General features: G+C 67.3%; 49 protein-coding genes and 1 tRNA gene (1 of these 50 cut by a window edge). 7 read left to right on the top strand and 43 right to left on the bottom strand.

Annotated elements, in window-relative coordinates; genetic code table 11:
• Positions 1–270: 270 nt before the first annotated feature.
• From tatC to ASE90_RS10175, 33 genes are all read right to left on the bottom strand, one after another.
• Positions 271–1,047 (bottom strand): twin-arginine translocase subunit TatC, encoded by a 777-nt coding sequence (gene tatC / locus ASE90_RS10020; RefSeq protein ID WP_055999608.1) that lies wholly within the window; start codon positions 1,045–1,047, stop codon positions 271–273.
• Positions 1,044–1,445 carry a Sec-independent protein translocase protein TatB gene (gene tatB / locus ASE90_RS10025; protein ID WP_055999611.1) on the bottom strand — a complete coding sequence of 134 codons (402 nt, stop codon included), beginning with the start codon at positions 1,443–1,445 and terminating at the stop codon, positions 1,044–1,046. Before tatB ends, tatC begins: the two co-directional genes overlap by 4 nt.
• A 47-nt stretch (positions 1,446–1,492) precedes the next feature.
• Entirely contained in the window at positions 1,493–1,780 is a 288-nt protein-coding gene (locus ASE90_RS19690) for a twin-arginine translocase TatA/TatE family subunit (protein WP_082439102.1), read from the bottom strand.
• Positions 1,781–1,817: 37 nt separating this feature from the next.
• A complete protein-coding gene (gene scpB / locus ASE90_RS10035; protein ID WP_055999614.1) occupies positions 1,818–2,384 on the bottom strand; it encodes an SMC-Scp complex subunit ScpB in 567 nt (188 codons plus the stop codon).
• The gene (locus tag ASE90_RS10040) at positions 2,381–3,112 is read right to left on the bottom strand and encodes a segregation and condensation protein A (RefSeq protein WP_055999617.1); all 732 of its coding nucleotides are present in this window, start codon (positions 3,110–3,112) and stop codon (positions 2,381–2,383) included. The genes scpB and ASE90_RS10040 overlap by 4 nt, the downstream gene beginning before the upstream one ends.
• Positions 3,113–3,144: 32 nt before the next feature.
• Positions 3,145–4,149 carry a beta-N-acetylhexosaminidase gene (gene nagZ, locus ASE90_RS10045; protein WP_055999620.1) on the bottom strand — a complete coding sequence of 335 codons (1,005 nt, stop codon included), beginning with the start codon at positions 4,147–4,149 and terminating at the stop codon, positions 3,145–3,147.
• A 46-nt stretch (positions 4,150–4,195) separates the two neighbouring features.
• Complete coding sequence (locus ASE90_RS10050; RefSeq protein ID WP_055999622.1) at positions 4,196–4,927, bottom strand: SPOR domain-containing protein; 732 nt, start codon at positions 4,925–4,927, stop codon at positions 4,196–4,198.
• The gene (gene argS, locus ASE90_RS10055) at positions 4,927–6,654 is read right to left on the bottom strand and encodes an arginine--tRNA ligase (protein ID WP_055999624.1); all 1,728 of its coding nucleotides are present in this window, start codon (positions 6,652–6,654) and stop codon (positions 4,927–4,929) included. Before argS ends, ASE90_RS10050 begins: the two co-directional genes overlap by 1 nt.
• 229 nt (positions 6,655–6,883) lie before the next feature.
• A complete protein-coding gene (locus ASE90_RS10060; protein WP_055999626.1) occupies positions 6,884–8,044 on the bottom strand; it encodes a deoxyguanosinetriphosphate triphosphohydrolase in 1,161 nt (386 codons plus the stop codon).
• Positions 8,041–9,939 carry an SPOR domain-containing protein gene (locus ASE90_RS10065; RefSeq protein WP_235531745.1) on the bottom strand — a complete coding sequence of 633 codons (1,899 nt, stop codon included), beginning with the start codon at positions 9,937–9,939 and terminating at the stop codon, positions 8,041–8,043. The genes ASE90_RS10060 and ASE90_RS10065 overlap by 4 nt, the downstream gene beginning before the upstream one ends.
• 297 nt (positions 9,940–10,236) lie before the next feature.
• Positions 10,237–11,757: a cell division protein FtsZ gene (ftsZ, locus tag ASE90_RS10070; protein ID WP_055999632.1), complete on the bottom strand. Its 1,521-nt coding sequence runs from the start codon at positions 11,755–11,757 to the stop codon at positions 10,237–10,239.
• A 104-nt stretch (positions 11,758–11,861) separates the two neighbouring features.
• On the bottom strand, positions 11,862–13,121 hold the full coding sequence (gene ftsA / locus ASE90_RS10075) for a cell division protein FtsA (RefSeq protein ID WP_055999635.1): 1,260 nt from the start codon (positions 13,119–13,121) through the stop codon (positions 11,862–11,864).
• Positions 13,122–13,137: 16 nt separating this feature from the next.
• Entirely contained in the window at positions 13,138–14,067 is a 930-nt protein-coding gene (locus tag ASE90_RS10080; protein WP_055999638.1) for a cell division protein FtsQ/DivIB, read from the bottom strand.
• Complete coding sequence (locus ASE90_RS10085) at positions 14,064–14,987, bottom strand: D-alanine--D-alanine ligase (RefSeq protein ID WP_200910855.1); 924 nt, start codon at positions 14,985–14,987, stop codon at positions 14,064–14,066. Before ASE90_RS10085 ends, ASE90_RS10080 begins: the two co-directional genes overlap by 4 nt.
• Positions 14,984–15,175 (bottom strand): hypothetical protein, encoded by a 192-nt coding sequence (locus tag ASE90_RS20135; RefSeq protein ID WP_162235076.1) that lies wholly within the window; start codon positions 15,173–15,175, stop codon positions 14,984–14,986. The genes ASE90_RS10085 and ASE90_RS20135 overlap by 4 nt, the downstream gene beginning before the upstream one ends.
• On the bottom strand, positions 15,172–16,053 hold the full coding sequence (gene murB / locus ASE90_RS10090; RefSeq protein WP_156361527.1) for a UDP-N-acetylmuramate dehydrogenase: 882 nt from the start codon (positions 16,051–16,053) through the stop codon (positions 15,172–15,174). Before murB ends, ASE90_RS20135 begins: the two co-directional genes overlap by 4 nt.
• Entirely contained in the window at positions 16,050–16,244 is a 195-nt protein-coding gene (locus ASE90_RS10095; RefSeq protein ID WP_055999641.1) for a hypothetical protein, read from the bottom strand. The genes murB and ASE90_RS10095 overlap by 4 nt, the downstream gene beginning before the upstream one ends.
• On the bottom strand, positions 16,241–17,647 hold the full coding sequence (murC, locus tag ASE90_RS10100) for a UDP-N-acetylmuramate--L-alanine ligase (RefSeq protein ID WP_055999644.1): 1,407 nt from the start codon (positions 17,645–17,647) through the stop codon (positions 16,241–16,243). Before murC ends, ASE90_RS10095 begins: the two co-directional genes overlap by 4 nt.
• A 52-nt stretch (positions 17,648–17,699) precedes the next feature.
• Complete coding sequence (gene murG, locus ASE90_RS10105) at positions 17,700–18,845, bottom strand: undecaprenyldiphospho-muramoylpentapeptide beta-N-acetylglucosaminyltransferase (protein WP_055999647.1); 1,146 nt, start codon at positions 18,843–18,845, stop codon at positions 17,700–17,702.
• Positions 18,842–20,065, bottom strand: a complete 1,224-nt coding sequence (locus ASE90_RS10110) for an FtsW/RodA/SpoVE family cell cycle protein (protein ID WP_156357915.1) — start codon at positions 20,063–20,065, stop codon at positions 18,842–18,844. Before ASE90_RS10110 ends, murG begins: the two co-directional genes overlap by 4 nt.
• Positions 20,066–20,070: 5 nt before the next feature.
• Entirely contained in the window at positions 20,071–21,429 is a 1,359-nt protein-coding gene (murD, locus tag ASE90_RS10115) for a UDP-N-acetylmuramoyl-L-alanine--D-glutamate ligase (RefSeq protein ID WP_055999653.1), read from the bottom strand.
• Positions 21,426–22,496, bottom strand: a complete 1,071-nt coding sequence (mraY, locus tag ASE90_RS10120; protein WP_056000162.1) for a phospho-N-acetylmuramoyl-pentapeptide-transferase — start codon at positions 22,494–22,496, stop codon at positions 21,426–21,428. The genes murD and mraY overlap by 4 nt, the downstream gene beginning before the upstream one ends.
• Entirely contained in the window at positions 22,496–23,890 is a 1,395-nt protein-coding gene (locus ASE90_RS10125; protein ID WP_235531746.1) for a UDP-N-acetylmuramoyl-tripeptide--D-alanyl-D-alanine ligase, read from the bottom strand. Before ASE90_RS10125 ends, mraY begins: the two co-directional genes overlap by 1 nt.
• The gene (locus tag ASE90_RS10130) at positions 23,874–25,289 is read right to left on the bottom strand and encodes a UDP-N-acetylmuramoyl-L-alanyl-D-glutamate--2,6-diaminopimelate ligase (protein ID WP_055999659.1); all 1,416 of its coding nucleotides are present in this window, start codon (positions 25,287–25,289) and stop codon (positions 23,874–23,876) included. Before ASE90_RS10130 ends, ASE90_RS10125 begins: the two co-directional genes overlap by 17 nt.
• Complete coding sequence (locus tag ASE90_RS10135; protein WP_055999661.1) at positions 25,286–27,001, bottom strand: peptidoglycan D,D-transpeptidase FtsI family protein; 1,716 nt, start codon at positions 26,999–27,001, stop codon at positions 25,286–25,288. The genes ASE90_RS10130 and ASE90_RS10135 overlap by 4 nt, the downstream gene beginning before the upstream one ends.
• On the bottom strand, positions 26,998–27,579 hold the full coding sequence (locus ASE90_RS10140) for a hypothetical protein (RefSeq protein WP_156357891.1): 582 nt from the start codon (positions 27,577–27,579) through the stop codon (positions 26,998–27,000). Before ASE90_RS10140 ends, ASE90_RS10135 begins: the two co-directional genes overlap by 4 nt.
• Positions 27,576–28,526, bottom strand: a complete 951-nt coding sequence (gene rsmH / locus ASE90_RS10145) for a 16S rRNA (cytosine(1402)-N(4))-methyltransferase RsmH (RefSeq protein WP_055999667.1) — start codon at positions 28,524–28,526, stop codon at positions 27,576–27,578. The genes ASE90_RS10140 and rsmH overlap by 4 nt, the downstream gene beginning before the upstream one ends.
• Positions 28,523–28,993, bottom strand: coding sequence for a division/cell wall cluster transcriptional repressor MraZ (locus ASE90_RS20615; protein WP_055999670.1), 471 nt, complete (start codon positions 28,991–28,993; stop codon positions 28,523–28,525). The genes rsmH and ASE90_RS20615 overlap by 4 nt, the downstream gene beginning before the upstream one ends.
• Before the next feature lie 427 nt (positions 28,994–29,420).
• The gene (locus ASE90_RS10155) at positions 29,421–29,699 is read right to left on the bottom strand and encodes a hypothetical protein (protein WP_055999673.1); all 279 of its coding nucleotides are present in this window, start codon (positions 29,697–29,699) and stop codon (positions 29,421–29,423) included.
• Positions 29,700–29,710: 11 nt separating this feature from the next.
• Positions 29,711–30,703 (bottom strand): cysteine synthase A, encoded by a 993-nt coding sequence (locus tag ASE90_RS10160; protein WP_055999676.1) that lies wholly within the window; start codon positions 30,701–30,703, stop codon positions 29,711–29,713.
• Positions 30,704–30,788: 85 nt separating this feature from the next.
• Positions 30,789–31,580 (bottom strand): LysR family transcriptional regulator, encoded by a 792-nt coding sequence (locus ASE90_RS10165; protein ID WP_055999679.1) that lies wholly within the window; start codon positions 31,578–31,580, stop codon positions 30,789–30,791.
• Positions 31,577–31,975, bottom strand: a complete 399-nt coding sequence (apaG, locus tag ASE90_RS10170; RefSeq protein ID WP_055999681.1) for a Co2+/Mg2+ efflux protein ApaG — start codon at positions 31,973–31,975, stop codon at positions 31,577–31,579. The genes ASE90_RS10165 and apaG overlap by 4 nt, the downstream gene beginning before the upstream one ends.
• Positions 31,972–33,180, bottom strand: coding sequence for a trans-sulfuration enzyme family protein (locus ASE90_RS10175; protein WP_055999684.1), 1,209 nt, complete (start codon positions 33,178–33,180; stop codon positions 31,972–31,974). Before ASE90_RS10175 ends, apaG begins: the two co-directional genes overlap by 4 nt.
• 98 nt (positions 33,181–33,278) lie before the next feature.
• On the opposite strand from ASE90_RS10175, the gene recJ reads away from it, so the two are divergent.
• Both recJ and ASE90_RS10185 read left to right on the top strand, forming a co-directional pair.
• Positions 33,279–35,042, top strand: coding sequence for a single-stranded-DNA-specific exonuclease RecJ (gene recJ / locus ASE90_RS10180; RefSeq protein ID WP_055999687.1), 1,764 nt, complete (start codon positions 33,279–33,281; stop codon positions 35,040–35,042).
• A gap of 66 nt (positions 35,043–35,108) precedes the next feature.
• Positions 35,109–35,183: transfer RNA gene (locus ASE90_RS10185), tRNA-Glu, on the top strand.
• A 351-nt stretch (positions 35,184–35,534) separates the two neighbouring features.
• Here ASE90_RS10185 and ASE90_RS10190 read toward each other — a convergent pair.
• Positions 35,535–37,007 (bottom strand): DUF389 domain-containing protein, encoded by a 1,473-nt coding sequence (locus ASE90_RS10190; RefSeq protein WP_235531747.1) that lies wholly within the window; start codon positions 37,005–37,007, stop codon positions 35,535–35,537.
• 103 nt (positions 37,008–37,110) lie between these two features.
• The gene (locus ASE90_RS10195; protein ID WP_055999690.1) at positions 37,111–38,811 is read right to left on the bottom strand and encodes a GH39 family glycosyl hydrolase; all 1,701 of its coding nucleotides are present in this window, start codon (positions 38,809–38,811) and stop codon (positions 37,111–37,113) included.
• Positions 38,812–39,023: 212 nt separating this feature from the next.
• On the opposite strand from ASE90_RS10195, the gene ASE90_RS10200 reads away from it, so the two are divergent.
• Complete coding sequence (locus ASE90_RS10200; protein WP_082449704.1) at positions 39,024–40,292, top strand: PQQ-dependent sugar dehydrogenase; 1,269 nt, start codon at positions 39,024–39,026, stop codon at positions 40,290–40,292.
• 32 nt (positions 40,293–40,324) lie between these two features.
• On the opposite strand, the gene ASE90_RS10205 is transcribed toward ASE90_RS10200, so the two are convergent.
• The 5 genes from ASE90_RS10205 to ASE90_RS10225 form a co-directional block, all read right to left on the bottom strand.
• Complete coding sequence (locus ASE90_RS10205; protein WP_055999693.1) at positions 40,325–40,729, bottom strand: hypothetical protein; 405 nt, start codon at positions 40,727–40,729, stop codon at positions 40,325–40,327.
• A gap of 336 nt (positions 40,730–41,065) precedes the next feature.
• Positions 41,066–41,677 (bottom strand): TetR/AcrR family transcriptional regulator, encoded by a 612-nt coding sequence (locus ASE90_RS10210; RefSeq protein ID WP_055999696.1) that lies wholly within the window; start codon positions 41,675–41,677, stop codon positions 41,066–41,068.
• A gap of 132 nt (positions 41,678–41,809) precedes the next feature.
• Positions 41,810–43,462, bottom strand: a complete 1,653-nt coding sequence (locus tag ASE90_RS10215) for an alkaline phosphatase D family protein (protein WP_055999701.1) — start codon at positions 43,460–43,462, stop codon at positions 41,810–41,812.
• 305 nt (positions 43,463–43,767) lie between these two features.
• A complete protein-coding gene (locus ASE90_RS10220) occupies positions 43,768–45,366 on the bottom strand; it encodes a glycoside hydrolase family 43 protein (protein ID WP_055999704.1) in 1,599 nt (532 codons plus the stop codon).
• Entirely contained in the window at positions 45,363–46,604 is a 1,242-nt protein-coding gene (locus ASE90_RS10225; protein WP_055999707.1) for an MFS transporter, read from the bottom strand. The genes ASE90_RS10220 and ASE90_RS10225 overlap by 4 nt, the downstream gene beginning before the upstream one ends.
• 184 nt (positions 46,605–46,788) lie before the next feature.
• Here ASE90_RS10225 and ASE90_RS10230 point away from each other — a divergent pair, with 184 nt between their 5' ends.
• Complete coding sequence (locus ASE90_RS10230) at positions 46,789–47,820, top strand: LacI family DNA-binding transcriptional regulator (RefSeq protein ID WP_235531748.1); 1,032 nt, start codon at positions 46,789–46,791, stop codon at positions 47,818–47,820.
• 51 nt (positions 47,821–47,871) lie between these two features.
• Here ASE90_RS10230 and ASE90_RS10235 read toward each other — a convergent pair whose 3' ends face one another.
• Both ASE90_RS10235 and ASE90_RS10240 read right to left on the bottom strand, forming a co-directional pair.
• A complete protein-coding gene (locus ASE90_RS10235) occupies positions 47,872–48,960 on the bottom strand; it encodes an SPL family radical SAM protein (RefSeq protein ID WP_055999713.1) in 1,089 nt (362 codons plus the stop codon).
• Between the two features lie 58 nt (positions 48,961–49,018).
• Positions 49,019–50,722, bottom strand: a complete 1,704-nt coding sequence (locus tag ASE90_RS10240; RefSeq protein ID WP_055999716.1) for an alpha-glucosidase — start codon at positions 50,720–50,722, stop codon at positions 49,019–49,021.
• A gap of 220 nt (positions 50,723–50,942) precedes the next feature.
• Between ASE90_RS10240 and ASE90_RS10245 the strand changes: the two genes are divergently transcribed.
• The 3 genes from ASE90_RS10245 to ASE90_RS10255 all read left to right on the top strand — a co-directional run bounded on the left by ASE90_RS10245 (position 50,943) and on the right by ASE90_RS10255 (position 56,863).
• Complete coding sequence (locus ASE90_RS10245) at positions 50,943–53,837, top strand: TonB-dependent receptor (RefSeq protein ID WP_082449706.1); 2,895 nt, start codon at positions 50,943–50,945, stop codon at positions 53,835–53,837.
• Between the two features lie 75 nt (positions 53,838–53,912).
• A complete protein-coding gene (locus tag ASE90_RS10250; protein WP_055999722.1) occupies positions 53,913–55,409 on the top strand; it encodes a tryptophan halogenase family protein in 1,497 nt (498 codons plus the stop codon).
• A complete protein-coding gene (locus ASE90_RS10255) occupies positions 55,406–56,863 on the top strand; it encodes a tryptophan halogenase family protein (RefSeq protein ID WP_055999725.1) in 1,458 nt (485 codons plus the stop codon). Before ASE90_RS10250 ends, ASE90_RS10255 begins: the two co-directional genes overlap by 4 nt.
• A 1-nt stretch (position 56,864) precedes the next feature.
• On the opposite strand, the gene ASE90_RS10260 is transcribed toward ASE90_RS10255, so the two are convergent.
• A protein-coding gene (locus ASE90_RS10260) for a glycosyltransferase (protein ID WP_162235078.1) crosses the window boundary here: on the bottom strand, positions 56,865–57,671 show its 3' portion. It continues 399 nt past the right edge of the window; the window shows 807 of its 1,206 coding nt (coding positions 400–1,206); its start codon lies beyond the right edge, outside the window — the gene reads right to left on this strand; its stop codon occupies positions 56,865–56,867.

Raw genomic sequence — 57,671 nt, forward strand, 5'->3', positions numbered from 1 at the left:
ACCGCCCCTTTTCTATGCGCGTTACCCGGTTCACAACGACCGACGGCACTGCAAACCTTGCCGATCGGCCCGGCGCTGGCGGCAGGGACAAATGTGTAGAGGTGGCTCCCGGCGTGGGCGGTGATCGCTGCACCGGACAAGATGCTCCGCGAAGACCCCAGTCCTACGCTCCGGCCGCACCGCGCGCCCGCAGCGCGCTGTTACGGCATGTGGCGGATGTGACCGGCACGAGCGGCCGCGGTGTGGGTCGTCACGGCACCTTGTAGACCTTCAGGCGACCTCTTCGTCGGTGTCAGCGTCGGGATCGCGCTTCGCCCGACGTTTCTCGGTGAACCAGATCGCGATCAGCGCCAGTTCGTAGAGCAGGATGAGCGGCACTGCGAGCAGGACCTGCGACCCAATATCAGGCGGCGTCGCAACGGCGGCGATGGCGAAGGCCGCGACGATCGCGTAGCGCCGCGCGCCGACCAGTTGCTTGCGGGTAACGATGCCGGCCAGTTCCAGCAGCATCAACAGGACCGGCAACAGGAACGCCAGACCGAATGCGAACAGGAACTGCATCACGAACGACAGATAGTTTTCGACCGACGGCAACGCTTCCTGCTGCACGCCGCCCAGATTGCCCTGATAGCCGAGCAGGAAATGCAACGCGACCGGGATCGTCGCGTAATAGGCGAGCGCCGCGCCAGCGATGAACAGCACCGGCGTGGCGAGCAAGAACGGGAACAGCGCCTTCTTTTCGTTCCGATACAGCCCCGGCGCGACGAACTGCCACAGCTGGTTGGCGATCACCGGAAAAGCCAGCATCATCGCGGCAAAGAACGCAACCTTGATCTGAACGAAGAAGGCTTCGAAAATCTGCGTGAAGATGACTTTCTTCTGTCCGGCCGCCAGCAATGGCTGGACGAGGAACGACAGGATCTGTTCGGAGAAATAGAAGCAAAGGCCGAAACACAGCGCAACGGCGATCACCGAGTAGAGCAGGCGACGGCGAAGCTCGATCAGGTGATCGAGCAGGGGCGCCTGACTATTGTCGATATCGTTCATGACGCAGCCTTGCCGTCGGCAGCGGGCGGTTGGTCGGCCGGACCCTCGCGCAGTTCGGGACGCTCCACCATGACCGGCGCTGCATGATCGACCGGCTGCACCGGGTCATGGACCGGCGGTGGCGGCGACGGCGCGCCGGCCGGATGGACGGCAGCATCCGAGGTCGGATGCTCGCGCATGATCCGGGCGTTCTCTTCCGCCCATTTCTTTTCCATTTCGGCCAGTTCGGCCTCGCGGACCATCGTATCGAACCCCGATCGGAACTGCCGCGCCACGCCACGCGCCTTGCCGACCCAATGGCCTACAAAGCGCATCGCTTTGGGCAAGTCCTTCGGGCCGATGACGAGCAACGCGACGAGCCCGACGAGCAGCAATTCGGAAGAATCGATATTGAACATCGGTGCTCGACTTCAGGCGGACCACCGGCCCGCCGGTTGGCAATGGATCAGCGGTCGCCGTGCGGACGGTCGGTGTCGCGCACGATCGGATCGCGCTGCACCGGATCGCGCGGGGCGGGATCGTGATCATATCGATCATCGCCGGGACGCTGTTCCAGCCGTTCGCGCGGACGAACGGGCGGCGGCGGTACGTCGTCGTCCTCGGCCATCCCCTTTTTGAAGCTTTTCAGCCCCTTCGCCACATCGCCCATCATGTCGGAAAAACGCCCCTTGCCGAACAGCAACAGGACCAGGACGCCGACGATAAGCCAGTGCCAAATACTAAGACCACCCATCGTCCACACTCCAAGCGAAACGGATCGTGCGCTTCACTTAGTCGCTATCGTCGCCGCTTTCCAGCATGGTTGCGAAGGCATCGTCGATTGGTTCGAGTAAACCGGCGGCGCGCAGGTCGTCGATCCCGGGCAGGTCGCGCCGGCTGTCGAGGCCGAAATGGTCGAGAAAGGCGGGGGTCGTGGCATAGGTCAGCGGTCGTCCGGGTACCTCGCGCCGTCCCGCCGGCCGGATCCAGCCGGCGGCGAGCAGCACGTCGATCGTCCCCTTCGAAATCTGTACGCCGCGGATCGATTCGATGTCCGCGCGGGTCGCCGGCTCGTGATAGGCGATGATCGCCAGAGTCTCGATCGCCGCACGCGACAGCCTGCGCGATTCGTCCCGGTCGCGGCGCAGGAAATGGGCGAGGTCGGGGGCGGTCTCGAAATGCCAATGCTCGCCGCGCCGGACCAGTCCGAACCCCCGCCCGGCATGGTCGGCCTGGATCGCGGCGAGCGCCGCCCGGACATTGCCGTCGCCGACATAGGCGGCGATCATGCCGGCGGTCAGCGGCGTCTCGCTGGCGAACAGCACCGCTTCCACCGCCCGGACGAACGGATCGGTCATGCGATCCGCCGGATGTCGATCGGGCCGAACGGCGCGTCCTGCCGGATCGCCACCCTGCCCTGCCGCGCCAGTTCGAGCGCCGCGAGAAAGGTCGAGGCCAGCGCCGAGCGACGAAAGCGTTCGTCGGCGTCGCGGGGCAGGAACGTGCCGATCGCGGTCCAGTCGATCCGGGTGCCGAGCATCGCCTGCACCCGTTCGATCGCGACCTCCAGCGTCATGACGGGCCGGTGCCGTACGACATGCAGCACCGGCCGGGTCCGTGCGCTGACCCGGCCATAGGCACCGATCAGGTCGTACAGGCTGGCATCCCAGCGCGCCTTGCGCACGACATGCAGCCCTTCGGGATCGCCGCGCATGAACACGTCGCGGCCGATCCGGTCGCGCGCCAGCAGCCGTGCCCCGGCCTCCCGCATCGCATCGAGCCGTTCGAGCCGCAGTTGCAGGCGCAGTGCCAGCTCCTCTGGGTCCGGGTCCATCTCCGGCTCGCGCGGCAGCAGCAGTGCCGATTTGAGATAGGCCAGCCATGCCGCCATCACGAGCCAGTCGGCGGCCAGTTCCAGCCGCACCGCCGCCGCCCGATCGATCCAGCGCAGATATTGCTCGACCAGCGCGAGGATCGAGATGCGCCGCAGGTCGACCTTCTGCGTCCGGGCGAGCGCCAGCAACAGGTCGAGCGGCCCTTCCCATCCGTCGAGTTCAATCGTCAGTGTCGACGCGTCGGCTTCCATAGCGGTGATCCTATCCGCGCGACGCAGCAGCGTCAGGCGAGCGCGAGCAGTTGGTCGCGGGTCGCGATGAGATCGGCGAACGGTATATCGGTCGTCTTCCCGGCACCGGCCATCGCGCGGTCGAGCCGCGCCCGCGAACCGGCGGCGATGCTGTCGAGGCGGTCGGCGATCGCCACCATCTCGTCCATGCGCGCCCAGCAATCGAGCACCACGTCGCAGCCGGCGGCGATCGCTGCCGACGCCTTGTCCGCCGGTGTTCCCGACAACGCCTTCATATCGATGTCGTCGGTCATCAGCAGGCCGTCGAACCCGATCCGATCGCGGATGATCCGCTGTATAACGGTCGGTGACAGTGTCGCCGGACGGCCGGCGTCCCACGCAGAAAACACGACATGCGCAGTCATCGCCATCGGCGCGTGTGCCAGCGTGCGGAATGGTTGCAGGTCGATCGCCAGGTCAGCGTCCGATGCATCGACGCGGGGCAGTTCGAGATGGCTGTCGACCCGTGCCCGGCCATGACCCGGCATATGCTTGACAATGCCGATCACCCCGGCCGACGCGAGCCCGTCCAGCGTGGCGCGACCAAGGGCGGCGACCTGCATCGAATCGGCACCATAGCTGCGGTCGCCGATCGCCCCGGTCATGTCGGGTTGGGCCACGTCGAGCAGCGGCAGCGCATCGACGGTTACGCCGACCTCCGCCAGCATCGCGCCGATCGCCTGCCCATTTGCCCTGGCCGCCGCAATCGCCGAGGACGGCGCGCGGTCGTAGAGCGCGGCGAACGCGGCAGGGGCCGGAAAGGCGGGCCATTCGGGCGGCCGCATCCGCGCGACGCGACCGCCCTCCTGATCGATCAGGATCGGCAGATCGGCCCGCCCCGACAGGTCGCGCAACGCATCGGTCAGCGCGCGCATCTGTTCGCGATCGACGCAATTGCGGCCGAACAGGATATAACCGAGCGGATCGGCTTCGCGGAACAGCGCGGCTTCGTCGGCGGTCAGCGTCGGGCCGGACAGGCCAAAGATCACGGGCTTCATACGGGCCGGGCTACCGCAGGCGGCCCGGCGCGACAACCGGCGTATGTCACCGGGCGATGAAGCAATTCTCCCCGGCCAGTTTCAGCTTGCCGCACAGGTCCGATGCCTGATTGGCGCTGCCGGCATTCACCCGCAGGCGATGGACGGTCTTGCCCTTTACCTCGGCGACCTGCACCGATTTGCCCAGCGGAGCGAGATAGGCGAAGCGGCGCGACAGCTGGTTCCAGGCGGTGTTGGCGACCGCTTCGCTGGGGAACGACCCCAGCTGTACCACCGAACCACCCGCCCCCGCCGCCACCGGCGCGGGTGCCGCAACCGCCGGGGCGCGTGCCTCCAGCCGCTGGGTGGTGGTGGGTACGGCCGTGGCGACACGGCCGGTGCCGCTGTTCGCCGGGGTATTGGCCGGGGCGGCGGCGCTGCCCTGCACCGGTGCCTCGGGGACTGCGTTGAGATTGACCGAGGCATTGCCGCCGGTCGCCCCTTCGCTGGTCGCGATGGCGGTGTCGCTGTCGCCGGTCACCTGCATGCCGTCGCTGCCTTCCGCACGCGTCTTGTACGGCTCGTTCGGCGCGGCGATCAGGTCGCCGGTGCCGCTGGCGGTCGGCGCATCGCGTTGCCGCAACAGGGCAAAAACGATGGCGGCGACCATCAGCAGCCCGATCAGCACCAGCAATACCGTCCGCCAGACCGGGCGCGGCGCGTCCGGTTCCGGATCGGCGCTTTCGAGCCACGGCAGGCGTTCGTGGTCGGGATCGCGCGATGCGATCGAATCCGCCATTATTTCATCTCCTCAACCGCCTCGACCCCCATGATGGCGAGGCCGTTGCGGATAATCTGCCCGATCGCGCGCGCAAGGAAAAGCCGTGCCTGCGTCAGTGCCACATCATCGGGCTGAAGATAGCGGCGCGACGGGTCGTCATTGCCCAAATTCCACGCCGCGTGGAATTCCGCAGCCAAGTCATACAGGTAGAATGCGATGCGATGCGGTTCCCGCACGGCGGCCGCGCTTTCGACCATGCGCGGAAACTGCGCCGCGCGCTTCACCAGCGCCAGCTCGACCGTGTCGAGACGGGACAGGTCGGCATCGTCGACCACGGCAATCCCCGCCTCGGCGGCACGCCGGGCCAGCGAATGGACGCGGGCATGGGCATATTGGACGTAGAAGACCGGATTGTCCTTCGACGCCTCGACCACCTTGGCGAAGTCGAAATCCATCTGCGCATCGGCCTTGCGCGTGAGCATGGTGAAGCGGACGACGTCCTTGCCGACTTCGCTCACGACATCGGCGAGCGTCACGAAGTTGCCGGCGCGTTTCGACATCTTGACCGGCTCACCGCCGCGCAGCAGCCGCACCATCTGCACCAGCTTCACGTCGAAGCGCGTCTTGCCTCCGGTCAGCGCCTGCACCGCCGCGACGATTCGCTTGACGGTGCCGGCATGGTCCGCGCCCCAGATGTCGATCAGCTGGTCGACGCCCTCCGCCTTCTGGAAATGATAGGCGAGGTCGGCCCCGAAATAGGTCCAGCTGCCGTCCGACTTCTTGATCGGACGATCCTGATCGTCGCCGAACTTAGTCGAGCGGAACAGCGGCAGTTCGACCGGCTCCCAGTCCTCGGGCGTCTCGCCCTTGGGCGCTTCGAGGACGCCGTCATAGACGAGGTCGCGTGTCCGCAGCCATGCCTCGGCGGCTTCGGGCTTTTTCGCCGCCTGCAACTCGGCTTCGGACGAGAAAACGTCATGTTCGATGCCGAGCAGCTTCAGATCGGCGCGGATCATGTCCAGCATCGCCGCGACGGCACGGGTCCGGAACAGCACCAGCCACTCCTCCTCCGGCGCGTTCACATACCGGTCGCCGAATTCGGCAGCCAGCGCCTGCCCCACCGGGACCAGATAGTCGCCGGGATACAGACCCTCGGGAATGGTCACGGTTTCGCCCAGCGCCTCGCGATAGCGCAGATGCGCCGAACGGGCGAGGACGGCGACCTGCCCGCCGGCGTCGTTGACATAATATTCGCGGACGACGCGCGCGCCGTTCCATTCGAGCAGGCTGGCCAGCGCATCGCCGACGACCGCGCCACGGCAATGGCCCATGTGCATCGGCCCGGTCGGATTGGCCGAGACATATTCGATGTTCACGACCGTCCCCGCCCCCGCCTGCGACCGGCCATAGGCGTCGCCCGCTTCGGCGATGGCGGCAAGTTCGGCGCGCCACGTCGCTTCGGTCAGCGTGAGGTTGATGAAGCCCGGCCCGGCGACCGACGCGGCGGCCACTTCGGGCAGGCCCGCCAGTTCGGCGACCAGCAATTCGGCCAGCGCGCGCGGGTTGGTCTTCGCTGGCTTGGCAAGGACCATCGCCGCGTTGGTCGACAGGTCGCCATGGCTGGTATCGCGTGGCGGCTCGACCGTGATCGCCCGTCGCTCCAGCCCCGCCGGCAGGTCGCCACGTGCCACGAGCGTGTCGAGCGCGCGGTCGAGATGGGCGAAGAAACGGGGGTACAGCGTCATGGCGGTTCCGGTCGGTTGGTGGAACCGCGCCGCTTAGCGGAAAGGACCGGCTTAGGCAAAAGCTGCTATGCGGTCAGCGTGTGTTTGAAAACGCGCGGCTGCGCGTTTTGCGGTACCGGCCCGCTCCCCCACCCGGCCACCCATTAAGCGTACCCTGTGGGTGGCCGGGTGGGGGAGCGGGCCGGTACCGCCTTGAAACTCGCCCTTTCGCGAGTTTCCAAACGGGCTCTCAGAACCCTTCGGGCAGGTCGATCGGGCCGACGACCTCGCGATAGCAGCGGACGGCGAAACGGTCGGTCATGCCGGCGATGTAATCGGCGATGTGGCGGCTGCGATCGGGCTCGCCTTCGGGCAGGGTCGTGCGCCAGCCATCGTGCATCGCGTGCGGATCGGCATGATAGGCGCTGAACAGCCCGGCGACGACCTGCCCCGCCATCTCCGCCGCCGCGAGCTGGCGCGGGTGGTGATACAGATTGGCGTACATGAAGCGTTTGAGCACCCGCTCCTGTTCGGCTATTTCGGGCGAGAAATGGGCGAGGCACTGGCCGGCGGCGCGCACATCGGCAACGGTCTCGACGCCTGCCGTCGCGACCCGACGGTTGGTCTCGGCGATCAGGTCGTTGACCATCGAACCGATCTGCGACCGGGTCAGTTCGCCGACCAGTCGTTCGGGCGGCACATCGGGGAAGCGGTTGCGCACCGCATCCCATCCGGCGGCGACGAACGGAACCTCAAGCAACTGGTCGAGCGTCAGCAGCCCGGCGCGCAGGCCATCGTCGATGTCGTGATTGTCATAGGCGATATCGTCGGCGATCGCAGCGACCTGCGCCTCCAGCGACGGCCATTCGTTCAGCCGCAGGGCGTGCGCCGCATCCGCCTGTGCCAGCGCCCATCCCGGCGTCGGGATCGGGCCGTTATGCTTGGCCAACCCCTCCAGCGTATCCCAGGTGAGGTTCAGCCCCCGCCAGCGCGGATACGGGCTGTCGAGCCACGTCAGCGTCCGCAGCGTCTGCCCATTATGGTCGAACCCGCCATGCACGACCATCGCCGCTTCCAGCGCATCTTCGCCGGCATGACCGAACGGGGGATGGCCGATGTCATGGGCAAGGCACAGCGCCTCGGTCAGATCCTCGTTCAGCCCCAGCGTGCGGGCGACCGCGCGACCGATCTGCGCGACTTCGAGGCTGTGGGTTAGCCGGACGCGGAAATGATCGCCATCGGGGGCCATGAACACCTGCGTCTTGTGGCGCAGGCGACGGAAGCTGATCGAATGGATGATGCGGTCGCGGTCGCGCTGAAACGCGTCGCGCGGGCCACGCGTGGCGTCGCCGGGTTCGGCGTGCAGGCGGCCGCCATGGGCGTGCGGATTCGCGGCGTAGCTTGCGGTCACTTGACCGGGACCCGTGCGACCTTCTGGCCGACTTCGCTGGTGAAGGCGAAGGCCTGTACCCCCGATTTGCGCAGCGTGTTGACGAAGGCCTGCGCCTCGTCATCGGTCTTGAACGGTCCGGTCAGCAGGCGGTTGGTCGCGCGCAGCGAGGTGGTCCATGCCTGTCGCCCTTTCAGCGCAGGGGCCTTGTTGGCCATGATCGCCCACGCGGCGGGCAGGCCGGCGACGTTGGCACCGCCGGCGATCTGCACCCAATGGCGTTCGGGATCGGCCCGCTTGGCCGCGGCGAGCTTGGCAGCCTCGGCGGCTTCGGCCTTTTTCTGGTCGGCGAGCTTCTTCGCCTCGGCAGCCTTTTTGGCGGTCGCGGCGCGGGTGTCCGCCAGTTTCCTGGCGGCAGCGGCCTTGGCAACGTCTGCGGCGCGGGCATCGGCTTCGCGTTTTTCGGCGGCCTTGCGCGCGGCGGCGGCATCGGCGGCGAAGGCGGCGGCGCTGGTCGGGATGGTGGCGACGGGCGGCGGGCCGACGCCGAGTTCGGAGGCCGGAATGTCGAGGTTGCGGATGATGCGGGCAAGGACGTCGTCGTTCGTTTCGCGCCGGGCGGCGACCGTCGTGGCGGCGGTCGAAGCGGCCGGCGTCGCCGGGGGCGGCGTTTCGGGCGGGCGGTCGACGACGGTGACCGGCACGGGCGCGGCGGCGACCTGCACCGGCGGACGGGCGGCCTGTGCCAGCCGGTCGCGTTCCGCCAGCGCGGCGGCGGCGACGCGGCGTTCCTCGGCCTGACGCGCCGCAACCCGTTCCGCTTCCAGTCGGGTTGCCTCGGCGATACGCGTCTGTTCGGCCTGTTGCGCGGCGAGTTGCTGGGCGTCGCGTTCGCGTTGGACCAACGCCGCCTTTTCGGCATTGGCACGGGCCAGCGATTCGCGGCGCGCGGTTTCGTCGGCGCGGGCCTGAGCAAGTTGCTGTGCCTGAACCTCGGCCACGCGGCGCGCCTGTTCGGCCTGCGCCTGACGGCGACGTTCGCCGCTCGACAGCGGGCGGACGGTCGCCGGAACGGTGGCTCGGGTCACGGCGGCGACGGCGACCGGTGCGGCAGTGCGGACCGGCGCGGGCAGCGGCGGCGCGAGGCGCGCGTCGGCGATCCGCTCGGGCGAGGGTGCCAGCCGGCCGAAATGCACCGCGAACGCGCGGTCGGCGCCGGCGAGTTGCGGCAGGCGGCGGAAGAAGGGCGACAGGCTGCTGGCGAAGCCCGGTAGCATGCTGGCGGTGATTTTGTCCGCACCGGTCGCATCGCCGGACATGGCGAGGACGAAGGCGCGTACCCGCCACGCGGCGCGATCGTTCTTCAGCAGCAGCGGGTTCAGAACCCGGGTCGCCTCGGCCAGATTGCCGTCGATCCCCAGCGACAGCGCGAGGCGGCGGGTGATCTCGTCATCCTCACCGGCCCGCAGCGCCTGCCGGTAATCGGCCTGCGCCAGCGTACCGCGCCCGAGCAGATCATAGGCGAGGCCGCGTTCGGCGAGATAGGGCGTCATCGCGACCCCTGCCCGCTCGGCGGAGTTGAATAGCGCGAGTGCTTCACCGGGCCGTTCCATCGTCACCAGCGCGACGCCCCGCGCGGCGCGGATGCGGGGGTCGCTGGGCGCGACCTTTTCGGCGCGGGCCAGGAACTGCATCGCGGCGTCGGTGTCGCCGAGCTTGCCGCTCAGGCGACCGGCCTCGACCAGCGCCGATACGTCGTTGGGGCTGCGGCCGAGGATGCGCATCTGTTCGGACAGGCGATCGGCATTGGGAGTCGTCACCGACTGGACGATCGCGCCGGACTGGGCCGCCACGGGCAGCGGGGCGGCGGAGGCGAGCAGCAGGGCCGTCGCGCGGAACATCGGGAATCGGGTCATGGGCGACCCCGCTACACCATGTCGGGGCTGAACCGGCTATGGTGGTTGCGCGCGGTCGGCGACGAAGCGAGTGGTCGTGGCGACGAACGGGCGGCGAAGGTGACGAAGGTGCCACGTATCGACGTACTTCCGGGCAAGTCGGGTGCGCGGCGGGTGCCGGTTTCGAGTCTGACAGGGTTGCGGGGTGTAGGAAAGTTTCTTCGGTTCCGTATGCGGAGGCCCCCCTCCCCGCGGAGCGGGGAGGATTTGGGACTTCAGGAACTGTCGCCCCGCGATGCCGGTCGCGGGGCGGGTTGCTTACTGGTTGTTCTGGCGGTGGAGGAAGCGCGGGATGTCCAGCGGTTCCTTGCCATCGTCGGTGCCGCGCGCGGGTGCGCGGCCGGCGTTGGCCATGCGTTCGAACAACGTGCCGCCGGGCTTGCGGGTCGGTGCCGCTTCTTCGCGCGGGGCCGGTTCGGCGGGCGTTTCGGGGGTCAGCCAGCGGCGACGGCCTTCGCTGGACGACGCGTTGAAATCGCTCGCCGGGGTCGGTGCGGGCGCGGGTGCGGCGGCTTCGGCACCGAGCACCAGTTCGTCCTCATCGGCGTGCGAAGGTTGCACCGGTGCTTGCGGAGACATGTGCTGCGGGGCGTCGTAGGTCGAATGCGGCACGATCCGTTCCGACACCGACGGCTGGCTGGCCCCCTGCGGAAAGCGTTCCATCGGTGCGGGCGCAGGCGCTTCCTGCAGATGCTCGGCAGCGGCACCGGTCGGCGCGACCGGAGCGGACGTGGCCGGACGACGGGGCGCATTGAACGAGAAGGCGCGGGTCGGTTCGGGCTGGGCCGGAGCGGGCTGTGCCTGCGACGGGACTTCGTCCTCGATACCGGTCGCGACGACCGATACGCGGATCTTACCCTCCAGCTCGCTGTTGAACGCTGAACCCCAGATGATGTTGGCGTCTTCGTCGACCAGTTCGCGAATGTGGTTCGCGGCTTCATCGACTTCGAGCAGGCGCATGTCGTCGCCGCCGGTGATCGACACGATCACACCCTTGGCACCGTTCAGCGATACGCCGTCGAGCAACGGGTTGGCGATCGCCTGCTGCGCCGCCTCGATCGCGCGATTGTCACCTTCGGCCTCGCCGGTGCCCATCATCGCCTTGCCCATCTCCTGCATCACCGAACGGACGTCGGCGAAGTCGAGGTTGATAAGGCCGGGCATGACCATCAGGTCGGTGATGCCGCGCACGCCCTGCTGCAACACTTCGTCGGCCATTTCGAAGGCCTGCTTGAAGGTCGTGTTGGCGTTGGCGATCAGGAACAGGTTCTGGTTCGGGATGACGATCAGCGTATCGACATATTTCTGCAGCTCTTCGATGCCGGCCTCGGCCGACTTGCCGCGACGCTTGCCCTCGAACGCGAACGGACGGGTCACGACGCCCACGGTCAGGATGCCCATCTCGCGCGCCGCCTTGGCAATGACGGGGGCCGCGCCGGTGCCGGTGCCGCCGCCCATGCCGGCGGCGATGAAGCACATATGCGCGCCCTCAAGGCTCTTCTGGACCGCCTCGATGGTTTCCTCGGCAGCGGCGCGGCCGATTTCGGGGCGGCTGCCCGCGCCCAGACCCTGGGTGATCTTCGCACCCAGCTGGATACGCTGCGGCGCGGACGACTGTTTCAGCGCCTGCGCGTCGGTATTGGCGACGAGGAACTCGACCCCCTGCACCTCGGCACGGATCATGTTCGCGATCGCGTTGCCGCCGGCACCGCCGACCCCGATCACGGTGATGCGCGGGGTCAGTTCATCCACGTCGGGTGCCAGAAATTCGATGCTCATACTCGGTCTCCCTGTCCCGGCCGGCACCGGGCACAATTACCATGCCGTTGTGCATCAAGCAGCGAGGCGATCCTAGTCCCCCGCGGCCCGATGGGTAGAAAAAGTCAATAGTTGGTGCGGAATGCGGTCATCAGCCGCTGGAACAGCGCACCCGTGCTGGGACGCGATACCATCTGCTGCGTGGGTTGTAACGCGCGCAAATCGACCGGGTTCGATGCGGCGAACATGGCCAGACCGGCCAGCGTCGCGAAGCCGGGACCCGAATGCGCCTCCGGCAACGCCGTCAGCCCGCGCGCCCGACCAACACGGACCGGGCGACCGAGTGCCTGTTGCGCGTAATCGGCGATCCCCTTCAGTTCGGCACCGCCGCCGGTCAGCACGACCTGTCGCCCGACCGGATCGTCGAAGTTCAGTCGGCGCAACTCCTTGCCGATTTCGCCGACCAGCCGTTCGAGCCGCTGGCGGATGGTGGTGATGAGTTGCGCGCGGGTGATGCGCGTCCCTTCCGCATCCTCGTCCGCGCGCACCGCCGCGACCTCGATCATGTCGTGATTGTCGCGCGGGGACATGTTGGCCGAACCGTAGAAGCATTTCAGCCGTTCGGCCTGTGCCCGACTGGTGCCGAACGCCGACGCGACATCGTCGGTGATGTCGCTGGCCCCCATGGCGATCGAGGCGAGGCCGGTCAGCACGCCATTGGCGAAGACCGAGACGTTGGTAATCCCCGCGCCGATTTCGACCAGTGCGACGCCCAATTCGCGCTCCTCCTCCGACAGGCAGGCAAGGCCGGTCGCGACCGGCGCGGCGACGATCGATTTGGTTTCGAGATGCGCCGAGCGGACGCACAGGTCGAGGTTGCGGACCGGCGAGCCTTCGGTGGCGACGACGTGGATCTCGACGCCGAGGCGATCAGCGTGCAGCCCCTTCGGTTCCTGCACCCCGCCAAGGCCGTCGAGCGTGTAGCGCATCGGCTGCGCATGCAGCACCATGCGCTGACCCGGATCGATCGCGTTGCGACCAGCCTTCAGCAGCGCATCGATATCGGACTGTTCGACGCGGTGGCCGCCCAGATCGACCTCCAGCTTGACGATATCGGACACGAGGCCACCCGCCGAAAAGCTGACCCACACATCCTCGATATTGAAGCCGGCGATGCGTTCGGCCTGTTCGACCGCTTCGCGGACCGCGGTCTCGGTCGCTTTCATGTCAGCGATATAACCGCGCTTGACGCCGCGACTCTCCCGCTGACCGGTGCCGAGCACGGTCAGTTCGCCGCTGTCGTCGACGCGCGCGATCAGTGCCGATACTTTCGACGTGCCGATGTCGAGTGCGGTGATGATTCCTTCCGGTGCCGTTTTCGCCATATGCCCTGCCCCCTGTTCAGTCGCCGTCGGTCGGCGGTGCCGCCGCCGTCGCATTGTCCGACCCGTCGTCCTCGACCTCGTCCGGCGTCGCGTGCTTCATCCGCACGACCAGCTTGGTCGGATCGCGCAGGTCGAACCGATCATAGCCCTTGCCGAGCAGGCCGAGCGTACCGTCGAGCTGCGCGAACTTGATGAGCGCCTTCGCCGAATCGGCCTCGCCTTCGGGCAGGACCAGGCGTTCTCCGGTCTGGAACAATATGTCCCAGCGGCGATTGCCGACCCATATCGCCGCCTTCACCACGGGTTTCAGCGCGGGCGCGGCGGCCATCAGCTTGCGATAGGCCGGTTCCTGCGCATTGGCACCGTCACCGATCACCAGCGGCAGGCGCGGCATCCGGTTGGGCTGAACCCCGTCGAGCAGCACGCCGCCCTCGTCGATCAGCATCAGTTGCCCCTTGTTCTGCCATACCGCCGCCGGATCGCGTTCGACAACGTCGACGACCAGTGTGTCGGGCAGGCGGCGGGAAACGCGGGCATCGGCGATCCAGCCATAGCCGAGCAGCTTCTGCCGCGTGGCGTCGAGATCGACCAGCGGCATCGCCCGCGACCGCTGGTCGAGGGCGACGGCATAGACCGAGGTCGCGTCCATGCGCTTGAGGCCGGTCACTTCGATCTGTTCGACGCGGAAGCCGGCCGACCCGACCGCCTCGGCAGCGGCCACGCCGACCATGCCGAACAGGCCGAACCAGTTGGCGAGCGCGATCACGATCGCACCGGCCCCGGCGGTCAGGCTCCAGCCGACGATGCGGCGCGCGGTCGCGGCACCGCCGGGCAGCGCGGCGACGGCCTGATCGAGGACCGAGGCGCGGACCGGGCGCTTCTGCTGCACACGGCGCTTGGGCTTGACGGTGCGGGTCTGCACGACGCGCTTGCCGGTCTGGGTCATCGCATCGCCTCTTCCACGATCCAGCCGACAAGGGCTTCGTAGCTCATGCCGACATGGCGCGCCTGTTCGGGGACGAGGCTCAAGGGCGTCATGCCGGGCTGGGTATTGGTTTCGAGGACGAACAGGCCGTCGATGCCGCGTTCGTCGTCCCAGCGGAAATCGGTGCGCGACGCGCCCTTGCACCCCAGCACGCGGTGGGCGGTCACGGCATAGGCCATGCACGCCTGCGCGACATCGTCGGGGACGTCGGCGGGGCAGACATGCTCGGTCAGGCCGTCGGTATATTTGCTGTCGTAATCGTAGAAGCCGCTCTTGGGCTTCAATTCGGTGACGCCCAATGCGCGGTCGCCCAACACGGCGGTCGTCAGTTCGCGGCCACGGATGAAGGGTTCGGCGAGGAGTTCGTCGAATTCCTGCCACGGGCCTTTGGCGTCCGCCGCGATCGGGTTGCCGACATTGCTATCGTCGGTGACGATGGCGACGCCGACCGAGGAGCCTTCGCTGACGGGTTTGAGGACGTACGGGCGCGGCAGCGGGTCGCGTTCGTGCAGTTCGGCGGTCTTGACGATGCGGCCGCCGGGCATCGGCACGCCGGCGGGGACGAGCGCGTGCTTGGTCAGCACCTTGTCGATCGCGATGACCGAGGTGGCAAGGCCACTATGCGTATAGCGCAGGCCCATCAGGTCCATCATGCCCTGCACCGTGCCGTCTTCGCCGGGCGATCCGTGGAGCGCGTTGAAGACGAGGTCGGGCTTCGCTTCGGTCAGGCGCGCGGCGATGTTGCGGTCCATGTCGATGCGGGTGACCGTATGGCCGAGCGATTCGAGTGCGGTCGCGACGCCAGCGCCCGACATCAGCGAGACTTCGCGTTCCGACGACCAGCCGCCCATCAGGACGACGATGTGCAGGGGGTCGGTCACGCGGTCGGTTCCTTGTCGTATCCGATTAAAACAAAACCGTTTGGTTCGAGCAGCTTCGAGCGAAGTCGAGAAGCGTCCGTCGAGAACCAGTCGCCCCAAACGACGCCTTCTCGACTGCGGTTCTCGACTTCGCTCGAACCTCCGCTCGAAGCAAACGGGTTGGGGTTGGAGAGGGACAGGTTAGTCACGCCACCCCCACCCGCTGGATTTCCCACTCCAGCGTGACGCCCGAGGCGGCAAGCACCTTTGCGCGGACGTCCTCGCCCAGCGCCTCGATATCGGCACTGGTCGCGTTGCCGGTGTTGAGCAGGAAATTGCAATGCTTTTCCGACACCTGCGCATCGCCGCGCATCAGGCCCCGGCAACCGGCGGCATCGACCAGCGCCCATGCCTTATGCCCATCGGGGTTCTTGAAGGTCGATCCGCCGGTCTTCGAGCGCAGCGGTTGCGATGCCTCGCGCGCGGCGGCGATGCGGTCCATTTCGGCCTGGATCGCTTGGGCATCGCCCTGCTCGCCGCGAAACGTGGCGGAGACGACGATCGCGCCATCGGGCAGGTCGCTGTGGCGGTAGCGATAGTGGAGGTCGGCATTGGCGAGCGTCGTCAGTGTGCCCTCGCGGGTCACGACCTGCGCCGCGACCAGCACGTCCGCCACCTCGCGGCCGTAAGCACCGCCGTTCATCCGCACGAACCCGCCGACCGTGCCGGGGATCGAGCGCAGGAACTCGACGCCCGCAATGCCTGCGTCGCGCGCGGTCGACGAGACGAGGATGCCACTCGCCCCGCCGCCGCAGATGAGCGTCAGGCCGTCGGCGACGACCCTGGCGAAGGGTTTGCCGAGGCGGACGACGACACCGGGGACGCCGCCGTCGCGGACGATCAGGTTGGAGCCGAGCCCCAGCCCCATCACCGGCACCGATGCGTCGAGCGCGCGGAGGAAGTCGCACAGGTCATCCGTGTCGGCCGGTTCGAACAGCCACTGCGCCGCGCCGCCCGCCTTGAACCAGACGAGCGGTGCAAGGGGTGCGTTCGCGGTCAGTTTGCCACGGACCGGCGGCAGGGTCATTTGCCGCCGCCCCAGAACCGTGCCCACGCGGTCCACGCCTCTGCCTGCGCATCGGCGACCTGCTTGCCGATTTCGGTCACGTCGCGCTGTTCGGCGGTGTCGAGCAGCTTCTTGGCGGCGTCGAGCTGCGCCTGCTGCGCGCGCAGGATTTCGCGCTGCATCTCGATCGCGGTGGAGAACCAGTCGCTCATGCCAGTTTCTCGCCGATCGCGGCGGGCAGGCCGGCGGCGATCTTGGTGATGTCGCCAGCGCCCAGACAGACGATCAGATCACCGTCCTGCCCTTCGGCGGCGAGCGCGGTGGCGAGCGCGTCCTTGTCCGCCGCGACCTGTGCCGAACGGTGGCCGCGCAGGCGGACGCCGTCGACCAGTGCCTCGGCGCTGACGCCGTCGACCGGGGTTTCGCCGGCGGCGTAGACGGGCAGGACATGGACGGCATCGGCGTCGTTGAACGCCTGTGCGAACTCGTCCATCAGCGCCCCCAATCGCGAATAGCGGTGCGGCTGGACGACGGCGATGACCCGCCCGCCGGTCGCTTCGCGCGCAGCCGACAGGACGGCGCGGATTTCGACCGGGTGGTGGCCGTAATCGTCGATCACAGTCATGCCCGCCACTTCGCCGACGCGGGTGAAGCGGCGCTTCACGCCGCCGAACTTGGCGAAGCCCTGCGCGATCGTCGCATCGTCGAGGCCGAGCTCGACCGCGACGGCGATCGCCGCCAGCGCGTTCTGGACATTGTGGCGGCCGGCCATCGGCAGGTGGATGCCCGAGATCGTCCGGGTCTGGCCGTCACGGTCGCGCACGACGCAGTCGAAGCGGTTGCCGTCGCGGCCCGCCGTCACCTCGACCCCGCGAATGTCGGACTGGGCCGAGAAGCCATAGGTGACGATCCGGCGGTCGCGGATGCGCGGGATCAGCGCCTGCACTTCGGGGTGATCGAGGCACAGCACCGCCGCGCCGTAGAAGGGCACGTTTTCAATGAATTCGACATAGGCGTCCTTGGCCCGGTCGAAGCTGCCATAATGGTCTAGATGTTCGGGATCGATGTTGGTGACGACCGCGATCGTGCCGTCGAGCCGCAGGAAGCTGCCGTCGCTCTCATCGGCCTCGACCACCATCCAGTCGGAGGCACCCAGCCGAGCGTTCGAGCCGTAGCTGTTGATGATGCCGCCATTGATGACGGTCGGATCGACGCCGCCGGCATCGAGCAGCGCAGCGATCAGCGAGGTCGTCGTCGTCTTGCCATGGGTGCCCGCAACCGCGACGGTCGATTTCAGCCGCATCAACTCGGCGAGCATTTCCGCGCGGCGCACCACCGGGATGCGCTTGGCGAGCGCATGGTCGCGTTCGGGATTGCCGGGCTTGATCGCGGTCGAGGTGACGACGACCGCCACACCCTCCACATTCTCTGCCTTGTGGCCGATATGCACGTCGATGCCGCGCGCGCGCAGCCCGTCGACGACATAGCCCTCGGCCACGTCCGATCCCTGCACCTTATAGCCGAGATTGTGCATCACCTCGGCAATGCCCGACATGCCGATGCCGCCGATGCCGACGAAATGGATCGTGCCGATATCGGTCGCGACCCCCTTCATCGGAGGCCTCCGATGAAGGGGGTCGCCCGTCCTGAGCTTGTCGAAGGGCCCTTCACGCAAATGCTTCCTTCTGTCGTTTGGCGGGAGCGTGTCTGCCCACTTTCGCCTTGGGTGCGTCGATGCTTTCGACCAGATCGGCCATGTCGCGGACCGCGAACGGCCGCCCGCAACTGCGCGCCCGCGCCGCTGCATTGGCAAGCGCAGCGGGATCGAGGCCGAGTTTCTGGATCTGCTTGGCCAGTTCGCCGGCGGTGAAGTGCGACTGGGCGATCGCGCGGGCACCGCCGGCCGCAACGATCTCACGGCAATTCGCCGTTTGATGATCGTCGGTCGCGCTGGGGAGTGGCACGAGGATCGCGGGGCGCCCGGCGGCGGTCAGTTCAGCGATGGTCGAGGCACCGGCACGCGCGATCACCACATGCGCCCATGCGAGCCGGTCGGGCAGGTCGGGCAGATAGGTCGCGATCTCCGCCGGAATGCCGTGTTCGGCATATTTGGCGCGCACCACGTCGATATCCTCGATCCGCGCCTGATGCGTTACCTGCATCCGCCGCCGAAACGCCACGGGCAACAGCGCAAGCCCGTCGGGCACGACCTGGCTGAGGATGCTTGCCCCCTGGCTGCCGCCCGTCACCAGCACGCGGAAGATCCCCTCGGCATCGAGCATGGGATAAGGACGATCGCGCAGCGCGAGCACGCTGTCACGCACCGGATTGCCGACCAGATGCGTCTTGGGGACATGCTTGTCCTTCAGCCGGTCGACCTGTTCGTAACTGGTGGCGATGGCGTCCACGCTGCCCGCGACCAGCCGGTTGACCCTACCCAGCACGGCATTCTGTTCGTGGACGATCGTCGGCACCTTCTGCGCGAAGGCGGCGAGCAGCGCCGGCAGTGCCGGATAGCCGCCGAAGCCGATCACCGCCGACGGCCGGAACGTCCGGTACAGTTCGATCGCCATCGATCGCCCGGCCAGCATCTGCCGCCCGGCCTTCAGCCAGCCGATCGGCCCACCGCTCAACCGACCGGCGGGCAGGACGTGGGTCTGGATGCCGTCGAACAGGTCGGGAAAGCGCACGCCGCGTTCGTCGCTGACCAGCGCGACGCGGTGGCCGCGCCGGGTAAGTTCGACCGCCAGCGCGGCGGCAGGAACCATATGTCCCCCGGTGCCCCCGGCGGCGAGGACATAATGTTTGCTCATTTCGCTCCGCTCCAGCGCTGTGGGCCATAAGGTGAGCGGCTCAGATACGGGTTCCGGCGGGTGAAAGCGAGCAGCAGTCCCATCGCCGTCGACAATGCGATCATCGACGACCCGCCATAGGAGATGAACGGCAGCGTCATCCCCTTCGACGGGGCGATGCCGACATTGACCGCCATGTTGATGAGCGCCTGCGCCCCGAACTGCACAGCGAGGCCGGCGGCGGCGAGCAGCTTGAACGCGTCCTCCTCGTCAAGCAGGCGCACGAAGACGCGCACGACGATCGCGAGAAAGATCAGCGCGATGATCGCGCAGGCGATCAGGCCGAATTCCTCCCCGACCACGGCAAAGATATAGTCGGTATGCGCCTCGGGTAGCTTGAACTTCACGCGCCCGCCGCCGGGACCAGTGCCGATCGCACCGCCGGCGGTCAGCACGGCATGGGCCATGTCGACCTGATAGCTGTCGGTCGCGGCGCTTTGCGGATCGGGGAACAGGAAGCCGTCGATGCGAACGCGCGCCGTGCCGTAGAAGGTGTAAGCAGCGGCGACGAGTCCGACCCCCGCCCCGCCCAGCAGCGCCATGGTACGAACCGAAATGCCCGAGATCACCAGCAGCGCCGCCCAGGTGCAGCAGAAGATCACCGTCTGACCGAAATCGGGCTGCAGCATCAGGCAGCCGGCGATGACCGCCGTCAGCGCGCCGGTGACCCACAGCATCGGCAGCTGCGGGTCCTTGGCGCGCAACGACAACAGCCATGCGGTCGTGACGATGAACATCGGTTTGAGAAATTCGGACGGCTGGAACTGGCCGATGCCGAGGCTGACCCAGCGCCGGGCGCCATTCGCCTCGACCCCCACGAACGGGGTGACCATCAGCGCCAGCAACAGGACGGCGGTCCCGAACAGGCACAGCCGCCGGGCGAAGGTGACCGGCAGCATCGATACCGCGATCATGACGGGGAAGGAAAAGGCGATCCACCCCGCCTGTCGCCAGAAATACATCATCGGCGGCACGGTGACGTCGCCGCCCGAGTACCGTACCGCCGAGGCAGGCGACGCGGCGGCGACCGCGACCAGCCCGATGGCGATCAGCACCATCGCGATCAGCAGCAGCACCCGGTCGACTTCGCGAAACCATGCGCCGATCGGCGAACGGGCGCTGCGGCCCTGCAGCGTTTCGACCCGTTGCCGCAGCGCGCGAACATCCCGCCCGCGTCCCATATCGGTCATCGCAAAGCCTCCACCGCTGCTGCGAAGGCGCGGCCGCGCGCTTCGAAGTCGCTGAATTGATCGAACGAGGCGCAGGCGGGCGACAGCAGCACGGTGTCGCCGGGTTGCGCCTGTTCGGCGGCGCGGCGGACCGCTGCGTCGAGCGTGCCCGCGATTTCGACGGCCATGTCGGGTGCGAGCAGTTCGGCGAAGCGTTCGGCAGCAGTGCCGATGGTATAGGCGCGCACGACATTGCCGAAGCCGGGGCGACACGCGTCGAGGTCGTCGGATTTGGCGAGGCCGCCGAGGATCCAGTGGATGCGGCCGAACGCGCTGAGCGCCGGTGCGGTGGAATCGGGGTTCGTCGCCTTGCTGTCGTCGACATAGGCGACGCCGTTGACGTCGGCGACGTGCGCCATGCGGTGCGGGAGCGCGCGGTAGGTTGCCAAGCCGGCGCGGATGGTGTCGGCGTCGAGGCCGAGCGCCTCGCAGACTGCGATCGCGGTCAGCGCGTTCTGCGCATTGTGCGGGCCGGCGAGCGCAGGGCCATAAGCGGTCGCGCCGGCGGGCACGGCGATGCGAGTGGTGTGCGGCAGGGTGTCGGCGATGGCGGCCGATGTCGCGTCGCCGGTGCCGATGATCGCGGCATGGCCGTCGGACTGCATCGCGAACAGGCGTGCTTTCGATGCGGCATAGGCTTCGAACCCGGCATAGCGGTCGAGATGATCGGGGGTGATGTTGAGCAGCACCGCAACGTCGCAGTCGAGGCTGGTGGTCAGGTCGATCTGGTAGCTCGACAGTTCGAGGACGTACACGCCACCCGCCGGCAACGGGTCCTGCGCTAGGATCGGGAGGCCGATATTGCCGCCCATGCGCGCGGGGATGCCGGACTGGGTCAGGATGTGGTGGATCAGGGCGGTGGTGGTCGATTTGCCGTTGGTGCCGGTGATACCGACGACCTTGTGCGGCGGGAGGTCTGTGCGGGCTTGGGCGAAGAGTTCGATGTCGCCGATGATGGGGGTCGAAACGGCATGGGCAGCGATCGGGTGGCGGTTGATCGGCACGCCGGGGGATACGACCACGCCGTCGAAACCGGCGAGGTCGATCGCGAGCGGGTCGGCAAACACCAAAGCCCTCTCCCCCATGGGGGAGAGGGTTGGGAGAGGGGGTGTCGCGAGCGCTGTCGTAGAAGAAGAAGCCCCCTCTCCCCGACCCTCTCCCCGCAAGCGGAGAGAGGGAGAGCGGCGCGCTTCGTCGCTGTCCCACGCCACGACCTCCGCGCCCCCCGCCAGCAGCGCGCGCACGGTTGCCGCGCCGGACCGGGCCAGCCCCAGCACCGCGAACCGCTTCCCCGCCCAGGCGGTGGCGGTAATCACCGCAGTTTCAGCGTCGACAGGCCGGCGAGCGCCAGCACGAACGCCACGATCCAGAACCGGATCACGACCGTCGCTTCCGCCCAGCCGAGCTGTTCGAAATGATGGTGGATCGGGGCCATGCGGAAGATGCGCTTGCCGGTACGCTTGTACCAGAACACCTGGATGATGACGCTCAGCGCCTCGACCACGAACAGCCCGCCGATGATCGCCAGCACGATTTCATGGTGTGACGACACCGCGATCGCGCCGAGCGCGCCGCCCAGCGCAAGGCTGCCGGTATCGCCCATGAACACCGCCGCCGGGGGGGCGTTGTACCACAGGAACGCCAGCCCCGCGCCGACGATCGCGCCACAGAACAGCGCGAGGTCGCCCGCGCCCAGCACGTGCGGGATGCCCAGATACGCGGCGAACTTGGCGTTGCCGACCATGTAGACGATCAGCATCAGCGCGACCGAGGCGATGATGACCGGCATCGTCGCAAGACCGTCGAGCCCGTCGGTCAGGTTCACCGCATTGCCGAACGCGACGATCGTGAAGGCGGCGAAGACGATGTAGAAGGGTCCCAGATCGATCGCCACGCCCGAAAAGAACGGGACGTAGAGCATCGTGCCTGTCTGGCGGATGATGATCCAGCTGGCGATGCCGGCGATCAGGAATTCGAGCAGCAGCCGGACCCGACCCGAGACGCCGGCGGTACTGGCCTTTCGCACCTTGTCGTAATCGTCGAGGAAGCCGATCGCGGCGAAACCCAGCGTCACGAACAGGCAGGCCCAGACGAACGGGTTGGCAAGATCGGTCCACAGCAGCACCGCGACCGTCAGCGAGGTGAGGATCATCAGCCCGCCCATGGTCGGCGTGCCGCGCTTGGCAAGGTGGGTCTGCGGCCCGTCGAGGCGGATCGGCTGCCCCTTGCCCTGTCGCACGCGCAGCCAGCCGATGAAGCGCGGACCGATGATGAGGCCGAGGAACAGCGCCGTCGCCGTCGCCGCGCCGGTACGGAACGACAGATAGCGGAACAGGTTCAGCACACCGGGAAAGCCGAGATATTCGGCGATTTCGTACAACATCAGTTCTGGCCCCACAGGTCGGCGACGACCCGCGCCAGCCCCACTCCGTTCGATCCCTTTACGAGTACCGCATCGCCAGGCTGCAGCAGGTCCGACAGGACCCGCACGGCGGCGGCGGCGTCGGGCACATGGACGGTTTCGACGCGCCCCTCAAGCGCCTTGGCGAGGGGGAGCATCCCCTGCCCGACCAATATGGCGCGCGAAACGCCCGCTTCGTCGATCGGGACCGCAAGGGCGGCATGATAGGCGCCGGAAGATTCACCCAGCTCACGCATTTCGCCCAGCACCGCGACGCGGCGCTCGGCCGCTTCGGCGGCCAGCACCTTCAGCGTCGCGCGCATCGACGCGGGGTTGGCGTTGTAGCTTTCGTCGATGATCAGCGCCTCACCATCGCCGACACCGATCCGGCGACGCGCACCGCGCCCGGCAAGACCATCGAGATCGGCGAGCGCCAGCCCGGCAACGCCGAGATCGCCGCCGATCGCATCGACCGCCGCGATCACCGCCAGCGAATTGGCGACCCAATGATCGCCGGGCTGGGCCAGCGTGTAGCTGACCTCGCGCTCGCCCAGCCGTGCGGTCACGAAGCTGTCGCCCGAGGACAGGCGGACATGTTCGATCGCGCGGACATCGGCACCCTCGCGCAGGCCGAACGTCACGATGCGACCGGCAAAGGGCTTGGCCGCCGCGATCAGCGTGTCGCGGTGCGGGCTATCGAACGGCACGATCGCGACCCCGCCGGGGGTCAGCCCTTCGAAAATCTCGCCCTTCGCGCGGGCGATCGCATCCTCCCCGGTGAAGAATTCGGTGTGGGCGGGGGCGATGGTGGTGACGATCGCGATGTCGGGCCGGACAAGCCGGGTCAGCCGCGACAGTTCGCCCGCATGGTTCATGCCCATTTCGAGCACCGCCGCCCGCGTCGTCGCGGGCATCCGGGCGAGGCTCAGGGGTACGCCGGTATGGTTGTTATAGCTTTTGACCGAGCGATGCGCCTGTCCGAAGCTGACGCGGTCGAGCGCGGCGAACAGTGCTTCCTTGGTGCCGGTCTTGCCGACCGATCCGGTCACGCCGATGATCCGCCCGGTCGTGCGTGCGCGGGCGGCATGGGCAAGCTGGTCGAGCGCGGCGATGGTGTCGGGTACCAGCACGTGCGGCCCGTCGATCGGCTGCGATACCAGTGCACCCGCCGCCCCTTGCGCAAATGCCTGCGCGACGAAACGATGGCCGTCGGTCGCCTCGCCCGACAGCGCGACGAACAGGTCGCCGGGGCCGACCTCGCGGCTGTCGAAGGCGACGCCGTTCGCGTCGAAGTCGGCCGAAGCGATACCGCCGGTCGCAGCGGCGACCGCTGCCGATGTCCAGAGCGGACCGGCTTCGTCAGCCTGCACAGTCACGCGCCACCTGCACGTCGTCGAAGGGCAGGAACCTGTCGCCGACGATCTGGCCCTGTTCATGGCCCTTGCCCGCGATCAGCACGATGTCGCTCGACTGCGCCATCTCGCACGCGGCGCGGATCGCGGCGCGGCGGTCGCCGATCTCGGTCGCGTCCGGCGCGCCGGCCAATACCTGCGCGCGGATGCTCGCGGCGTCTTCGGTGCGCGGATTGTCGTCGGTAACGATCGCGACGTCGGCATGGGTCGCCACGACCTCACCCATCGGCGCGCGCTTGCCGGTATCGCGGTCGCCGCCTGCCCCGAACACGACGATCAGCCGCCCGGCAGCGTGCGGACGCAGCGCGGCGATCGCGGCCTCCAGCGCGTCGGGCGTGTGGGCATAGTCGACATAGACCGGTGCGCCGTTGGGCAGGATCACCGCACGTTCCAGCCGCCCGCGCACCGGCTGCAACCGCGCCAGCCCGGCCAGCGTCGCGGCGAGCGTACCGCCGGTCGCCAGCACCAGCCCGGCGGCGGTCAGCGCGTTCGCCGCCTGATAGGCACCGATCAACGGCAACTGGACCTTGTGCGCCTGCCCCTCGGCCTCGATCGTCAGCGCCTGTCCCAGCAGGCTCGGCTCGCGCGCGGTCAGGCGCAGCGTATCGCCATGTTCGCCGACCGTGATCAGCGCATTGCCGCGCACGCGCGCCAGATCGATCACCCGGTCGGCATGGGGATCGTCGACCCACACCACCGCCGTACCGTCATCGGCCAGCATTTCCGCGAACAGGCGCAGCTTGGCGGTGAGATAGGTTGCCATGTCGCCGTGATAGTCGAGGTGATCGCGGCTGAGATTGGTGAAGGCGGCGGCACGGACCGGCAGCCCTTCGGTGCGGTATTGCGACAGGCCATGGCTTGACGCCTCGAACGCGACATGGGTCACCCCCTCGCGCGCCAACCCGGCAACGTTCGACAGGAAGGTGACGATGTCGGGCGTGGTCAGCCCGGTAGTGACGCGTTCGTCGGCGGTGGTGACGCCCAGCGTGCCGATCGACGCGGCATGATGCCCCTGCATCCGCCAAAGTTGCCGCACCATTTCGACGGTGCTGGTCTTGCCGTTGGTGCCGGTGACCGCGACGCAGGTCGGCGGGAACGGCGCGAAGAACTGCGCGGCGGCACGGGCAAAGGCCTCTCGCGGGTCGCGCACGGCGATATGGACCACGCCCTCGACCACGGCTTCGGGTCGGGCGACGACGGCGATCGCCCCGGCGGCAATCGCGGCGGGAATATAGTCCTCGCCATTCACCCGCGCGCCTTCGAACGCGCCGAAGACCGTGCCCGGTGCGACCTTGCGATGGTCGATCGCAAAGCCGGTCACGATCTGCGGTTCGTCGCCGCCGGTAATCGTCCCTAATTTCATTCCACGTTCGCCAGTTTCTTCGCATCACCCGGCGCGTGCCAAAGCAGCCCGCGCAGTCCGGCGACGTCGATATCGGCATTGGCGTCGGGAATCACCCCCAACAATGGACCGGTCCGCGAGATGACGCGGCTGACGACCGGCGCGGCGGTCCATGCCGCACTGGTGAAGCCGAACGTCTCCTTCGTCCCCTTCGGGCTGTCGAGCATCGCGATCACGACATAGCGCGGGCGATCCATCGGGAAGACGGCGGCAAAGGTCGATACGTTCACGCGCTTCGAATAGCCGCCATGCGCGCCGACCGTCTCGGCGGTACCGGTCTTCCCACCGACGCGGAAACCGGGGGCTTCGGCCTTCTTGCCGGTACCATCGGTGACGATCAGGCGCAGCAGCCCGCGCATCTTCGCACTGGTCGCTTCGGAAAACACCCGGCGACCCGTTGGAGCCTGTCCGGGCTTCAGCTTCAGGATCGTCGCCGGACGCCAGATGCCGCCATTGACCAGCGCGGCATAGGCGCTGGCGAGGTGGAGCGGGGTGACGGCAATGCCATGCCCGAAGGCGGTGGTCATGGTGGTGGTCCGGCCCCAGTACCGCGGCCAGATCGTGCGCGCCTTTTCCAGTTCGATATCGGGCGCAGCATCGAAATGCAGCGAGCGGAACAGCTTTTCCATCCGCGCCTGCCCCATTTCGTCGGCGATACGCGCGGTGCCGATGTTGGACGAATGGACGAGGATTTCGGGGACGTTCATCCAGCGCTTCTGCGCGTGATCGTCGCGGATGCGGAAGCCGCCGACATGCAGGGGCTCGGTCGCGTCATACCGCTTCGACAGCGACGGGACGACACCATCGTCCAGCGCCGCCGCCATCGTCAGCGGCTTGAACGCCGACCCGAGTTCATACACGCCCTGCGTCACCGTATTCATCTGACCGGTGTTCGCGGTGACGTGGTTGGGATTGAAGGTCGGCAGCGACGTCATGGCGATCACCTCGCCGGTATCGCTGTCGAGGACGATACCGCCTGCGCCGCGCGCCTGGAACACCGCCATCGCATTGGCGAGTTCGCTTTCCAACGCGGCCTGCACCCGTGTGTCGAGGCTGAGCGCGACCGGCCGTCCGCGCTCGGCCGGATCGATCAGCCGTGCGTTCAGGAACTTCTCCATGCCGCGCACACCGCGCCCGTCCATGTCGAGATAGCCGAGCGCATGTGCCGCCATCGCGCTTTGCGGATACAGGCGTTCGGGTTCCCGGCCCAGCGCGATGCCCGGCTCGCCCAGCGCATTCACCGCCTGCACCAGTTCGGGCAGCGCACGACGGCGCAGATAGACGAAGCCACGGTCGAGGTTGAGCTGCGCGTGATAATAGGCCGCGTCGTGATCGGGCATCAGCGCGGCGAGCTGTTCTGCCAGTTGCCGCTTGTCACCGATTACCTTGTCGGGGCGCACCGCGATCGACCAGGCATCGATGGTCCGCGCGAGCGGGGCGCCGTTGCGATCGACCAGATCGCCGCGCAGCGGGACCAGCGCCGATTCCGCCGCGATCGCCGAACGCGGTTCGGCCATGACGCCGAGCAGCATCAACCGCACGAGAATTGCCGCTACCCCTGCCGCGAACAGCAGCATCAGCACCATCAACCGGTAATGGGCGACGTTCACCAGCGTATGCCGCGCGCCATCGGCACGCTGCTGGTTGAGCGAAGGAGCGACGACGACGATCACGGGCGGGCGGCTTCCTTGCGGGCGGAGCGGGCCAGATCGGCCATCGTCGCATCGCTCAGCAGGGTTCGGTCGAGCATCGCCACTGCCCGTGCCTTTGCCGGGATCACATCCGCCCGTGCCGTCTGGACCGGGCCGACCGGCTTCACGTTGCGCGCCGGTTCGACCCTGGCAGGCGCGGACGCGGCGACCGGCGCTGCGGCGGCGAGCGCCGGTTCGGGGGCGGGCGCGGCCTCCATCGGCGCGCTGGGCACGACATAGGCGAGCGCGACATTGCCGCCCTCCGTCCGGCCCGGCAGCGACGCCAGCTGATGCTCGCCACCGACATATTGTTCGGCGCGCGGCGCGGCGAGCGACAGCACGTCACCGTTCCAGCGTTCGAGCTGCGCCATGTTAGCGCGGGTATCGAATTCGGTTTCGAGCGATCGGATATCCTGTCGCGCCTGCACGATCGAACGCTCGATCGCCTCGACCCGCCCACGCTCCGCCGCGCCCTGCGAGATGACGAGGTAGAAGGCAGGCGCCATCACACCCAGTGCCACCAGCTTCCCCAATGCTCCGAACCCGAACGCACCCATCACATCGCACTCCCGGTCGAATTCCACGGCGCAGACGCCGTGCGAAGCCCCACGCGCAACGTCGCCGAACGCGCGCGCGGATTGATCGTCACTTCTTCGTCACTCGGCCGCATCGCCTTCGCGATGTCGCCGAAACTGGGCGCCGGCCCCTGCACCACCACCGGGCGGTGCCGCGAACCGGCAGGCATCGCGCCGCCGCGTTCGCGCAGGAAACGCTTCACGATACGGTCTTCGAGGCTGTGGAAGCTGACCACCGACAACCGCCCACCGGGACGCAGCACCCGCTCCGCCGCGTCGAGCCCGGCGGTCAATTCGCCCAGTTCGTCGTTCAGATGGATACGGACCGCCTGAAACGCTCGGGTCGCCGGGTCCTTCTTCTCGTGCGGGCGATGGCCGAGTGCCCGGCGGACGACGGCGGCCAGCTCGCCGGTGCGCGACAGCGGACGCGCGCCGACGATGAAGTTCGCGACGCGGCGGTGGCGCGGTTCCTCGCCATAGCGGTCGAGCACGTCCGAAATCTCGGCCTCGTCGGCCGTGTTGAGCCATTCGGCCGCCGTCATGCCTTCGCGGCTCATCCGCATGTCGAGGGGGCCATCCGATTGAAAGGAAAAGCCTCGATCTGCCTGATCGAGCTGCATCGAGGACACGCCGATATCCATCACGACCCCGTCGACCGCGTCAATGCCGCGCGCCGCCAATTCGCCGGCCATCGCCGAAAAAGGCGCCTCGATCAGCAGCAACCGGTCGCCGGCTTCCTCGATCAGCGCCTTGGCGGCGGCGTGCGCGGTCGGATCGCGGTCGAACGCGATGACCCGCGCGCCGGCGGAGAGCATGGCACGCGTATAGCCGCCCGCACCGAACGTGGCGTCGACATGGGTTTCGCCCGGCTGGATCGCGAGCGCCGCGACGGCCTCTGCCAGCAGCACCGGAATGTGGGGAGCGGCGGTCACTGCAGCCCCTTCTCTTCCATCAGGAATTCGCACAGTTCGCGCGTGTCCGCGTCGATGTCGGTATCGGCGATCAGGGTGAACGGGTCCCAGATGTTGAAGGTGTCGCCGCGCCCGTGGAAGAACGCCCATTTGTCGATCTTTGCCCGGCGACGATAGAAGGTCGGCAGCACGAAGCGACCGGCACTGTCGAACGGCGCCGATTCGAGGTTGCCGAACGCCTTGCCCGCGACATTGTAATCGGTGTCGACATCCTCGTCGCTGCCCTGCGGCCGGCGCGAATACAGGATCTTGGGCCAGGCGGTGTCGAACGCGCTGAGGCAGACATGCTTGCCGTGCCGCTTGATGAGCAGTTCGCGGGCGTCAGCGTTCTTCTCCAGCACCGAGCGCAGCTTGGCAGGCACTGCGACGCGACCCTTCGCGTCGACCGCCTGTAGCCCATAGCTCAGGTAGAGTTCCCTGTCCGACACATCGCCCCTGTTCGGTCACGCAGGAGAAGCGTCGCGCCCGGCAAATACGCGCCGCGCGAGAAGATTCGACGATCCCAGGACCTGCCCCCTGTGACGGTTAAGGAAGTATCAAAACTAGATGTGGGTCACAATGGGCGAAGTTGGGTGAGGATGGGATTTTACCCCACCGTCGGGTCGATTCATGGGACGTACGTTGTTTGTTCTTCAACGTTTTTTCGCGTCGCCGGGCGCAGGGATGGGAGCGTACCCCGTTCGGGGTAGAGCGCGGTGCGCGGTGGATGCGAATGGGTGATCCGGGAGAGGCTGGCCCGTGCACACCACCTCGACCCCGGACAGGATCGCTGGCTCCTCCGCCACGTTGGCGGCGGCGAACGACTGCCGTCAGGATAGCGATTCGCGCGGCTGACGTTGCCGACGCGACCGGGGTTCAGCGCGGTTCGGGGGACGCCGCGTTATCGCCCGGCGCGGTGCCGGGTGAGATGCCCAGTTCGGCGAGCGGCTCGTCGGGATTGCTCGCGGCGAGATTGGCGAGCGCGGCATTCGCCGAACCCTCGACGGTCGCCACATCCTCACCGATCGGCGGTTCGTCGATGGCGGAGCGGAACAATGCGCTGGCGAGCACGATCAGAAACACGACCAGCACGAGACCGGTCGCGCCGACGCGCAGGCGTTGCAGCAGTTGCGATTGATCGGACCGTGGCAACATTCGCAGGCTTGTTAGGCCGAAGTCTCCGCGCTGTCGACCACCAACCCCTTCGCCATTAACCATTCGGGATTGTACAGCGTCGACAGGTACCGAAAGCCGGTGTCGCACAGGATGGTCACGACGCGGCTGCCCGGCCCCAGTTGTCGCGCGAGCAGCACCGCGCCCGCGACGTTGATGCCGGACGACAGGCCCAGACACAGCCCTTCCTCGGCCAGCAGGCGGCGGACCCAGACCATGCCTTCGGCGTCCGATACGCGGAACTGGGTGTCGATCGGCGCGCCGTCGAGATTGGCGGTGATCCGCCCCTGCCCGATTCCTTCGGCGACCGACGATCCTTCCGATCGCAATTCACCATGGGCGTAATAATCGTAGAGCGCCGCGCCGTGCGGGTCAGTCAGCGCGATGGTGACCGATTCGTCCTTTTCCTTCAGACCCAGCCCGACCCCGGCCAGCGTCCCGCCGGTCCCCGCCGCACAGGTGAACCCGTCGATCCGCCCGTCCATCTGCTCCCAGATTTCGGACGCGGTGCCGGTGATGTGGGCACGACGATTAGCGATATTGTCGAACTGGTTGGCCCAGATCGCATTCGGCGTTTCCTCGGCGATCCGCCGGCTGGTGTGCACGAAATGGCCGGGGTTCGAATAGGGTGCGGCCGGGACCAGCACCAGTTCGGCCCCCAGCGCGCGCAGCGTGTCCATCTTCTCGCGGCTCTGCGTCTCGGGCATGACGATGATCGTGCGATAGCCCTTGGCATTGGCGACCAGCGCCAGCCCGATGCCGGTATTGCCCGCCGTCCCCTCGACGATCGTGCCGCCGGGCTGGATAGCGCCACGCGCCTCGGCATCCTCGACGATCGACAGCGCGGCGCGATCCTTCACGCTGGCACCGGGATTGGCGAATTCGCACTTGGCGAAGATCTCCGCCCCGGCGGCCTCGCTCGGCCCTTTCAGGCGGACGAGGGGCGTGTTGCCGATCAGAGCGAGGGTGTCATGGGCGGTATGCATGGCTTGCAGATGGCCCGGACCGCGCACCGGGGCAAGCCGGTGGTGCGGTAGAATGGATTGGTCGCGGGCAATGGGGGCTTTGCGCCTACCCCGCCAACGCGTCGACCAGTGTCTTCACCTTTGCCTGCCGCCACTGCGGCAACGGCGCAACCAGCCAATAGCCCTGTCGCCCACCCTTCGGTTCGCCGACCACCGTTACCCGTCCGGCGGCGATATCGCCGCGTGCGAGCAGTTCGGGCACCGTCGCCCGTCCCAGCCCCGCCACCGCCGCGTCGATCGCAAGGCCGGCATCCGCTACCCGGACCAGCGCCGATGCATCCTCCGGATCGCAACCAGCCCAGCCGATCCGCGTATCGGCGCCGCCGCCGGCGCGTTCGATGGTGACCATGCCGTCCGATTCGAGCGCCTCGCCCTCATGCGCGCCCGGCCCGTCGCCCCAGCGGATGGCGAGGTCGAGATTGGCTTCGGTAAAGTCGATCGCATCGTCGGACGCGACGAGGGCGAAGCGCAGTTCGGGATCGGTCGTCGCGATCCGCGACAGGCGCGGCAACAACCATTTCTGGGTAAGGTCACGCGGCGCGGCGATGGTCAGCGACTTGGACGACTGGCCCGCCTGCATCGCGCGGACCGCTTCCTCGAATTGCAGGAAGCCGCCGCGCAGCGCGACCAGTCCGGCCTCCCCCTCGGGCGTCAGCTCCAGACCACGGGTGGTGCGCCGGAACAGGACGACGCCCAGCGTATCCTCCAGCGCGCGGACCTGCTGCCCGACCGCCGCCGGCGTCACCGCCAGTTCGTCGGCGGCGCGGGTGAACGACAGGTGCCGCGCGGCAGCATCCAGCACGCGCAAACCGTTCAGCGGGAGGTGCGTCCGCTTCATGCGCCGACTGCCGGTGCAAGCAGCGCAAAACGCGGAATCGCCACGTCGAACGTGTCCCCGTCATCGGCGAGCATCTGGTAGCTGCCCTGCATCATGCCGCTCGACGTCGAGAGCGGACAACCCGACACATAATCGAAGCTGCCGCCCGGTTCGATCACCGGGAGTTCGCCGATCACGCCCTCACCCTCCACGCTGTGCCGTTCGCCGCGTCCGTCAGTAATGATCCAGTGGCGGGTCAACAGCTGGACAGTACGATCCGACCCGTTTTCGATGCGGATGTGATAGGCCCAAAACCAGCGACCCTGCGCGGGCTGCGATTGTTCGGGCAGAAAGGTCGCCGATACCCGCACCGCGATGCCGGCGGTCGTCGCCTCGTGCGGGAACAGCGCCTTCATAAGGCGACCGCGTGCAACGCCTGATCCAGATCGGCGATCAGGTCCTCGGGATCTTCCAGCCCGACATTGATGCGGATCATCCCTTCGGAGATACCCATCTCGATCCGTTTTTCCTCGGCCACGCCCGAATGGGTGGTCGAGGCCGGATGCGTCATCAGCGAGCGCGAATCGCCGATATTGTTCGAGATATCGATGAGTTGCAGCGCATCGAGCAGGCCGTGCGCCTGCTGCCGACCGCCATCGAGTTCGAACGAGAAGATCGGCCCGGCCATCTTCATCTGGCGCATGCACAGCGCGTGCTGCGGATGGCTGGGCAGGCCGGGTGCGTTGATTTTCGGCACGCGCTGTTCGAGGAAGCTGGCGACCTTCAGCGCGTTCTCCGACTGGCGCATCACGCGCAGGTCGAGCGTTTCCAGCCCCTTCAACACCACCCACGCGTTGAACGCGCTCAGTGTCGGCCCTGTATTGCGCGTAAACGGCAGCAGCACGTCGTCGATGAACTCCTTCGTCCCGCACACCGCCCCGGCCAAGACGCGGCCCTGCCCTTCCATCAGCTTGGTCGCGCTATAGGCGACGACGTCCGCACCGAACTCCATCGGCCGTTGCAGCGCCGGGCTGGCAAAGGCGTTGTCGACGACGGTGACGATCCCTCGCTCGCGCGCCGCCGCACAGATCGCGGCCAAATCGGCGACGTCCATCGTGGGATTGGCCGGCGTCTCGAAGAACCAGACCTTCGTATTGGGGCGGCTGGCGTCGATGAACGCCTGTGTGTCGCGCGCATCGACAACGTCGGTCTCGATCCCGAACTTCGGCAGGAGCGTGTCGGTCAGCCACCGACACGATCCGAACGCCGCGCGCCCGCCGACCAGATGGTCGCCCGCCGACAACTGACACAGCAGCGACGCGGTCATCGCCGCCATGCCGGTCGCCATCGTCCGGCACGCTTCGGCACCCTCCAGCAGGGCGATGCGCTCTTCGAGCATCTCGACGGTCGGGTTCTGCAACCGCGAATAGGTCATGCCGACCTGCTCACCCGCGAACCGCGCGGCGGCATCGCCCGCGCAATCATAGGCATAGCCCGAGGTCAGGAACAGCGCCTCCGACGTTTCGCCATATTCGCTGCGCGCGGTGCCGCCGCGCACGGCCTGCGTTGCGGGACGCCAGTTGGCGGTGATGCTGCGGTCTTGTCCGGTCTTGCGCTTCATGCGTGGGTCTTTGCGCGCTTGAGCCGAGAATTTCCAGTGCCGATGCGGCGCGGGGCGTCCTGCTGGACCCGCCGCCCCCGCGACCTTATTAGACGTCGATGCGTTCCGTTCTCAATGTGCATCGTTCGATCCTCGGCCAACCCTGGCGCTGGCGGGGGCTGGAGGGCGATGTCTGCGACGAAGGGTTCGTCGCAGACGACCTCGTCACCCGCATCCTGCTGGCACGCGGTTGCCCGCGCGACGGGCTGGACGCGCACAAGACGCCGAGCATCCGGGCGTTCATGCCCGACCCGTCGATCTTCCGCGACATGGACCGCGCCGCCGACCGGCTCGCCGATGCGGTGATCGCGGGCGAACCGGTCGCGATCTTCGGCGATTACGATGTCGACGGGGCGACGTCGGCGGCGTTGCTGGTGCGGCTGTTGCGCGATCTGGGCCTCGCCGCCCGCCCCTATATCCCCGACCGGCAGCTGGAGGGCTATGGCCCCAATGCCCCGGCGATGCTGCGACTTGCGGGCGAAGGCGCGACGCTGATCGTCACCGTCGATTGCGGCGCGCAGGCGTTTGACGCGCTCGCCGCCGCGCGCGATGCCGGGGTCGATGTGCTGGTGGTCGATCACCATCAATGCACGACGCAACTGCCGCCGGCGCTGGCGGTGGTGAATCCCAACCGCCTCGACGAAGGCGAAGGCGCGGCGCACGGCCATCTGGCGGCGGTCGGCGTCGCGTTCCTGCTGGGCGCGGCGCTGCTGCGGACGTTGCGGGCGCGGGGCTTTTTCGTGGGCCGGGCCGAACCGCGTCTGCTCGACCTGCTCGACCTCGTAGCGCTTGGCACGGTTGCCGACGTCGCGCAGTTGCGGGGCTTGAACCGTGCCTTCGTCGCGCAGGGGCTGAAGGTCATGGCAGGGCGGCGCAATATCGGCCTCGCCGCGCTGATCGAGGCGTCGCGCCTGACCCGCGCGCCGACCTGTACCGATCTCGGCTTTGCGCTGGGGCCGCGCATCAATGCCGGCGGGCGGGTCGGAAAATCGGACCTCGGCGTCCGCCTGCTCACCACGCAGGACCCGGAGGAAGCGCGGGCACTTGCCGTCGAACTCGACCGGCTGAACGAGGAACGCCGGCTGATCGAGGGCGATGTGCAGGCGGAGGCCGATCTGGCGGCGCGGGCGCAGGACTCGCGCGGCTGCGTGGTCGTGTCGGGACGCGGCTGGCATCCCGGTGTGATCGGCATCGTCGCCGGACGGTTGAAGGAAAAGCTCGGGCGGCCGGTACTGGTCATCGCGATCGACGAACATGGCGTCGGCAAGGGATCGGGCCGCTCGATCCCCGGCGTCGACATGGGCGCGACGATCCTTGCCGCGAAGGAACTGGGGCTGATCGACGCGGGCGGCGGCCATGCGGCGGCGGCGGGGGTGACGGTGGCGGAGGCGGCAATCCCTGCACTCGCCGATTTTCTGCATGCGCGCATGGCCGAGCCGGTCGAGCGCGCCCGCGAGGATCGCGCGCTGCTGGTCGACGCGGTGCTGGCCCCCGGCGGGGTCAGTCCGTCGCTGATCGAAGCGCTGGAGGCCGGCGGCCCGTACGGCATGGGCTGGCCCTCCCCCCGCGTCGCGGCCGGGCCGGTGCGGATCGTGAAGGCGGACATCGTCGGCAACGGCCATGTCCGCGCGATCCTGACCGGCGACGACGGCCGCAGGTTCAAGGGGGTGGCATTCCGCCAGGCCGAAACCGATCTCGGCGTGGCGCTGCTCGGGGCACCGCCGCACCGCAAGCTGTGGCTGGCGGGCCGCGCCAAGCTCGACGACTGGGGCAGCCGCCCGGCGGCCGAACTGCACATCGACGACATGGCGTGGGCGGATTGATAGAAAAATACGAAAGTGTGTTGACCGATTGCGAACCCTCCCCTAACAGCCCGTCCACGCCTTCACGGCCCCTTCGTCTAGCGGTTAGGACGCGGCCCTTTCACGGCTGAAACACGGGTTCGATTCCCGTAGGGGTCACCATCCGGTATGGGTGGTACGGCATTCCAATCCACCCGTTGATGTCACTGGTCGCTCAGTTCGCGGCCAGGCAAGCGCGTGGCGTACAGCAGGCTACGCGTCGTCGACCGGCTTACAACGACCGGACCTTGGGCTGCAGTTCTCTCGTCACAACGTTGGTTCGACCGGAAGTTGATGACGTTGCGCTCCGGCATTCTGACCAAAACACGCCCCTCGCCCAAGCCGTGCAATCAACCGACTGCGCCCCGTCCATTGTGCCGACCGTCTGCGATAGGGCGAGGCGTATCAGCGGCGCGGGCATCCCGATCACCGGCGGACGGACGTTCCTGCCACGGCGTTACTGACGACGACCGGTCAGGTCGTCGTCACCCAGCCGAGGCGGAGCGCACCCCCGGCATTGCCCTCCACCGCAGCACCCCCACGACTGACGATCCCCCGTGCAACCGCGCGCCGCTGGCTGGCGCTGCCGCCATCGACCGATATCTGCCGCGCCAACCGGCTCGCACCCCATGCCGCCGCATCGAGCGCGACGCTGTCGATCACGCCCGCATCGATCGCCACGGTCGGTAACGGGGTATCGGGCGGCGGGGCGAGCCGTACCTGCCATGATGCGAGCGTCCCCCCGGCGCGGGCCTCCAGCGCCCGGTACCCGGCCATGCCGAGACCCGGCAGCGCTGCGGCAGCGGCATGGATCGTACGGCTCGCCGAATCGACCCGCGCCGACGCGGCGTCGCTACCCGCGATCAGCGCAAGGTCGGCGAGCGCGCGCTGCTGTTCCCGGTCAGGATCAGACGTCGTCGTTCCGGCACGCGCGATCTGCGCTGCCTCGACACCGCCCGCATCCGGGTCGACGCGCAACTGGTCGACGTGCAGGTCGATCCGCCGCCCCAAGCGCTTTTGCAGATCGGCGGCGAGGACGCGATCCGCCTGTGGGTCGAGCCTGGGGGTCAGCACGACCGCACGGACCCGGATCGGTGTCGCGGCATAATCGATATCGAGTTGTCCCAGCCGCGATGCGTCGGGAAAGCGTTCGCGGATCGTATCGCGGACCTGTCGCTGGGCGACCGCTTCGAACGCGATCTGGCGCAGGCCGGCACCAAGCGGAACCGACAGGACGCCCAGCGCGACGACGAACAGCAGCAACTGCCAACCGGTATGCTGCGGCGACAAATGGCTGCCGAACCCATAGACGCGCGCGACGAGCGCCGCGGTCAGGGCGATGGTGATGGCGTTGGTCAGGAACAGCAACAACGCCCCGGAGAACACCGTCCAGTTCCACGTCGCGATGCCGAAACCGACCACCGCGAGTGGAGGCATCAGCGCAATGGCGATGGCGACCCCGACCACCGCGCCGCCCCGGCCACGGATCAACGCATAGGCGCCCGCAACGGCCGACAGCAGCGCGACGAGCAGATCGAACAGGGTTGGCCGGGTCCGGCCGGCGATCTCACTGGTGATCGTCTGGATCGGGGACAGGCTGACCAACACCACCGACAGCGCCACCGCGATCGCCGCGCCGGCCGCCAGCGCGATCGCTGCCCGCCGGATTTCGCGCGTGTCGAGCGTGGCGATCCCGAACCCCAGGCCGATGATCGGCATCATCAGCGGCGACAACAGCATCGCGCCGATCAACACCGCGACCGATGGCATCAGCAGGCCCAGCAGCGAGATCGCCGCCGATATCACGATCAGGAACGCATAGCGTCCCGTCCAGCCGGAATCCTCGGCGATCTGGCGCAGCACCGCGTCGTGATCCACGCCACCGACCACCCACATCGACCACCAGCGGCGTGCCCTGCCCCGACCGTCTGTCGTCGTTGCCGTCATTCCCTTCCGTTCTCCCGCCCGCTCGAACCGCAACGATGCAACGTGCGATGCGGCATAACGTCGCACGGGCGATCCCGGTCGAACAGACACGTTGTCGTTGCGCTCAGCGCCCGTCCAGCGTCAGCAACGCGACGCCCTGCCGCGGTAGCAGGACGGTGACCGACCGCCCGCCCCGGCCGTTGGCGGTCGATGACACCGCCTCTTCCTGCATCTTCGAAGCTGCTTCCAACCGGGCATATTGCTTTTCGTCGGGCGACTGCGGCGAGCCCATGCGCTGCCACGCGGTGAAGGCGTTGGCGTGGCTGCCATCGACCCGCCACAGCCGTGCCGGTCCCGCCTTCGCGCCGGCGATGTCGAGCTTCACCTGCGCGACCGGACCTGCGACGTCGTCGTCGTGATAATGCCAGAGCAGCACCGCGATCTGCCCGTCGGGCGTCCGCGTCGCCAGCGCGCCGATATCGGCTTGCCCGCGCACCCCGTCCTTGACGACGGCATCCAGCGGCACTTGCGCGCTGCTGGTCGCGGCGATGCGTTCCGGGCCCATCTTTGCGAACATGCGGAAAATGTTGAGCACCGGCAGGTCGACCCCGTTGGTCGACAGCTGTCGATACCCGGCGAACCACGGCTGATCCTCGAATTCGAACGACCATGACAGGATGCCGTCGATCGTCACCTTCCGCCTGGCGGCAAGGTCCCAGATGCGCGCGAAACTGGCGGCGGTGTAGCTCGAATACATGGTGCCGTTGCGATAGGCGTTTTGCGGCCCCGGACAGGCGGCGCAGCCTTCGGGATCGCTCTCCCCGATCACGATCGGTTTGGCGGCGAGGGCCGGGAAGCCAGCGACTCGGGCAAATCCCCGGTCGACATTGCGCAAATGGGTCGACAGCCCCATGCGGACGTGGCCGTCGACGAAGCTCGGCGCGCCCTTGGCATGGAACGACAGGAAATCGGTCGGCGTGCCGGTCTGGCCCGTTGCATAATTCCGGCCGGAGGAGACGTGGCGCATGAAGCCGTCCATGAACGCGCCCGCGCCTGCAACATCGGGTCCGCCGACCTTCGCCGTCGGAAGCGCGCGGCGGACGGCGTCGATCGCGAAGTCGTGCAGCTTGTTGAATTCCTCCGGCGATGCCTGCCAGTAGAATTTCGAATCCGGTTCGTTCCAGACTTCGAAATACCAGCGGTTCACCTCGTCCGCGCCATAGCGTTCGACGTTATGCCGGGTCCATTGATAGACCAGTTCGGCCCATTTTTCGTAGCTGTCCGGCGGATAGGTCCATCCGGTCGCGATCAGCCGATAATCGAACCCCGGTCGCCAGCTATGCTGGTACGGCGTGCCCTTGGGCGCGGTCGACAATGCCTCGGGCATGAACCCGATCTGGAGATAGGGGCGGACGCCGCGCGCCAGATAGGTGTCGATGATGTTGTCGACGATCGTCCAGTCATAGACCGGCTTGCCGTCCGGACCCTCGCTATACGCGTTGGTGCTGCCCCATTTGAACGCCGCCGTGCCGTCGCCGGTGTTGAGCAGGTTGTGCGCGCGGAAGAACACCTCGCCATGCTTCAGGTCGCCCAGTTCGACCAGCAATTTGCGCCCGTCCTTCATCGTCGCGTAATTGGGCTCGTCCGCGCCGAAGAAACGCCACGCCGGCGGCAGCGGCCCCAACGACTTGCGGGCGTCGACGGTGACCGAAACGTCGCGGACCGGCACGGGCGCAGTTGCGTCCGCCGGTGGCGTCTGCGCGATGGCGACCGTGGCGGACAGCCCTGTTGCGGCCAAAGCCGTCAGTGCGGCGAAACGGATCATGGCCCTCTCCCTTGTACGATCTTTCTCGACCCGTCTCGCGCGGGCTTTGCCTGAGCTTGCCTTTACTCCTACAAGGTTCCGTGTGACCGCAAGCGGAAAGTGCGAAGAGCGTTGATCGGGATCGCGACGTAGGCTGTTGACTTTGAACGGATGACGTCGCCCTCTCCGTTCCGGCGCGGTCGTGCCCGCCCCCTTTGTTCGAAAGGTGATTTGTGCTGCGATTTTCCCTGCTATGCCTCGGCACCGCGCTGCTGACCGGCTGCGGCGCGACGGACGCTATCCAGAATGCGACCGCATCGGCACCCCCTGCGGCCGGGCCGGTCAATTACGGCGGGTCGACGCCGACCACGACCAAGCCGTTCAAGACCAGCACCGTCGCGACGTTCGACAATCCATGGGCGCTGGCGTTCCTGCCCGATCAGCGGATGCTGGTGACCGAAAAACCCGGTCGGCTCTGGCTGGTAACGACGGCAGGTGCCAAGGCTCCGGTCACCGGCGTGCCAACGGTCCATTTCGAGGGACAGGGCGGACTGTTGTTCGTCGCGACCTCGCCGACCTTCGCGCAGAGCCGGCAGGTCTATCTGACCTATTCCGAACCGGGCGAAGGCGGCGACGGACTGGCGCTGGCGCGGGCGACGCTGGACGTGATCGGTGCGCAGCCGGCGTTGCGCGACGTTCAGGTGCTGTGGCGACAATTGCCGCGCGGGGCCGGCGGGCAGTTCGGCGGCTATATCGCCTTCTCGCCGGACGGGCAGTATCTGTTCCTGACCTCGGGCGAGCGGCAGCGTTTCACCCCGGCGCAGGACCCCGATCAGGCGCTGGGCAAAATCCTGCGCCTGACGCTCGACGGCAAGCCGGCCCCGGGGAACCCGATGGCGGGCAAGACCGGCGCGACCACGATCGGCATCATCGATCCACCCGAAAACACCGGCGCAGCGGCAGAGGCAGCGGTGCGCAAGGCGCAGATGCCGGCCCCCAATCTGACGCCGGCCGAAACATGGTCGACCGGCCATCGCAATCCCTATGGTCTCGCCTTCGACGCACAGGGGCGGTTGTGGGAGACGGAGATGGGACCGCAGGGCGGCGACGAACTGAACATGATCGATGCCGGCGGTAATTACGGCTGGCCGGTGGTGTCCTATGGCAAGAATTACGACGATACGCCGATCGCCTCGCCCGCCGGCAACGGCAAGTTCCATCAGCCCGCGCTCTACTGGACGCCGGTGATCGCGCCGGCGGGGCTCGCCTTTTATGACGGCCGCATGTTCCCACAGTGGCGCGGCTCCGCCTTTGTCGGCGGGCTGGCCGCGACCGCGCTGGTCCGGATCGCGTTCGACGGCACGACCGCACGCGAGGCGGAACGCTGGGACATGGGAGCACGCATTCGGGCGGTCATGGCGGGGCCGGACGGCGCGCTATGGCTGCTGGAGGATGGAAACGACGGGCGTCTGCTCCGGCTGACCTCGCCACGGGCGGGGTAACGCCAGACGCTTACGCAACGGCGGAGAGCCGTTCATCCGCGGTTGGTTCGCGACGCCTGTGCCGTGCTGATGCTGGCGAGCATCGTTTCATATTGGTCGGTGTTGAAGCCGGCGTCGAAGAATGCCGCGAGTTCGTGAACCGGTACGGCATAGCCGCGATGCCAGCTGAGCACCGCCATGCGCCGCAGCGCCTCCAGCTTCGGATCGGCGAGATTGGGATCACGGCGGCGGGTGCCGAAGACACGGCCGAGCGCGATCGACAGCGGCGACGGTTCGCGCAGCGACGCCATCCGGTCGCGTTGCGCCAGGGCGACGACCGACCATTCCAGCGCGGTCAGGCCGGTCGGGGTCGGTTCGACGATAACGGGCGCGACAATGGCAGGTGCGGCGGCGGGGGTGGCGAACAGCGTGTCGCCGGAGAAATCGACATAGGCCATGAGAAATCCTCCCTTGGGTTCCAAGGCATCCAGCAGCGGGCGCACGAGGGCGACCGCAAAAGGCCCCCCTTTCGGAGCCGAGACGCTGGTGCGGGGACGCAGATCGCCGACGCCTGCGACGCGGAGGTCGAGCGGAAGCAGTCTGCGGGTCGTAAAGTTGATGAAGGTTACACGTACCGCCGAATTACGGGGCGGTCACGACGCGACGTCAGGTTCGGGCATAGCGGCATCCTTGCGAGCGCCGGGACATCAACGCGATGCCCTCTTCTATACTGACCGGTATATTAAGCAGCGATCGGTCCGTCAACGCCTTTTGTACCGGTCGGTAGAATAATTCTACGAAGCCGGCCACATCAGCAGGCTGGTATCGACGATGCGTTCGAGGTCGGCGCGGGTCGCGCCCGATCCGGCCTGTACCGCCATTCCCTGCACGATCGCGTAGAGATAGCTGGTCAGCCCATCGATATCGACATGACCGGGCAGGTCGCCGTCGCGCTTGGCCTGTTCGAAGCGCTCGAGCAATGCCGCCTGCGACGAGGCACGACGCTGCATCACGTCGGCCTTGATCGACTCCGCTTCGGCACCGCACGCGGTCGCGCTGATGACGCCGAGGCATCCTTTCGGATCGCAACTGCTCATCTGCGCATCGATCGCGCCGCGCATCAGCCGTTCGGCGACGGCACGTGCGGTCGGCTGGCGCAGCGCCTCACGCATATATTCGAGCTTTTCGGATTCGTAGAGTTCGAGCGCCTTGTGAAACAACGCTTCCTTGTTGCCGAACGCCGCGTACAGGCTGGGTTTGGTGATCCCCATCGCCTCGGTCAGGTCGCTCATCGAAGCGCCCTCATACCCCTTCGACCAGAAGACCCCGAGCGCGGCCGCCAGCGCCTTGTCGACGCAGAACTCGCGGGGCCGGCCCTTGGCGGCAATCGTCAACGTCTTTTCCATAACGAACGGTACATATTCTATTCGGGCCGTGGCGCAAGGGGAGTCCCGATCGACGGGCGCGGACAAGCTGCCGGCGATCGACGATCCGCCATCGACCGTCAGCGGCGCCCCGGGGCGGGGCGCCGCCGATCGTCAGGCCGTTTCGATCCCCCGCGCCCGGTCGAGGGTGACGCGGTGGCGGGCGACGACCTGCCGATCGAACGGTTTGGCCATCACCGTTGACACCGCGACATGCTCGGCGACCGCGGCATCGGGGGTGAGCGTCAGCAGCGTATAGCCCTTGTGATCCTGATCGCAGAACACGACCTCGCGGTTCGCCTCGGCGATATACTCGCCGATGCCCGGCAGCACTGCGCCGAACGACGGGCTGGAGATCGCGGTGCAGCCGAATTCGGCCGCGACCAGCTGCCCACCATCGTCGTACAAATCGTTCGACCATGCGGCATGGCTGTCGCCCGCCAGCACGATCGGCCGGCTGCCCGCCCGCCGGAACGACTGGTACAGCCGTTCGCGCGCCGGCGGATAGCCATCCCACGAATCGAGGTTGAACGGCGCGCCCGCACGATAGCCCGCAATCGCGGCGGTCATCCGCGCCCGCCAGGCATCGGACAGCTTCGCCATGGTCGCCGCGAACCGCTCCGCCCCCATCAGCTTCGGCAGGTCCGGTCCGTCGATCCGCGCCATCACCACCTGATTGCCGAGCAACTGCCACGGCTTGCCGGCCTGAACCGACCGGGCCAGCGTCTCCTGCAGCCAGCGTTGCTGGGTCGCGCCCAGCAATTCGCGGTCGGGCCGGGCGCGGGCAGCAAGGACCGCCGCGACCTCGTCGGGTTCGCGCGTGTCGCCCTTGAACGCCACCTGCTGCGATCGGGCGAGCAGTCGCGTTTCGACCATGGCCAGCGTGGCGAGATCGCCGAATTCGAAGCTGCGATAGATCGCCTCGCGCCCCAGTCCGCGGCGCGATTCGCGGATCGGCATCCATTCGAAATAGGCCTGCATCGCCACCGCTTTGCGCGCGCCCCAGTCGCCCTCGATCGCGGGATCGTGGTTCTCGGCACCGCCGACCCAGTCGTCATTGGCGACTTCGTGATCGTCCCACACGCAGATGAAGGCGGCACGGGCATGGGCCGCCTGCATATCGGGATCGTGCTTCACCTGTGCATGGCGGCGACGATAATCGTCGAGACTGACGATCTCGTGCGACGGATCGGGCAACCGGTCGAGCTTGCGCCCGATGTCCGCGCCATATCCGTCCGCGCCATATTCATAGATGTAGTCGCCGAGATGGACGACCGCATCGAGCCGCGGCAACGCCGCCATGTCGGCATAGGCGTTGAACAGCCCGCCCGGATACAACTGACACGACGCCACCGCGATCGTCAGCCGGTCGACGCGCCCGCAGGGCAGTGTCCTGAACCGCCCGACCGGCGAACGCGCCCCGTCCGGACCCGCGAACCAGAACCAATAGTCGCGCCCCGCTGCCAGCCCTGACACCTCGACCTTCGCCGTATGGTCCGCCGCCGCCCGCGCGGTGATCTTGCCCGACCGGAGGGGCTTCGCATCGGGGCCATCAGCGACATGCCATTCCAGCGCCACGTCGCCTCCCCCGTCCACGACCGTGGCGCGGGTCCATAACACCGCCCCGTCCGCCGCCGGATCGCCGCTGGCGATACCGTGGTCGAACCGCGCCGTGCGCGCGGTCGCCGCCGTGGCGAACCCCGGCAGGGCCAGTCCCGCGCCGCTGCCCAGCAGTGCCAGCGCCCCGCGCCGTCCGATCGTCGTCATAGGAAGGTTCCTGTTCGTAAAGGGGTCAGAATCACACCGTCCGCTGCGCGACTAGGACACGCGGCTGAACGGCGATGAGGGAGGGATTGCCGAAGCCGCCGCCGGTGCTGCGGGCGTCGAAGTTCGATATCCGGCGCGGAGACGGCGCCTGCGCCCGTCAGCGAACCGGATACCAGCAGGCCCGCGAAGAGAGGGCCATGCGAAACCGAAACCATGGAAGCTCCCTTTCTACAGGGGCAAGCCATTGGCGACGGTTGATGAAGCTCCCGCGACGTCGTCGTGACGCGGGTGTTACAGATGCCGGTTTAGCGCGCCTCGTCCTCGCGATAGGCGAAATATCGGAAATCGGCGGGCGTGCCCTGCCCCGACATGTCCTGACACGCCATGCCGACGAACGCGCCGGTGAAGTTCGGCAGGCCGGTGATCGTCGCTTCGTCGGACAGGAGGCTGGCGTCGAACACGCCGTCCAGCCATTGCCAGTCGGCCAGTCCCGTCGCGCGAAAGGCGAAGCGCAGCCGTTCGTGATCGACCTCGGCGCGCAGTTCGATCGGACCGGTGGGTATGGCGATCGACACGGACGCGCGGCTGCGCCCCTCGCCGATCGGTTCGACCGACAGGACCTGCAACCGGCGTTGTCCGGCATCGTCGGCGGTCAGGTGCAGGAAATGGAATTTGGTCGAATTGTAATAGCAGACCAGCCCGGCCGCCTGCTGGAAATCGGTCGGGGTGAAATCGACCTCGGTCTCGGCGGTGTAGCAGAATGCCTGTTGCCGGCGGGCGACCAGCGCCTGTTCGAAATGGCTGCCGATCGTTTCGCGGCCGTGGAGGCGCAGATGGCCGGGCCGTGCGGACAAGCTGAACAGGCGGTCGGGATAGGGGGTGCGCAGCCACTGGAACGGTTCGGGCAGGTCCGGGCCGTCGAACATATCGCACCGGTCGATGGCGGGCGTGTCGGTCGCGATGCCCGGGACCGTCGCCTGTGGCAGCGCGGGTCGCAGCCAGCCGTCCGCACCCCACGTCATCGGCTGGATCGCCGTTTCGCGGCCCAGTACGCAGCGGTCGCTACCGGGCAGCGGACGGCCGCATAGATAGGCGAGCCATGTCTCACCGGTGGGTGTCTCGACCAGATCGCCATGGCCGGTGCGTTGCAGCGGCAGGTCGGGCCGGCCGCGCGCGGTCAGGACCGGGCCATCGGGATGGACGTCATAGGGGCCGAACAGGTCGCGCGAACGGGCCATGACCACCGCATGGTTGCGTTCGGTACCCCCCTCGGCGACGAGCAGGTGATACCAGCCGTCCCGCTTGTAGAGGTGCGGGCCTTCGGTGAAGCCGAGCGATGTCCCTTCAAAGATGGTGCGGCGTTCGCCGGTCAACCGCCCGGTGGCGAGGTCCATCTGCTGCACCACGATCCCGGCGAAGCGTTTGCGGTCGGAGCGGTGATCCCACAGCATGTTGAGCAGCCAGCTGCGCCCGTCCTCGTCATGGAACAGGGCGGGGTCGAAGCCGCTGCTGTTGAGATGCACCGGATCGGACCAGTCGCCATCGATCCGGTCGCTCCACACCCAGTAATTGTGGAAATCGCGCAGCGACGCGCCCTTGGCCCCGTCGACGGTGGTGCGACCGTAACGCTTCACGTCGGTGAAGATCAGGTGGAAGCGGCCGTCGGCATAGCTGAGGTCGGGTGCCCAGACCCCACAGGAATCGGGGTTGCCGCGCATGTCGAGCTGGCCGGGGCGGCGCAGCGGCCGGGCGACGAGCCGCCAGTAGGCGAGGTCGCGCGAATGATGGATCTGCACGCCCGGAAACCATTCGAAGGTCGAGGTGGCGATGTAATACTCCTCGCCGACGCGGACGATCGACGGGTCGGGATTGAACCCGCGCAGGATGGGATTGCCGATGGTCATACGGACTTTCGTATCAGGGTCCACAGCAGCGCGGCACCGACGAGGTCGAGCAGCCCGAGCAGGATGAAGAAGGGTTGATAGCCGACGCTGTCGACCATCGAGCCGAGCACCAGCGTGAAGATCAGCACGCCGAGATTGGCGGCGGTGCCCGATACTCCGGTTGCGGTCGCCACCTGATCCTGCGGGAACAGGTCCGACGTCATGGTGATGACGGTCACCGACAACGTCTGGTGCGCGAACCCGCCGAGGCAGAGCAGCGCGACCGCCGCCAGCGGGCTGCCGACCGTGCCGACGAACATCATGCCGGTCATCAGCACCGCGCCCAGCGTGAATGCCCAGCGGCGGGCATCGATCAGGTCGACCCCGCGCCGCTGCAACCATGCGACGACTGCCGGACCGGCCAGACAGCCGAGATCGGCGGCGAGGAACGGCAGCCATGCGAACATCGCGATCTGCGTCAGGTCGAACTGCCGCACCTGTACCAGGTACAGCGGCATCCACAGCGACAGCATTCCCCATACCGGGTCCGCGAGGAAGCGCGCGGCGGCGATCGTCCACAGGTTGCGCCGGCGCAGCAGTTCACGCAGCGGCGGACGGCGACGCTGTTGCGCCAGTGCCGGCTCCTGCCCGCCGAGGATCAGGTCGCGTTCCTCCGCCGACAATGCGCGATGCCGGCGCGGCGGGGCATACCAGGCCAGCCACGCGCAGACCCAGAGCAGCCCCAGCCCACCGGCGACGAAGAACGCCGCCCGCCAGCTATAGTTGAACACCGCCCATGCAACGAGGACCGGCGCCAGCACTGCGCCGAACGACGCACCGATCTGATAGATGCCGCCCGCCACGCCGCGTTCGCGCGCGGGAAACCATTCGGCGACGACCTTCATTCCCGCCGGCTGCGCCGATCCCTCGACCAGCCCCAGCGCACCGCGCAGCGCGGCGAAGCCGAACCAGCCCGCCGCCAGCCCATGGCCCATGGTGATGAACGACCAGACCGCGACGAACAGGGTGAAGCCGATCTTCAACCCGATCAGGTCAAGCAGATAGCCCGCGACCGGCTGGAACATGATTCCGAACTGAAAGGCGCCGGTGATCCACGAATATTGCGCGGACGATATCCCCTGTTCGGTCATGATCGCGGGTGCGGCGACGCCGAGGATGCTGCGGGTCAGGTAATTGATGACCATCGCGCCGACAAACAGCGCGATGATGGTCCAGCGCACCGATTTGAATCGCGCCAACTTACCCCTCCCGGTAACGTTACCATTATTGGGTAGGCGCTTTCGGTCGGGTGGCGCAAGCCCGATATCGGCACTTGCCGGGCGTGGTCCGGCACCGATACGGTGCGCCGATGGACGACCGCGTATCGCGCAGCGTGCGGCGTCGATCGGCCATCGCGATCCGCAATCCATCGCAGAGAGACGCTTGACCCAACCCCCTCGCCGACGTCGCAGCGTCACGATCATCGATGTCGCGAAACACGCCGGGGTATCGCCGATGTCGGTGTCGCGGGTCATCAACGGCGACAGCGGCGTGCGCAGGGAGACCCGCGCGATCGTCAACGATGCGATCCGCGAACTGAACTACAAGCCGAATCTGATGGCACGCAGTCTGGTGACGTTGCAGGAGATCCGCATCGGCGTGATCTATTCCAACCCCAGCGCCGCGTTCATGAGCGATTTTCTGGCCGGCGTGTTCGAGGAGGCATCGAACCGCGCGGCGCAGTTGATCCTGCTGAAAGGGCAAGCCGGCGGCGCGCCGACCGCCGATGCGGTCAGGCGGTTGCTGGGTTCCGGCATCGGCGGTGTAATCCTCGCTCCACCGCTGGGCGAGGCGGAAGGTCTGCGCAGAATGCTGCACGATGCCGCATTGCCGGTGGCGGTGGTCGGTGCCGTCGCCAGCGACGCGATCTCGGTCGGGATAGACGATCACCGCGCAGCACGTGACATGACCCGCCACCTGATCGCGATGGGGCACCGCCGGATCGGCTTCGTCGTGGGCAATCGCGGACAGCAGGCGAGCATCGCCCGGCTCGACGGGTTCCGCGCCGCCGTCGCCGATGCGGGCGACGTCACGGCGACGATCGTACATGGGGATTTTAGCTATGCATCGGGCCTGATCGCGGGCGAGCGACTATTGGGGTCGGACGATCGCCCGACAGCCATCTTCGCCAGCAACGACGACATGGCGGCGGCGGTGGTTTCGGTCGCGCACCGCCGCCACCTCGACATCCCCGCCGACCTGACCGTCACCGGTTTCGACGACAGCACGGCAGCGGTCACGCTGTGGCCGCCACTGACGACGATCCGGCAACCGGTACAGCAGCTTGCCGCCGAGGCGTTGCAACTGCTGATCCGCGAGATGCGCGCCGGCAAGCCGCTGCCCGCCGAGGAACGGTTGCGGGTGCTGGAGCATGTGTTGGTCGAACGCCAGTCGACGGCACCGCCAGCCACCTGACGTTGCGCGGCGTCGCCCGCCATGACGCGCTGCCCACGGTGAACACCGCAGCTAAGTCCAGTACAATACGCGCGCGGCCGGGAGGGTCGTGGCGATCGCTTCGGCAAAAAATTCCCGCAGCGCCCGCATGGTTTCGGCGTCGTACACCTGCTTCTCGGTGCCGAACTTCGTCCGCTTGGTCGTCCGGTTCGCCGGCCCCATGTTGAGCGACGATCCGGGATACCAGCGGTCCAGCACCGCTTTCGAACCGGCGGTGAAGCGATGGGTGATGAGTTCGATCGTCAGGTCGAGATCGGGCACCGCCCCCAGCGCGGCCGCCGCATCGGCCAGCAACGCACCATAGGCTTCGCGCCACCCGTCGGCCGCGATGATCGGTGCGATCGTCAGCCCGACCGGATATCCGGCCATCGCCATCCGCGCCAACCCCGCCAGACGCGCGGCGACGGGATCGGTGCCCCCTTCGAACCGGGCGAAGGCCCGCGGGTTGATCGACGCGCGCATCCGCGTTCGACCGCGATGGTTCAGGCCGATCAGCGGCTCGACGCCGGCGAACTTGGTCGTGAAGCGCAGTTGCACCGGCGCATCCCACCGGCCGAACCACGCGATCGTCGCCGACAGGGCACCGGTGATCGGTTCCAGCGCGAGCGGGTCGGTATAGCAGGACGCCTCGAACGTCGTGCCCTCCCCGGCGCGATCGCGATTGCGCGAGGTCACGCTGCCCTGCCCCAGATAGTCGGGCAGTCCGTCCAGTATCTCGTCGAGATTGGCATAGACCCGCGTGATCGGCGGCCCCTTCAGCGACCCGGCCAGGTAACAATAGCCGCAATGCGCCGGGCACCCCTCCGCCAGATCGACCCGCCAGTCGGCGCTGGGCGCGATCGGTTGCAGCCGACGCCTGGACGGCGGCGCGACCACCACCGCCAGCGTCGCCTTCGCCGCGGCATAGGCGCGACGCGGATCGTCGGGCAGGTCGAGCGCGAGCCGGTCGCCGGGCAACAGCACGACCTCCACCCCCTGCGCCGCTGCCCGCTCGGCGATGGCGCGCCCATGGGCGAACGTCATCGACGACCGGGTGACCAGCAAGCGGCGCGGTCGCCATGCCAGCGGCGCCGGCGACGGCGGGAGGGGGACGACAGCCATCGCCCCCCAACGATCCACACCGGCAGACGGTCCGGTACGATCGCCCTGCGTTGCGTCGTTACCGGGCCGAGCGGAAGCGAACGATACAGCTGTCCCACGGGGCCAGTACCATACCGCCCTGCCCCGTGCCCGCAGCACAGGTGCGTTCGCCATAGGTCGGCGCGGGACCCGTCCAGCCGCTCGGAGCCGCCGTCCGCGCCGTCGCGCTGATATTGGCCATCACCAGCGCGCCGCTGCCGTCGGGATTGACGCGGGCAAAGGCGAAGACGGCCGGATCGCCGCTTTCGAGCGGAACATAGCGGCCGGTGCGGAAGGTCGGATCGGTACGGCGCAGTCTGGTCAGGCTGCGATACCAGTGGAGCAGCGACTGCGGATCACGCTCCTCGGCCTCGACGTTGCGCGTCCGATAGCCTTGCGCGGCCGGCAGCCACGGCGTGCCAGTGGTGAAGCCGGCGGCCGGCGCGGCACTCCACTGCATCGGCGTCCGCGCCCGGTCGCGTTCGTCGGTGCGCGGGCGTTTCGGCCCGATCGGTGCCTGCGCCAATGTTGCCTTGTCGGCGTCGCCCATGCCGATCTCCTCGCCATAATAAAGCAGGGCGACACCGGGGTTGAGCAGGGTCAGCGCCGCCGACAGCTTGGCGATCCGGTCGTTGTTCACCCCGTCGCCGAACTCGCTCCATTGGCGCGACTGGTCGTGGTTGCTGAAGAATTCGACCGGGGTCAGCCCGTCGAGCTTGGTCGCGGCCTCGTCATAGCGACGCTTCAGTTCGCCGGCGTCCAGTTTGGTGATGTTGCCGACGAGGAAGTTCATCGGCAGGTGGATCTCGTCCTTGTCCTTCCCATACACGGCGCGCAACTGTTCGATCGACCGGGTCGAGGATTCGCCCAGCAGGATCGGATTGCCGGGATAGGAATCGATGACCTTGCGCATCTCGCGCAGCACCTGATTGGTGCCGGGCAATTGCGAGTTATACGGCTTCAGCCAGACCGGATCGGCGGCGGGGTTCGGGTCCTGAGGCCAGTTGCTGTCTTCGAACAGATAGGGCGTCGCATCGAGGCGGAAGCCCGACGCGCCATGGTCCAGCCAGAAGCGCACGACGTCGAACATCGCCTGTTTCAGCTGCGGATTGGCCCAGTTCAGATCGGGCTGCTGCGACAGGAAGATATGGTAATACCATTGCTTGCGCGTCGGATCCCATGTCCAGCTGGGACCGCCGAAGATCGATTTCCAGTTGGTCGGTGGCTTGTCCGGCGTGCCGTCGCGCCAGACATACCAATCAGCCTTCGCATTGGTGCGCGAACTGCGCGATTCCTTAAACCACGCATGTTCGGCCGAACTGTGGTTGACGACCAGATCGACCAGCACGCGAATGCCACGCTTGCGCGCTTCGGCGACCAGCGTGTCCCAGTCCGCCATGGTGCCATATTGCGGATCGATCGCGGTATAATCGGACACGTCATAGCCGAAATCGGCGTTCGGCGATTTGAAGAACGGCGTGATCCAGATCGCGTCGAGTCCCAGCGATTGCAGATAATCGAGCCGCGACGTGATCCCGCGCAGATCGCCGATGCCGTCGCCGTTGCGGTCCTGAAAACTGCGCGGGTAGATTTCGTAGATCGTCGCGTGCCGCCACCACGGCTCCGCCGTCGGCGAGGTCGCCTTGGCCGGACCGGATACGCGTGGCTGGTCCTGTGCCCACGCTCCGGTCGACGGCAGAACGGTCGCCGCAAGCAACGCCGCGATGCATATGCTGTTGCGCATATCAATTCCTCTCCTCGTTACTCTACGGGTACAATGTGCAATCGATTGTCGCAAGCGTGGTTCTTGGCGTGTCGTATATGCAACAGCCTGACAACGTTACGAATACGTATGCGTACATCGGCAGTTGCAAACGATTGTGGTATTGCATATCCGATCCGGAAAGCGGGAAGTCGCCTCGGCACAAGACCGCGTAAAAAGAAGCTTCAGGAGAGGAATACACATGCATTCACGGCATATGCTCGCGTGCTCGACCGCCGCGTTGGCGCTGCTGGCGGCGACGCCCGCGCTGGCGCAGACCACCGGCACCACCATGGTACCGCCGGTCGATCCCGCCGCACCGGCGACGCAGCCTCCGGTCGGAGACCAGAGCGACACCGCACCCGCCGCCGGGGAAGCCCCGTCCGAAGACATCGTCGTCACCGGCCTGCGTGCCAGCCTCGAACGCGCGCAGTCGCTCAAGCGCAACAACAGCTCGGTCGTCGAAGCGATCTCGGCCGAGGATATCGGCAAGCTGCCGCAGTCGAGCGTCGCCGACTCGCTGGGCCGCCTCGCCGGTCTGGCGGGTGAGCGCCGGTCGGGTCGCATCAGCGGCATTTCGGTCCGCGGCTTCCGCGAAGACTTTGTCGGCACCACGCTGAACGGCCGCGAGCTGATCGGCATCGGCGACAATCGCGGCGTCGAATACGACCTGTACCCCGCCGAAATCGTCAGCGCCGCCGTCGTCTACAAGACGCCCGACGCCGCGCTGACCGCGATGGGGGTCGGCGGCACCGTCGACATCCGCACCGTCCGTCCGCTGGAGCGCAAGCGCGCGCTGATCGCGAACGGCAGCTTCGAACAGAATGGCCAGCCGTCGCGCAACCCCGATTTCAGCAACCGTGGCTATCGCTTCGCCCTGTCGTACAGCGACAAGTTCGCTAACGACACGATCGGCGTCGCGCTGACCGCCGCGACCACCTCGTCGCCGGTGCAGAATGAATTCTCCAGCGTCTGGGGCTATGACGATGGCGCGATCACGTCCGGTCCGAATGCCGGCAAGCAGGTCGTGTCGGGGTACGAAGCGGCGGCGCGCTCGCGCGTCCTGAAGCGCAACACCGTGGCCGGCGTCGTGCAGTGGCGCCCCGACGAAAAGTTCACCGCCACGGTCGACGCGCTGTACATCGATTTCGCCGACACCGGCATCTCGCGCGGCTTCATCGAACAGCTGCCGGTCGCCGCCGACGGCAGCGGTGTGTTGAGCGCCGATGGCGATCTGGTCACCTCGGCCCGGACCACCGGCTATAATTCGGTGCTGCGCAGCGATCCGCTCGACAAGCAGGGCAATCTGTTCGTCATCGGCGGCAATTTCGACTATGCCGCGACCGACAATCTCGACCTGAAGTTCGACGTGTCGCGCTCGACCAGCAGCAAGAACGATACGCGTGGCGAAAGCTATTCGGGCCTCGGTCGTGCCGGCCTGCGTTCGCAGGGGCCGAACACGATCCGCGAATGGACCTATACCGATCGCGGGCTGATGTTCGCGAACAACAGCCAGTCGTTCGACAATTATGCCGCGGTGAAGCTGGCCGGGCCGCAGTCATGGGGCGGCAGCCTCGCGCCGATCACCGAACTCGACACCCCCGCCGCCCGCGCCGCCGGCATCGGCTTTGCCCAGGCGCAGGACGGCTTCGTCAACTCCGCGCTGTTCGACGAATATCTGAACTCGGCGCGGATCGATGCGACCTATCGCTTCGACGACAAGTTCCTGAAGTCGATCAACATCGCGCTGCGCTATTCGGACCATGAAAAGTCGAAGACCAATCAGGGCTTCTTCCTGACGGCCGAAACCTATCCGTCCGACGGCCCGATCCCCGAGGACGCTCGTCGCGGCGTCGCCGACCTCGGCTGGGCCGGGCTCGGCAACGTCGTGGCCTATGATGCGCTCGGCCTCATCAACAGCGACTTCTATCGCCGTTGGGATGCCGGTTCGCTCGAACCCGATCGTCTGGGCGACACCTATTCGATCCGCGAAAAAGTGTGGCAGCCCTCGATCAAGGCCGATTTCGAGGTCCAGACCGACTTTGCGCGCGTGTTCGGCAATATCGGCGTGCAGGGCCTGATCACCGACCAGCGCGGCACCGGCTTCACCTCGCTGATCGCCTCCAACCTGCGGGTGCAGGCGACGCCGATCTCCGACGGGGCGAAATATACCCGCATCCTGCCCAGCATGAACGTGAACTTCGATCTGGGCAGCGGCCATACCCTCCGCTTCGCCGCATCGAAGGTCGTCAGCCGGCCGCGCATCGACTTCCTCAACCCCGGTTCGTCGGTCAAATTCCGCAACAACGTCGCCGAAGTGACCAGCACCGATCCCGAACGCGGGCCATGGCTGTCGACCGGCGGCAATGCCCGGCTGCGCCCGTACGAGGCCAATCAGGCCGATCTGTCCTACGAATTTTATTTCGCCAGCGACGGCTTCGTATCGGTATCGACCTTCTACAAGAAGTTGACGAACTGGAACGTCCAGAACAGCACGATCCGCGACTATACCGAATTCTACATTCCCGGGTATCACCGCGCGGTCAGCAGCGACGGTCAGACGGTCTTCACCCCCGCCACCTTCCTCGGCGTGGATACGACCTATACCGGCGGGCTGAAGGGCGATGTGAAGGGCGTCGAGGTCCAGGGATCGGTCCCGCTGCGGTTGCTGACCGGCGCGCTCGACGGGTTCGGCCTGACCGGGTCGGCGGCGCTGACCGACGGTCAGCTCGACAATGGCAGCGACATTCCGGGCCTGTCGGCGCGGGTGTTCCAGGGCACGGCCTATTTCGAGAAATACGGCTTCTCGGCGCGGGTATCGGCGAACAACCGGTCGAGCTGGCTGTCGGAGGATCGCGGCGGCAGCAACACGCTGGGGCCACTCAACCGCGCCGGGCAGACGCTGGTCGATGCACAGATCGGCTACGACTTTGCCGGGTCGGGCGTCCGCTATCTCGAAGGGCTGCGGATTTCGCTGCAGGCGATGAACCTGACCAACGAACGCGACACCTATCGGGACTCGGGGACCGGTCTGTTCCTGCGCAACGAACAGTTCGGGCGCAACTTCATGGCGAACCTGACCTACGCCATCTTTTAAGCACGGTTCACGACAATATCCTCGCCGGCAGCGTCCGGCGGGGATAGGCCGTGCCGGCACGAAGGAGAGACGCGCATGGCCGCTGCGATCAAGCGGGTCGTCATCGTCGGCGGCGGGACGGCGGGCTGGATGACGGCGGCGCTGATCGCCAAGGTCATCGGCCCGCAGGTCCGCATCACGCTGATCGAATCCGACGAGATCGGCATCATCGGCGTGGGTGAGGCGACGATTCCGCCGATCCAGCACGTCAACGCGGTGCTGGGCATCGACGAAGCCGAATTCCTGCGCGAAACCCGCGCGACGATCAAACTCGCCATCCGCTTCGACGATTGGGGCGCGATCGGCCAATCCTATTACCACAGCTTCGGCGCGGCGGGCCGCAACACCGCCTTCTGCTCGTTCCACCATTACTGGAACCGGGCGAAGCGTGCCGGCATCGCCGCCGATTACTGGGACTACGACCTCAACTATCTGTGCGCGCGCGAGGGCAAGTTCGCGAAGATTCAGGTCGACGATCCGCTTTGGCACCTGCCCTATGCCTATCATTTCGATTCCGCGCTCTATGGGCAGTATCTGCGCCGCTACAGCGAAGCGCGCGGCGTCGAGCGGGTCGAGGGGCTGGTCGAACAGGTCGCGCGGGATGGCGAGACCGGCCACGTCACTGCACTCACGCTGCGCGACGGGCGCGTGGTGAACGGCGATCTGTTCATCGACTGTTCGGGCGGGCGCGGGCTGCTGATCCAGCGGCAGTTGAACGTCGGCTATGAGGATTGGGGCCATTGGCTGCCCTGCGACCGCGCCATGGCGGTCCCGACCGCGCGTCACGACGACACGCCGCCCTATACCCGGTCGACCGCTCGCAGCGCCGGTTGGCAATGGCGGATTCCGTTGCAGCACCGGGTCGGCAACGGGCTGGTGTATAGCAGCCGCCACCTGACCGACGATCAGGCGGCGGACCTGCTGCTCGGCAATCTCGATGGCGACGTGCTGGCCGACCCGCGCATCATCCCGTTCCGCACCGGCCGCGCCCGGCGGCAATGGCACCATAATGTCGTCGCAATCGGGCTGTCGAGCGGGTTCCTCGAACCGCTGGAGTCGACCAGCATCTATCTGATCCAGTCGGCGATCGTCCGGCTGCTCCACCTGTTCCCCCATGCCGGGTTCGACGACCGGCAGATCGCCGAATATAATCGCCAGTCGCGCACCGAGTTCGAAACGGTGCGCGACTTCATCATCCTTCATTACCACGCGACGCAGCGGGACGATTCCGACTTCTGGCGACATGTCCGCACGATGCCCTTGCCCGACCGGCTGGCCGACAAGATCGCGCTGTTCCGCGCGACCGGCACGTTGACGCAGGACCCGCTCGACATCTTCATGGAAGCGTCGTGGGTACAGGTGCTGATGGGGCAAGGTATCGAGCCGGCCGATTATCACCCGCTGGCCGACGGACCGACCGATGCCGAGCTGGCCGAGCAGCTGCGGCAACTGGCGGCGATGAAGCGCGAACCGGTGCCCAACATGCCCGCCCATGATCGCTGGCTGCGCGGGTTCGGCGGGACGGCCGGGTGAGCCCAAGCTTCGTCATCCTGGGCGGCGGCACGGCGGGATGGATCACCGCGCATCTGCTCGAACGCGCGTGGCCCGACGCGACGATCACCGTCGTCGAATCGCCCGAGATCGGCACGATCGGCGTCGGCGAAGGGTCGACACCCTCGCTCAAGCGCTTCTTCGAGATCATCGGCGCGGCGGAGGCCGACTGGATGCCGCGCTGTGGCGCGACATACAAGGCCGGCATCCGCTTCGTCGACTGGAGCCCCGCCGCCCCGTGGCGCGACTATCGCCACCCGTTCACGACCCAGATCGACGTCCATACCGAGGACGCGTTCATCCTGAATTGCCGCAACCGACGCCTCGGCCATGACGTACCGGTCCGGCCCGACGACTTCCTGCTGAACGGGGTGCTGTCGGCCAAGGGCCTCGCCCCGGTCGCGCCGCCGAACTTCCCGTTCCGCATCGAATATGGCTATCACTTCGATGCCGGCCTGCTCGGCCAGTATCTGCGCGAACTGGCGGTCACACGCGGTGTCGTCCATCGCCCTGCCACGGTGACCACGGTCCGACGCGCCGAAAATGGCGACATCGCCGCGCTGGTGACGGATCGGGAAGAAACGATCGCCGGCGACATCTTCGTCGATTGCAGCGGCTTCAACGGCCTGCTGATCGAACGCACGCTCGGCGTGCCGTTCCACAGTTTCAAGGACAATCTGTTCAACGACGCCGCCGTCGTCGTGCCGACCGAGATGACCGGCCGGCCGCCGGTCGAAACCGTCGCCACCGCGCTGTCGAACGGCTGGTGCTGGTCGATCCCGCTGCGGCACCGTGTCGGCAACGGTTATGTCTATGCCCGCGATTGCCAGTCGCCCGACGCCGCCGAGACCGAATTGCGCCGGACGCTGGGGGTTAGCGATGCGGTGCCGGCCCGCCATCTGACCTTCCGCGTCGGACAGGTCGCCCGCCATTGGGAACGCAATTGCGTCGCGGTCGGCCTGTCGCAGGGGTTCATCGAACCGCTGGAGGCAACCGCGCTGCATCTGGTGCTCGGCACCGTCGAACAGTTCATCCGCCATTATCGCGACGGCGGCTGTACCGACCGGCATCGCGCCGCGTTCAACACGGTAGCAGCCGAGCGGATGGACGGCGTGCGCGACTATATCGTGGCGCATTACAAGCTGAACACCCGCACCGACACCGACTATTGGCGTGCCAATGCCGCGAACGAAGCGCTGTCCGATCCGCTGCTCCACATCCTCGACCGCTGGTTCCGGCGCGGCGACATCGCCGAGGAACTGGCACGTCAGGGACAGCGCAGCCATTTCGGCACCCTGTCATGGCATTGCCTGCTCGCCGGCTATGGCGCGTTCCCACCGGTCAGCGAGGCGCGACGCGACGACATGGACTTCTACGCCGCGCGACGGGTCGGCGCGTTTCTCGAAGGATGCAGCCGGAACTTCGCCCCGGCCTGACTCAGCGTCCCGCCTTCATCGCCGCGACGACGGCTTCGAGCTGCCGGTCGAGCTTGCGGTTGTTATAGTCGTTCACGACCCTGGCGAACGCGGCCCGACGCAGCGCCACCGCATCGACCTCCCCCCGCGCGATCCGGTCGAGCGTCGCGGCGATGCCGTCGCCGTCGCGCTCGTCGACCAGCAGCCCGCAGACGCCGTCCTCGATCAGTTCGGGAATGCCGCTATGCCGCGTGGCGAGGACGAGGACGCCCTTGGCCATCGCCTCCATCAGCGACACCGGAATGCCCTCCATATCGCCATTGGCGGCGGTGACCGACGGCAGCAGGAACACGTCCGACTGTTCCAGTTCGGCGAACACCCGTCCGTGCGGCTGCGGTCCGAGAAACGCGATCGCATCGCCCGACGGTCGTGCCGTCGCCTGCAGTTCCTGTTCCAGCGGCCCGGTGCCGATCACCTGATAGCGGATATCGGCCTTCGCCCCGGCGACACCGTCGATGGCGTAGGCGATGCCCTTCTTCTCGACCAGCCGCGCGACGCTCAGCACCCGCAACGGCGACTGGATCGGCGCGTCGAACGACGGCACCGCCGCCTCGTCGATATCGACCCCCATTCGCAGCACGGTGATCCGCGCATCGTCGGCACCCCAGCCCATCAGCCGCTCACGCCACAAATTGCTGATCGGCAGCAACCGTTCGGTCCGCGCGAACAATTGCTGGTAGAACGGCTTCATCTGCTTGATGAGCGCGATCTCGGTAATGTCCAGCCCGTGGAAGATCGTGGAGATCGGACCGTCGATGACGCCCGCCGA

The sequence above is a fragment of the Sphingomonas sp. Leaf67 genome (genome assembly GCF_001421965.1).
Classification (GTDB): domain Bacteria; phylum Pseudomonadota; class Alphaproteobacteria; order Sphingomonadales; family Sphingomonadaceae; genus Sphingomonas.

Coding starts and splice junctions, on each gene's coding strand:
- murG (WP_055999647.1), bottom strand. CDS start 18,845: ATGAGCAAACATTATGTCCTCGCCGCCGGGGGCACCGGGGGACATATG.
- ASE90_RS10175 (WP_055999684.1), bottom strand. CDS start 33,180: ATGAAGCGCAAGACCGGACAAGACCGCAGCATCACCGCCAACTGGCGT.
- ASE90_RS10190 (WP_235531747.1), bottom strand. CDS start 37,007: ATGACGGCAACGACGACAGACGGTCGGGGCAGGGCACGCCGCTGGTGG.
- scpB (WP_055999614.1), bottom strand. CDS start 2,384: ATGACCGATCCGTTCGTCCGGGCGGTGGAAGCGGTGCTGTTCGCCAGC.
- murC (WP_055999644.1), bottom strand. CDS start 17,647: ATGAAGGGGGTCGCGACCGATATCGGCACGATCCATTTCGTCGGCATC.
- ASE90_RS10155 (WP_055999673.1), bottom strand. CDS start 29,699: ATGTTGCCACGGTCCGATCAATCGCAACTGCTGCAACGCCTGCGCGTC.
- recJ (WP_055999687.1), top strand. CDS start 33,279: ATGCGTTCCGTTCTCAATGTGCATCGTTCGATCCTCGGCCAACCCTGG.
- murB (WP_156361527.1), bottom strand. CDS start 16,053: ATGACCCTGCCGCCGGTCCGTGGCAAACTGACCGCGAACGCACCCCTT.
- ASE90_RS10250 (WP_055999722.1), top strand. CDS start 53,913: ATGGCCGCTGCGATCAAGCGGGTCGTCATCGTCGGCGGCGGGACGGCG.
- ASE90_RS10215 (WP_055999701.1), bottom strand. CDS start 43,462: ATGACGACGATCGGACGGCGCGGGGCGCTGGCACTGCTGGGCAGCGGC.
- nagZ (WP_055999620.1), bottom strand. CDS start 4,149: ATGAAGCCCGTGATCTTTGGCCTGTCCGGCCCGACGCTGACCGCCGAC.
- mraY (WP_056000162.1), bottom strand. CDS start 22,496: ATGTTGTACGAAATCGCCGAATATCTCGGCTTTCCCGGTGTGCTGAAC.
- ASE90_RS10095 (WP_055999641.1), bottom strand. CDS start 16,244: ATGAGCGACTGGTTCTCCACCGCGATCGAGATGCAGCGCGAAATCCTG.
- ASE90_RS10195 (WP_055999690.1), bottom strand. CDS start 38,811: ATGATCCGTTTCGCCGCACTGACGGCTTTGGCCGCAACAGGGCTGTCC.
- ASE90_RS10050 (WP_055999622.1), bottom strand. CDS start 4,927: ATGGCGGATTCGATCGCATCGCGCGATCCCGACCACGAACGCCTGCCG.
- ASE90_RS10165 (WP_055999679.1), bottom strand. CDS start 31,580: ATGAAGCGGACGCACCTCCCGCTGAACGGTTTGCGCGTGCTGGATGCT.
- ASE90_RS10160 (WP_055999676.1), bottom strand. CDS start 30,703: ATGCATACCGCCCATGACACCCTCGCTCTGATCGGCAACACGCCCCTC.
- ASE90_RS10210 (WP_055999696.1), bottom strand. CDS start 41,677: ATGGAAAAGACGTTGACGATTGCCGCCAAGGGCCGGCCCCGCGAGTTC.
- ASE90_RS19690 (WP_082439102.1), bottom strand. CDS start 1,780: ATGGGTGGTCTTAGTATTTGGCACTGGCTTATCGTCGGCGTCCTGGTC.
- ASE90_RS10220 (WP_055999704.1), bottom strand. CDS start 45,366: ATGACCATCGGCAATCCCATCCTGCGCGGGTTCAATCCCGACCCGTCG.
- ASE90_RS10205 (WP_055999693.1), bottom strand. CDS start 40,729: ATGGCCTATGTCGATTTCTCCGGCGACACGCTGTTCGCCACCCCCGCC.
- tatC (WP_055999608.1), bottom strand. CDS start 1,047: ATGAACGATATCGACAATAGTCAGGCGCCCCTGCTCGATCACCTGATC.
- argS (WP_055999624.1), bottom strand. CDS start 6,654: ATGACGCTGTACCCCCGTTTCTTCGCCCATCTCGACCGCGCGCTCGAC.
- ASE90_RS10240 (WP_055999716.1), bottom strand. CDS start 50,722: ATGCGCAACAGCATATGCATCGCGGCGTTGCTTGCGGCGACCGTTCTG.
- ASE90_RS10245 (WP_082449706.1), top strand. CDS start 50,943: ATGCATTCACGGCATATGCTCGCGTGCTCGACCGCCGCGTTGGCGCTG.
- ASE90_RS10110 (WP_156357915.1), bottom strand. CDS start 20,065: ATGGGACGCGGGCGGGATGTTCGCGCGCTGCGGCAACGGGTCGAAACG.
- ASE90_RS10080 (WP_055999638.1), bottom strand. CDS start 14,067: ATGACCCAGACCGGCAAGCGCGTCGTGCAGACCCGCACCGTCAAGCCC.
- tatB (WP_055999611.1), bottom strand. CDS start 1,445: ATGTTCAATATCGATTCTTCCGAATTGCTGCTCGTCGGGCTCGTCGCG.
- apaG (WP_055999681.1), bottom strand. CDS start 31,975: ATGAAGGCGCTGTTCCCGCACGAGGCGACGACCGCCGGCATCGCGGTG.
- ASE90_RS10065 (WP_235531745.1), bottom strand. CDS start 9,939: ATGACCCGATTCCCGATGTTCCGCGCGACGGCCCTGCTGCTCGCCTCC.
- ftsA (WP_055999635.1), bottom strand. CDS start 13,121: ATGGCGAAAACGGCACCGGAAGGAATCATCACCGCACTCGACATCGGC.
- ASE90_RS10235 (WP_055999713.1), bottom strand. CDS start 48,960: ATGGCTGTCGTCCCCCTCCCGCCGTCGCCGGCGCCGCTGGCATGGCGA.
- ASE90_RS10040 (WP_055999617.1), bottom strand. CDS start 3,112: ATGGAAGCCGACGCGTCGACACTGACGATTGAACTCGACGGATGGGAA.
- ASE90_RS10130 (WP_055999659.1), bottom strand. CDS start 25,289: ATGAAATTAGGGACGATTACCGGCGGCGACGAACCGCAGATCGTGACC.
- ftsZ (WP_055999632.1), bottom strand. CDS start 11,757: ATGAGCATCGAATTTCTGGCACCCGACGTGGATGAACTGACCCCGCGC.